This window comes from Parasphingopyxis sp. CP4 (assembly GCF_013378055.1).
Taxonomy (GTDB): domain Bacteria; phylum Pseudomonadota; class Alphaproteobacteria; order Sphingomonadales; family Sphingomonadaceae; genus Parasphingopyxis.
Genome location: NZ_CP051130.1, coordinates 2839583 through 2894547, shown reverse-complemented (window position 1 = coordinate 2894547; position 54965 = coordinate 2839583). Strand labels below are relative to the sequence as shown.

Sequence of the window (54965 nt, the reverse complement as noted above, 5' to 3'; positions counted from 1 at the left end):
GTGGCGCCACCGACACGGCGGCTGCGCACTTCTACGCCCGGCTTGATGTTGTTCAATGCATCATGGAACAGCTGAACAGGATCGGCCTTGGACTTGGCTTCGACCTGGTCGAGCGCGCCATAGACAATGCCTTCTGCGACGGACTTCTTGCCGTCATACATCAGGTTGTTCATGAATTTGGACAGGACCACATCCCCAAATTTGGGATCCGGCAAAATTTCCCGCTTTTCGGGACGGCGACGACGAGACATATCGTTAGACCTCTTCGATCAATCTATTTGGGGCGCTTGGCGCCATATTTCGAACGGCTCTGCCTGCGATCCTTCACGCCCTGCGTGTCGAGAACGCCGCGCAGCACATGATAGCGGACGCCGGGAAGGTCGCGTACACGACCGCCGCGGATCAGCACCACAGAGTGCTCCTGCAGATTATGCCCTTCGCCCGGAATATAGCTGATGACTTCGCGCTGGTTGGTCAGGCGAACCTTGGCCACCTTGCGCAATGCCGAGTTCGGCTTTTTCGGGGTCGTGGTATATACGCGCGTGCAAACGCCCCGCTTTTGCGGGTTCGCTTCCATCGCGGGTACTTTCGATTTCACCTTTTGCGGTGTGCGGCCCTTGCGGACCAGCTGATTGATCGTTGGCATGAAGCCCTTCACCTTTTTAGTTACTTTGCCGAAGGCACGCTGTGTTTTTTCGGCGACCGGATTTCCCGGAAGCCGGAAACGCACAAAGGCCTTCCGGTAACCGCAAGCGGCTCCGCAAGGCCCCATACACGCCAATGGCAATGTTCAAGCTCATGTACCTTAAGCGAATCGCGTCTGGGATGAACCCCCACCACCGATCCTCGGTACGGGCGGCGATATAGCGGCGGTCCGCCAGAGGGTCAATGGCTGCCGAGCCAAGAAAATTGGGGGGCCGAACGGTACGGCGACGCCCCCAAATACCAGTGATCGAGAAACTCGATAACTGTGACCGAATCCTTTCCGAGACGGTGCCGTAACCGATCCGACCACTCCTGCGAACTCTCCAGTGACCGCGCTGAGAAAATGGTGGGCCGGAAATTGGAGATAGATAATGATCAAGCAAATCCTGTTCGCCTCTGCTGGACTGACAGTCGCAATCGGCGCAACCTTCGCCGCAACGTCGCCCGCTTACGCCCAGACCGGTGAAGCCTCCGCCACCGTCCAACTTTCCGGCGCCATGCGCAGCGTTTCCATGAGCGAAGCCATGGCCAGTGCCGAAACACGCGCCGAGTTCGGTCTTGCCGATCGCCCAGTGCACACCGTTGTTCCAGGAAATGCGGCGTCCGATATGACCGCCTCGGCCTCTCCAAGCGTCCGGCTTTCGATGCTCAATGGCTTCAGCATCGCGGAAGAGGAGCTGGCCGCCATAATGATCGGCGATCGCGTAGATATCGTCCGCCCGCGCCCCATGGCGGGATTTACCGGCCAGGTCGGCGACGATCATGACTTTGGCAATATCGGATTTTCCGAAGTCGATGCGTTCCACACCGATCCGTCACCCTCCCAAATCGGTATTCGTTTCAGTTTCTGACTGTGTGCTCCCCTTAGCACAGTCCCTTCGCGGCCTTCCTGTTCCCCGGCAGGAAGGCCGCCTTTTTATCTGCGCCTTTGGCCGGTCGCCTATGATCGGATAGAAAGACCCCGATGACTTTGGACTCCTTGCTCCCTTCAATCCGCTATTGCCGCTTGTGCGCGGGCACCATTCCCGAACCGATCCGCCCGGTCGTTCAGGTGCATCGCGACGCCAGGATCCTGATCGCGGGTCAAGCTCCGGGTCGAAAGGTGCAGGCCAGCGGCATTCCTTTTGACGATGCAAGCGGCGATCGATTGCGGAACTGGATGGGCGTCGATCGCGATACATTTTACGATCCGACCAAGATTGCGATCCTGCCGATGGCCTTTTGCTACCCGGGTACCGGAAAATCCGGCGACCTGGCTCCCCCACCCCGCTGCGCGGAGAATTGGCGGGAAAAGCTATTGGCAGAACTGACGAATATCCAGCTCACTTTGGTCATCGGCCAATATGCGATGGCCTGGCACTTGGATGAAACGCCCGCCACACTGACAGACACGGTCAAACAGTGGCGCGACTATGCGCCCGAGATCCTGCCGCTCCCCCATCCCAGCCCCCGCAACAATATCTGGATGGCGAGGAATCCCTGGTTTGCAGAGGATGTCCTGCCGGAACTGGGTCACAGGGTCACACAGGCACTGACGGGATAGCTTGACTCATTATATTTCGCGTTTATGTTAATTAACAAGATAGCGAATCAATGAGGTGCCCGTGTCCAATCTTACCAGTGTCTTTGCCGCGCTCGGCGAACCTACCCGTTTTGCAATCGTCGAACGCTTGCTGCGCGAAGGCGAACTGAACGCCGGCAGTCTGCAACAGGGCGTGTCGATTTCGGCACCCGCCATTTCGCGTCACCTCAAGGTCCTGCGCAACGCCGGCATTGTCGTCCAGCGGGTCGACAAACAACAGCGTATCTACGCGGTCCGACCCGAAACCGTACAAGCGATCAGCGCCTGGACGATGAGCCACAAGGCATTCTGGCAAGGCAGCTTCGATCGCCTCGCTGCGATGCTTGATCAGGAAAGTGAAAAACAATGAGCGAGTTGAAACTGGAACGGACCTTCCCGGCGACCCCGGATACGGTCTTCGAATATCTGACGAACACCGATTACATCCTGCAATGGTGGGGTCCCGAAGGCCTGATTGTCTCAGAGCATAATCTCGACCTGTCGAAACCGGGCCGTTGGCATTCAACGATGACCAATGCCGAAGGCGCCAACTATAAGGTGTCGGGCGAAGTCATTGCCCATGATGCGCCGAACAGCGTCGAATTTAGCTGGGCCTGGCATGACGAGAATGACGAGCGCGGTCTTGAAAGCCTGGTTCGCTTCGAAGTCGCGGACGACGGCGAAGGCGGCACCCGCTTCAAGATGATCCATTCCGGCCTGCCGGACGAAGAAAGCGTCACCAACCATGGCGAAGGATGGACGTCGACCTTCGTCAAACTGGAGCGGCTTTTCGCCTGATAACTTCCGCAACCCCACATCATAAAGGAGACGATGTAATGGCTAAATATATATTCGCTTATCATGGCGGCAAAGCGCCGGAGAGACCGGAAGAAGGGGCTGAAGTTATGGCCAAATGGAATGCCTGGTTGGGCGGCCTGGGGGATGCTGTGGTCGATGGCGGCAATCCAGCCGGACCGTCAAAGACCGTCTCGGCCAGCGGCGTGTCCGATGATGGCGGCGCGAACCCAATTTCAGGCTATTCGCTCGTCCAGGCCGATTCCATCGATCAAGCCATTGAAATGGCCAAAGGCTGTCCGATCATGGATCATGGCACGGTCGAAGTGGCCGAAGCGATGGATATGTAAGCGCAGGACTGTTTTTGGAAACGCGATACGGAGCGCCGCCCCCACCGGGTCTGGCGCTCCAATTCTTTCTAAAGAGACCACAATAGCGCCCTATCTTTGATCTGGACCGGCGCACTGTCACCGGGCAAAGGGTCAAGCACATCATGGATCGGATCGCCCTCCCCATCACTCTGATCATTGTGGCCCTTGGCACGCTGGCCATGGCCTCGCTGATATCCGGCCCACTTCCCTCGGTTGCCGCGCCCAAGGGCCTGACCATCAGCCTCAGCCCACCTGACGATGTCGCGACTACAGACAATGCCGAAATCCTGGCGCTCGACGGTCGATCAGGCTTGGTCGACTATAATGAGATCGACCGGCGCATCACCGCACTGATGGAGGTCGAGACCATGGTCGGCCTTGCCGTTGCGGTCATGGAAAATGGCGAGATCACATTTGCCAAAGGCTATGGCGAGACGCTCCACGACAGTGGAGAGCCGGTGACGGCGGATACGGTGTTCCGCTGGGCGTCGCTCTCAAAGGGCGTCACCGCCTCTATGATCGGCCTGCTGGTCGAAGATGGTGCGCTCAGCTTCGATGATCGCGTGGCCGAATATGCGCCGTCGCTCCGGCTGCCGGCGCGCGGCCAGAACCGGATCAGCATTGCCGACCTGCTCTCCCACCGGCTCGGTATTGAACGCAATGCGCTCGATAATCGGCTCGAGGATGGAGAGGACCCCTTCATCCTGCGCACCGCACTTGCCAGCCATCGCGTCGCCTGCCCGCCGGGCACCTGCCATCGCTATCAGAATATCGGTTTCGATGCGGCCAGCGAGATTGTCCAGAACCTGACCCGTCAAAGCTTTGAAGCGAGCCTTGAGGATCGGCTTTTCCGACCCTTGGGCATGAGCACGGCAAGCGTCTCGCGCCGGGGATTGTTTGAGAGTGCCAGCTGGGCGCGCAGCCATCGCGGCGCGGGTGAGGAAGTCGAAGTCGTCGAGCCTTATTATCGGATCCCGGCCGCCGGCGGCGTAAATGGGTCCATCCGCGACCTCGCCATCTGGATGCAGGCCCAGGTCAATGGTGCACCCGAAGTCCTGTCGCCCGATCTGTTAGCGGCTATCCACCAACCGCAGGCCCGCACCGAGCGCGAGGATCGTCGTAACCGGCGCTATGCCGAGCGGATTTCCTATACCCGTTATGCGCTTGGCTGGCGTGTGTACGATTATGCAGGACGCACGGTGATCACCCATCGCGGCGCGGTCCGTGGATATCGCGCGATGATCATGATTGATCCGGCCCGGCGGACCGGTGTGGCCGTCTTGTGGAACTCAGGCAATGGACGACCATTTGGGATTCCGATGGATATATTCGACCAGCTTTATGAACTGCCCGATGCGAATTGGATCGATCCCGAGGCCAATCCCGCTCCAGACAGTTCCGGTTAAGACAAAAAGGCTTAGCCGGTTTCCATGACTCGTTTGCACTTCGCCCTTTTGTTCGTGGTGGCCATTGCGCTGCTTGTCGCACAATCGGGATGTGCCCAATTCGCGCGTGCCCAATTATATGCGCCGCCGGTTGGCCCAATCGCAACACCGGAATGGGATGGCCCAGCTCCAGACCAGATTTCCGTCACGACGGAGGATGGCCTGGATCTTGTCGGCCTCTATTGGACACCAGCGGAGGGCCAATCGGATATCATTCTCGTGCTTCATGGCCGACGCGATAATGCCGGGCGGATGGCCGGCTATGTGCAGCGCCTGGTCGAGGCCGGACGCGGCGTGCTCGTCGCCTCCTATCGCGGGTTCAACGATAATCCCGGATCACCCAACGAAACTGGACTGATCACCGATGCGCAAGCCTTTTTCCGCTATGCTGAACAGCAAACGGGTACCGATGGCGATATCTATGTATTCGGCCATTCGCTGGGGGGCGCCGTTGCCATCCAACTGGCCGCGCGCGAGGCGCTGGACGGTGTGATCACGCTTGGCACGTTCAGTGATCTTGGCGAGGCGGCCCCCTATTTCAGCGAGATACTGATCCCCGATAGCTGGGAGAGCATCGTCGCGCTGGCTGGGGTCGAGGAACCGCTGTTGTTCATCCATGGCGCGGACGACAATTATGTCGAGCCCGACAATTCGGAACGGCTCTATCGTGCGACCTGTTCTCCGGCCGCGCTCGCAATCATTACCGGCGTCCGCCACCGTCCCAACTTCCGGCTGATTCAACCGCTGATCACCAGCTGGGTAAATGCGCTGGAGAATGGGCAAGTTTCGCAGATGAGCCTTGCAGGAGATGCCAGCTGGGAGAGCAAGGCGGCGTGCGCGCCGCAGTGAACGGATTGACTAGAAGCGCTATAGCTCGATTTTATAGGATTTGAGCGCCTCGTAATGCGGGCGGCAACGCTCATAGAGTGCCTCATATCCGGCGGGAATCTCTACCGGCCCGCGATCATCACCTTCAAATCCGGTGCTCTCTTCGACACGATTATACCAATGCGGTGCCCACACGCCGTCCGTATCGCGCCGACCCGGTTCCCATTGGAGCATCGCCGGATCGAACGGAATGCTGAGCGCCTGGCATAGCGCCTCCAGCATCGGCCCGGGTGCATCAAGAATATCGGCGCCCTCCACCACCGGCGGCGCATAACCCAGGCGATCGGCTTCCATCCGAAAGAAAAGATGCAGGCGCTCAACGCCCATATCCTCGAAGGTCACCTCTTCCATCTTCTTGTCATAGCTCGCGATCATCCGCGCGGGATCGCGAATGAGGAAGGCATGGCGATGGTCGGCAAGATCGCCGATCCCCACCGAACCGACCATCTCGGACGGCATATGCTTTTGGTACCAGATGGCGCTCCCGTCCGCCGGATCGCCGTTCAGCGTACGCGTCAGTGAAGCCCAGTCGCAATCCATCGCTTCGATGATCTCATCGGCCATCGGATGGGCAAATCCGGTATCCTTCAAATAGGCTCCATAATAGGGTTCATCGCTGACAAATGTGTCGGCGCGGGCGCCAAAACTGCGCATCATCGCCGTTGAGATATTACGCGGCCCCGACCACATGGAAATCCGGATCGTCATGGGCGGGATCGGGCCGCCGTATCTGCCGCAAGCCGCGCGGTGTAGAGCTGCTGCAGCCGCTCCACCATCGGCCCGCGAGCCGCTGTCAGGCTGCGCCCGTCAATCTCGGTAACGGGCACAAGGCCAGCGAAAGTCCCGGTGACAAACGCTTCGTCTGCACCATAGACATCGGTGAGCGAGAAATTCTTTTCAAACACCGGGATATCGGCTTGTTGGCACAGGTCGATCACCGTGCCGCGGGTAATCCCGCCGAGGCAATAATCACCGCTCGATGTCCAGACTTCACCGCCGCGGACGATGAAGAAATGGGTCGAATTGCACGTCGCAACAAAGCCCTGCGGATCCAGCATCAGTGCTTCGTCAGCACCGGCTTTGGTCGCCTGGATACAGGCGGTGATGCAGTTGAGCTTGGAATGCGAATTGAGCTTCGGGTCCTGCACGGCCGGATCGCCGCGCCGGACATGCACGGTGAACAGCCTGATGCCGCGCTCGATAATCTCCGGCAGCGGCTCTTTATATTCCGGGACGATCACGATCGTTGCCGGGGAGATGATGACCCGGGGATCCTGATAGGGTGTCGAGCGAATGCCGCGGGTTACCATCAGGCGAATATGGACGCCTTCGGTATCGTCCATCGCATCAAGCGTATCATAGAGCCGCTGCTCCAGTGTCGCCCGATCGATACCGATGTCCATGTCGATCGCCTTGGCGCCTTCAAACAGTCGATCCATATGCTGGTCGAGAAAGGCGATGCGACCCTGATGTACGCGCAGGCCTTCCCAGACCCCATCGCCAAGCATGAAACCGGAATCGAAAACCGAGACCATCGCCTCGGCGCGCGGCACCAGCTCGCCATTTATATTGATGAAAACCACCGCATTGCGGGGATCGTCTTTATGATCATGCGTACCTTTGGCCATATCGCGCTATAGGCACGTTCAGCGGCGGTTCAACAGGAAAATCTAAAGCCCAAACCCCGCCTGTTCTGGCGATTTCGTCGACTCGACGTGACTCGCCAACGATTCATCGTGGTCGCGTTCGATAGATTCGCGATTTAAACACTTTGTTGCTAGCGGGACTACACAAATTACAATTCGCAGGGTTGCACGTGTCGAAAAACGAAGTGGAAGGCCCGGGACTATGGTCTCGGTTTAAGGGCCTTTTTCCTGATCATGAGCTACATATCCGCTCCGGCGGCAAGCTCCGTTTCTTCAGGATTTCCAGTAAATTACAGATCCGCGTCGTTTCGATCGTGGCCGCTGGCCTGGTTGGCTGGCTGGCCTTCACCTTGGTCATGGTCGGACTGCAGGTGAAAGGCGCGAGCGACCGAATCGCTCTCGACCAGCGCGAACAGCAAGTCACCGAAACCGCCGAGCGCGTCGCCGAATATCGCGGCTCGGTCGAAGATCAAGTGGCCCGCGTCGAACGCCGCCAGCAAGTGCTTGATGCCCTGGTCCGCCGTCATTTCGGCAATCTCGAAATTGATGAGACCGAAGGCGAAGGCGGCGAAGAAACGGACGAAGTCGGCGAAGCCATTCCAGAAGCCGCTGCCCTGCGCGAACTGGAAGAGTATCAAGTCGCCTTTGCACGAGCGCTGCGCGGCGCCGTTGAAGAACGCACCGCACGCACAGCGGCCGCCATTCGCGAATTCGGTTTCGACCCCCGCGTGATGAGCCGCCAGGCACAGGGTGGTCCGCTCGAGCCGATCCGCACGGCGATGACCTTGGATGGTGCGATCGACAGCGAAATCGCTGATCTTGAAATTGCGCTCAACCGGCTCGCGGTGATGGAGCTTTCGCTTCGTGCAATCCCGTCCGCCAAGCCGACCGCTTATGGCGCGATGAGCAGCCCATTTGGCCTGCGCCGCGATCCCTTCACCCGGGGCCGCGCCATGCATAACGGCATCGATTTTCGCGGCAGCCACGGCACAGGCATTCTCGCCACCGGGCCGGGCCGTGTGAGTTTTGCAGGATGGAAGGGCGGCTATGGCCGGACGATCGAAATCGATCACGGCGCCGGGGTAATTACCCGTTACGCCCATCTTTCTGCTATTAGTGTTCGAGTCGGGGAGCAAGTCGATCGGGGGGATCGAATTGGCAGAATGGGCAGCTCAGGCCGCTCAACTGCTACGCACCTGCACTATGAAGTGCGCATCAATGGCCGTGCGGTAAATCCGCGGCCCCTATTGGAGGCAGATCGCGATGTTCTCGAAATCCAATCCGTCGCAGAACGAAGAAATGGCAATTCCGTCGAGCTCTGATAACCGGTCGACCTTCTCGGTCATCGGCTCGGACGTCACCGTAACCGGCGATATCGACGCGTCCGTCGATCTTCATGTCGATGGCCGTGTCGAAGGCGATATTCGCTGCGCCACGCTCGTCCAGGCAGCCAACAGCTCGGTGAAAGGCGCAATCAGCGCTGAACAAGCCCGGGTCGCTGGCCGCGTTGAAGGGTCGATCATGGCCAAGGAACTGATCGTTGAAGCATCAGCGAAAGTCATTGGCGATGTTACTTATGAAAAGCTCAGCATCGAAGCTGGCGGCCATGTCGAAGGCAGCTTCCGGCACAAAAGCGCCGGCACTCTGAAAAAAGAAGAGCCAAAGCCCGCTAAGGACGCATCGCTGAAACTGGTCGATGAAAAGCCGGCTGACGCAGCGGCCAAGCCGTCTCAGGCGACAGCGCTCTAATCACATATTGCTTCAGGCGTTTTAGCGCCTGTCCAGCACCACATCGCCGCCCTTGATGACGACATCCACGTCTTCAAGGGCCGTGATGTCTGTCAGCGGATCACCATCCACGGCAATGATATCGCCATAGCGACCCGGTGCGATTGCACCGACATCGGCCGTGCGGTCCAGCGCCTCAGCGGCATTCGCTGTCGCCGCCTGGATAGCCTGGAGCGGTGTCATCCCGAAGCGCACCATGCGCGCAAATTGTCGCCCGCCGGTACCGTGCGGATAGACGCCGGCATCTGAACCAAAGACATGGCGCGCGCCAAGTTCCACCGCACGCTGAAAACTCTGCCGCTGGATCGTGCCGACCTGGCGCTCCTTGGCGAGATTTTCTTCCAGCACCCCGTTCGCCTCGCCTTCGCTCAGCGTATATTCGGTGTTGTAGATATCCATTGAGAAGAATGTCCCGCGCGCAATCGCCATGCGGATCGTTTCATCGTCGAGATAGCTGGCATGTTCGATCGTATCGACACCAGCCTCAATAGCGGTGCGGATACCCGCATTGCCATGCGCATGGGCGGCGACCCGCATGCCAAGCATATGCGCTTCTTCAACCGCCGCGCGAACCTCCTCGGCTGACATTTGCTGCATGCCGACTTCGGTTCCGCGCGAGAAAACGCCACCGGTGACGCAAATCTTGATCACATCCGCACCATAGCGCCGGTTCTGGCGCACCTGGAGGCGAACCGCCTCCGGACCATTCACACCGCGCTCGCCATCGCGCAGCACCAGAGACGGCGGCAGGCCATTCATATCGCAATGCCCGCCCGTCACACCAAAGGACCGAGTGGCGGCGACGATGCGCGGCCCGGGATAGAAGCCGCTATTGATGCCCTGGCGCAGGGCGACATCGGCATAATCCGACGCTCCGACATTGCGGATCGTCGTAAAGCCGGATTCGAGCATCGCCCGCGCATTGGGCACCCCCAAGGTCAGCCAGAAGCTGTCGGTATATTCGAGCCGGCGATAGCCGCCGATCCGCGGCGTTGTCGTCAGATGGACATGCATATCGATGAGGCCCGGAACCAGGGTCATTCCCGGCAAATCGAGACGCTCTGCATCCTCGGCCAGATCAGCTGGAAGCGCTCCACTCGAAACAGCTGTGATCCGGCCATCGGTCACCACCACCACCGGATTGTCGATAGTCTCACCCTCAAGCACATCGATCATGCGATCGGCGGTGACCACGAGCGTCTCGGCCTGCGCCGCCAATGGGGCCAGAAACAGCGATAGCGCGGCGACAATCCGGAAAATCATGGGCAATGTCCTTATTAGCGTGACTTAGATGTGCAGCACCCGATCATAGGCGTCGAGCACGCTTTCATGCATCATTTCGCTGAGCGTGGGATGCGGGAAGACAGTTTCCATCAGCTCGGCTTCGGTCGTTTCCAACTGGCGCGCCACGGCATAGCCCTGGATGAGCTCGGTGACCTCCGCGCCAATCATATGCGCTCCAAGCAGTTCGCCGCTCTTGGCATCAAACACGGTTTTGACGAACCCATCCGCTTCGCCCAGCGCAATTGCCTTGCCATTACCGATAAAGGGGAAATTGCCGACGCGGACAGTGTGCCCGGCGTCCTTGGCTTGTGCTTCGGTCAGGCCGACCGAGGCGACTTGCGGGCGCGAATAGGTGCAGCCCGGAATATTTTCAGTCGTGAAGGGATGCGGATTCTTGCCTGCCAGCTGCTCTACCGCGACAACGCCCTCATGGCTCGCCTTGTGCGCGAGCCAGGGCGGGCCGGTGACGTCGCCGATTGCCAATATGCCATCGACATTGGTGCGCCCAAAACCGTCAACCTCGATATGGCCGTTCTTGGCGGTCTTCACGCCCAGTGCTTCGAGCCCGATATCTTCGGTATTGGGAACAATGCCGATCGCGACGATCGCATGGCTGAACTCGCTTTCGCTGACCTTGCCCTTGGCATCCTTGATCGCGACCTTGACCGATTTCGCACCGGCTTCGAGCTTTTCGACGCCCGCGCCGGTCATGATTGTCATGCCCTGCTTCTTGAGCGCCTTTTGCATATGTTTCGACACATCTTCGTCTTCGACCGGCAGGATGCGGGGTAGCATCTCGACGATCGTCACATCGGCACCGAGATCCGAATAGAAGCTCGCAAACTCAACCCCGATCGCGCCCGATCCAATGACCAATAGCTTGGACGGCACTTCTTCGGGCACCATTGCATGGCGATAAGTCCAGATGCGTTTGCCATCGGCCTTTGCGAACGGCAGGTCCCGCGCCCGCGCGCCGGTGGCGATCATGATCGATTTGGCACTGAGCTCCGTCGCCTTGCCGTCTTCGGCCTTCACCGTCAGCTTGCCTTTGCCGGTGATCGTGCCGAACCCTTCATGCACATCCACCTTGTTCTTCTTCATCAGGCCGGTGACGCCCTGGTTGAGCTGGCCGGCAACTTTGCGCGAACGCTCGACCACCTTGGCGAGATCATAGCCCGGATTGTCGGCCTTCAGCCCATAGGCTTCGGCATGGCTCATATAATGATAGATTTCGCTTGTCCGGAGCAGCGCCTTGGTCGGGATACAGCCCCAGTTGAGACAGATGCCGCCCAACCGCTCACGCTCGACAATCGCGACCTTCAGGCCCAGCTGAGTTGCCCGTATTGCGGCAACATAACCGCCGGGACCCGAGCCCAGGATGATAAGATCATATTGGTTGGCCACGCCGCGTTCCTTCCTATCCGGCAATCACAATCACATAATCGCCATGGACCCAGCCAGACCGGCATGGCCCTGTATAGGGCCGCGGTTCGGGCTCAAGGCCAAGCGCCTGGCAATCAAAATAATCTTCATCAGCATTGGGATCGTACACCACGCCGATCCAGCCATCTGTGGTCGCATCGCACATCAGGATGCGCGCGCCGGGGCCCAGACGATCCAGTTCGGTCCCGCTGGTTGTCGGCCGCGCACGGACCGAGAGATAATTGTCACCGCGCGGATTGAGGTTGGCGACTTCCCCCAGCGAACCACAGGCATCAAATTCCGGCCCGTCGAGCCCGATCATCACCGGCTGGCGGTCGTTGGACTGCGCGAGCACGGGCGCCGCGAGGAGGGCAGCAGCGATGATTGTCGCTTTTAAAAATCCCATCATCCCAAGTCCCTTCGGCCTATGCCAGCATCCCCAGCGGGTTTTCGACCAGCTGTTTGAATGCCTGCATCAGCTGGGCGCCATCCGCGCCGTCAATGGCGCGATGGTCGAAACTGCCGGTGGCGCTCATGATCGTTGCGATCTGCAGGCTGTCATCAATGACATAGGGCCGCTTTTCGCCAGCGCCGATTGCCATGATCATGCCTTGGGGCGGATTGATGACCGCGTCGAACTGCTTGATGCCGAACATGCCCATATTGGAGATGCTGGCGGTTCCGCCCTGATATTCGTGCGGCTGCAGCTTGCCGTCCTTGGCGCGTCCGGCCAGCTCTTTCATTTCTTGCGAGATCGCCGAAACGGATTTGCTGTCTGCGCCGGTGATGATCGGCGTGATCAGCCCGCCCGGAATGCTGACGGCGACCGAGATATCGGCGCGGCTGAATCTGATCAGCGTGTCGGTATCGAAGGCGACATTGCAATTCGGCACCTGGATCAGGGCCTGGGCGAGCGCCTTGATCAGCAGGTCATTGACCGAGAGCTTGATATCGCGCGCCTCCAATGACGCGTTCAGCTCCTTGCGCAGGTCCAGCAGCGCATCGAGCCGGATATCGACTGTCAGATAGATATGCGGAACAGTTTGTTTCGCTTCGGTCAGGCGGCGCGCGATCGTCTTGCGCATGTTGGAGAGTTTTTCGACCTCGTGCGGGATTTCGCCAGCATCGACCGGGGCTGCGGCAGGAGCAGCTGCAGCGGCTGGCTTGGCGGGCGCGCCACCGGCCAGCGCCTGATCGATATCGGCTTTGACGATCCGGCCCTTGGGGCCGCTGCCGCTCAGGCTGGCAAGGTCGAGACCATTTTGCTCGGCGAGACGGCGAGCGAGCGGGCTTGCTTTGATGCGGCTTCCACTTGGCGCAGCGGATGGTGCAGGCGCTGCGGGAGCCGGAGTGGCCGGTGCCGGTGGTGGCGGAGCAGGTGTAGCGGCTGGTTCGGGCGCTGCGGCTGGCTTGGCTGGCGCGGCCGCCGGAGCTTCAATGCTGCTCGCATCTTCATCCTCTTCGGCGAGGATCGCGATTACCGCGCCGACGGGAACTTCGTCTGTCCCTTCGGCGACCAGGATCTTGGCGAGTACACCTTCATCCACGGCTTCGAATTCCATCGTCGCCTTGTCGGTTTCGATCTCGGCCATGATATCGCCAGAGCTGATCTCATCGCCCTCTTTGACGAGCCATTTGGAAAGCGTGCCTTCCTCCATGGTCGGCGAGAGCGCGGGCATTTTGAGTTCAATCGGCATTGCCAGTCCCTGAATTCGACGATCGAGTTTGTCCGATCAACCCATGCCGCGCTGCCCATCGCGCGTAAAGGGCGAACAGTATCTGAATTCCGATCAGAATGACGGAGAAGATGATGCCGCCGGTGCCATAGGCTTCGATCCCGTTGCCGAACGGCAGGTCATGGCCAACAAAGCCCGCCGCCATCGTTACTGCTGTGGCCCAGAACACCCGCTCTGCCATGATCTTGCGGAGCGTCAGCAACACCGCACCGATCACGCCGAGAAAGACGCTGGTTGTCCATAGCAAGCGCCGCCATTCCGGAAATGCTTCGATCATCTCCATGAATTCCGGTGGAAATTCCGCAAGATAGTCGCGATTGACCGTCAGCGTCATATAGAGATCGTATAGGCTGACCGCGCTCAACAGCAGCGCAAAGATGCAAACCAGCCAAAAACCGACAATGCGCATAGAATGCCTCTCCCCTTCTGCTTGGCCGCAACCTAGCCGCGAAACCGCGCTGCGAACAGGGTCTCTGGCCGCCGCTTCTTGCCAGCAGGCTCAGTTTCGACCAGTCTTGGCGGCAAGAGGGGAGCGGATCGCAATGCGGACCTATTTAGTCGTTATCGATGAAACGCCAGAGGCACGCGCCGCGCTGCACTATGCAGCCGTGCGCGCGATCAAGCTTGGCCGGACGGTGGAGATTGTTGCGCTGATCCCGCCGCAGGAATTTGTGAATTGGGCGGCCGTCGAAGCGACGTTCGAAGACGAAGCCAAGCTGCGCGCTGAGGCGGCCGTGGCACAAGCGGCAGGCGAGCTTGTCGAAGCAACGGGTGTCCAGCCGAAGATCGTCGTCAAGCGCGGCGATCCTGCGAAAATGGTCCGCGAAGCCATTGACGAGAGCGGGAATATCGCGGGGCTGATGCTCGGCGCAGCAGCCGAGGGCCCGCCGGGTCCGCTGGTCTCGCATTTTGCCGGGAACGTAGCGGGACAACTCCCCTGCCCGGTTATCGTGGTGCCAGGCGCGCTGAGCTTCGAGGAGCTGGAACGCCTCGGTTAGACTAGCCGGTTAGTGCCGCAGAGCCGTGGCGGTGCTTAGCGCACTTCCTCTTCGATAAAGTTGATTGTCCGCTCCGGCGGGTTCGGGACATCGAGCTGCGGTGCCGGTCCTGGCAATGGCTGATCGGGTGCATAGGCAACTGGCGTCGGCCCATGCTGATGCGGATGTTGCGCATGATGCTGGGCCGTGTGCGGATGTGCGTCGCGCCGACTAGTGGCATGGTGCGGTCGATGCTCGGCGTGATGGCCGCTCGTATGTGCATGGCCCTGATGGCGCGCATGATGGGTTTGCGGCGTTGTCACTACTGTCGTCCGGGGACGGCAGCAACCACTTGTCACCACCGTGGTGGTCGAACTCTGCGTGATGCCGCCCACAGTCTGCGACGCATGCGTCGTCACACCATTTACGGTGACCGTTGTCTGCACCGTCGAAGCGGGTTGATAGCCGAGATATGGATTGCCTTGCTGGCCATAGCCTGGCGCTGCTGGCGGATAGAAATCGCCATCGCCGACATATTCGGGCACGCGATCATTATAGTAGCGATCGTCATAGCCGCCGCGACGATCATTGCGTCCGGCCGCGTTGCCAATCGCACCACCTGCGATCGCGCCGACAGCTGCACCGATGATCGTGCCTTCGGTTCGGTCTCCTGCGCCAGCAATCAGATTGCCCGCGACGCCGCCAATCACACCGCCAGCAATCGCACCGGCAACCGTGTCACCGGCATTGCCGCCACGCCGATCGTCATCGTCGCGATAGTCACGCCGGTCGTCATTGTAGCGGTCGTCATAATAGCGATCGCCCTCATAGCCGACATCATAGCGGCTGTCGGACACCCGGCCGTACTGATCGACCAGATAGGCATCATTGTAGTGGCGAACCCAGCGATGGCCGTAACCCGGTTGGCCCAGGCCATAATGCGCCCAGTTGATCACATAATAGCGCGGCGCGAGATAATAGCGCGGAACAAAGCCCCCGGTATAAAAACGCGCGCCCGATCCAAAAAAACGCGTGCCGCGATGGAAGCGGCGGAAGTTTCCGCGATGCATCCGGCGCATTCCGTGATTCCCCCGCATCCGATAATTACCGCGCATCCGGTTCGCCCCGCGCATGCCTTGGGCCGCCATGGCAACGGCTGCGTTGGGCGCAGCCGCGCCTGAGTCGCTTTGCGCCGCAACAGGCGCCGGAATCAGTGCAACCGAGGTCAAAAGGCCCAGAAAAGCTAAGCTACGCATGAAATGCCCTTCCCATAGAAACAATCAGTCGGAAGGCTATCAATCCCCCCGGCGTTCATAGTTTCTTAACAGTTTTCAGACGGCTATTCCACGCGACTAAGGGTTAATGTTGTCCCGAAATGAACCAGTGCAAATGGGGGCAATCAGGCGCTTAGCCGACTATCCGAGGACCGATCAGTGCGACCAGCGCTTCGCACCCGGCCGCATCATCGGCATCGAAGCGAGCCCTGTTCGGGCTGTCGATATCGAGCACGCCGATCAGATCGCCCTTGACGATGATCGGGACGACTAGCTCGGATGCTGAGGCGGCATCGCAGGGAATATGGCCGGGAAAGGCGTCGACATCATCCACGAGCTGTGTTTCGCGCGACGCCGCCGCCGTCCCGCAGACGCCGGCGCCTATCGCAATGCGAATACAGGCCGTTTTCCCCTGAAACGGGCCCAGCACCAGTTCGCCATCAATCGCCCGATAAAAACCGGCCCAGTTGATGTCCGGCAGATATTCCCAAAGGAGCGCCGCCATATTGGCCATATTGGCAATTGGATCTGGCTCGTCCGCCGTCAGCCCATCCAGCGCTGAGCGCAAATCTGCATAGAGAGCGGGCTTGTCGCTTGATCCGGCAATATCGAAGCTATGCATGCAATTCTTTCCGTCGGTCGCCGCTCAGTCGAGACGCGGTTTGGATCGCGCTTTCTTGACCTGCCCGCGAACCTTTTTGCTGTCCACCCTGCGCGCCTTGGCCGCGCGGCTCGGTTTGGTCTTGATCCGACGCGCTGGCCGCTCATGCGCTTTGCCAAGCAATTCTGATAGTCGCGCCATTGCATCGCGTCGATTGGCCTCCTGCGTGCGATGCGCCCGGGCGGTGATCACCAATACACCAGCTGCGGTAAGCCGGGTCCCGGCGAGATCCTTCAGCCGGCGGTAGACAGCGGGCGCGAGGCCGAGCGCGAACACGTCGACGCGCAGCTGCACCGCCGTCGCCACCTTGTTCACATTCTGCCCGCCCGGGCCGGTGCCCGAAAGATGACGCTCTTCGATCGCATCGGCAGGAATGGAGGATAGGTCGAACCGGGCCATGTCGCCCTCCTAACCGAAGGAGGCGCGCACTGTCCAAATAGCGGCGCTTGGTCATCGTCAATCAAGTCGATAGTGTGGCAACAGGGGATAAGGGAGAGACACAGGCCATGGAACGCAGGACATTCATCCAGATTTGCGGGGCAACCGGCGTCGCCACCGCATTGCCACTCACGGCGGCGCTCGCACAGTCGAGCGATGATCAGGCATTGGATGCCGCAGAGATTGTCCGCCGCGCGCAGGCCGCAATGGGCGGTGATCAATGGCTTCGCCCGACCAGCTATCACCTGCACGGCCACCTGCTCGAATATCCCGATGGGCCGGGAGAGCCGATCCGGCACGACCCCTATGACCTGTGGCGTATCCATCCCGATACCAAACCTGATGGCCATCTCGCCGATGGGCAGATCCGGGTTTCCTCCTTTGTCGATGGCGAGCCACGCTTGCAGATCGCCTTTGACGGCAGCGAAACCTATGATGTGAATGGACCGACCGGTGAAGGGGCTGACAGCCCGTTTTGGCGCACTTCGATGGGCTTTGGCATGTTCCGTTTTGCACTGGACGATGGATACAGCCTGGAACGCGAGCCCGATGATCATGTCGACGGCGCACCGGTATTTTCTGTAACGGTGATAGATCCAAGTGGTGGTCGCGGCGTCTTTTCCCTGCGCAAGGATGATTACCGTATGGCGCGCGTTGCCTTTGCAACCCCGCGCGGCTTTCACGAACGGCGTTTCGACAATTTCTTCACCAAGGACGGGATTAGCTGGGTCCAGCCCGGCCGGACGCGCAGCTGGCTCAATGGCGTGCGCGCCTATGACTTCATCTATACCGATTTCGAGGTGAACGAGTATATTCCAATCGAAACTTTCCGGATTTCGCCCGGCCAGTTCGACTAGTTGGTTTTCCAATCGCCAAAATGATCGGGAAGCGGCGCCACCGCTTCAATTGCTGGCTTGGTGTCCCGAGGCACGGTGAGCGCACGGGCGTGTAACAACATGTGGGAGGCAGATGTCCCATAGACCGGATCACCGATGATCGGGATACCAAGGCCAAGTTGCGCATGGACCCGGAGCTGATGGGTCCGCCCGGTTTCGGGTCGGAACTCGACCAGCGCCCGTCCAGCCTTCTGGGCCAGTATCGACCAGTGGGTGCGGGCAGCCTTGCCGCGCGGATCTTCTTCGACCCACCAGCCCCGTTCCTTCGTCGATCGTTTTGCCAGTGGCATATCGATCAATCCGGTCTCGCCATCCGGCACGCCATCGAGCACCGCCCAATAGATTTTCTCGACGACCCCGGCTTCAAAGGTACGATTGAAGCGCTTGAGCGCTTTGGGATTGCGGGCGAGGAGCAAACAGCCACTGGTATCCTGGTCCAGCCGATGGACAATCATCGGTTCGCGTTTGAAGTTCAATCGCAATTCGCCAAGCCGATCCTCGACACAATCGCCACCGCGCTTCGGGCGAGTGACCGCCAGCCCGGCAGGCTTGTCGATGACGATCGCCTCGCCATCGACACATAGGATCCGATCACTGAGCATGGAGCGGCAGTGACAGGCTCCCGCCTGATCCGCAAGGCAGGACTCAGATAGCTGCCTCGATCTCGGCTTTGGCATGATCGATCCGGTCCGCGCCGCGCATCATCATCTGATCGGCCGCAAAGAGCTCGACATCGCTGATGCCGATAAAGCCGAGAAAGTGGCGCAGATAGCCGCTTAGGAAATCGATATCACTCCCGACTTCCGTTCCACCGCTGGCGATCGCGATATAGGCCTTTTTGCCTTCCAGCAGTCCGACAGGTCCATTTTCAGTGTAGCGGAAGGTTTTGCCGGCCCGGGCGACCATGTCGATCCAGGCTTTCAGAACGGCCGGCGGGCCGAAATTATAGATCGGGGTATCGATGGCCAGGATATCCGCCGTTTCAATTTCTTCGATCAGCGCATCGGAAACAGCGAGCTTGGCGCTTTGCTCATCCGTCCGTGCCTCGGCAGGGGTGAAATTGGCGCCGATCCAGTCGGCATCGACAAAGGGCACACCTGGCGCAAGGTCGCGCGCCGCCACACTGGCGCCCGGGTGCTTGGCTTTCAATTGCGCGACAAGATGATCGCCAAGCGCACGTGAGGCCGAGCCGTCATGGCGACCGCTGGCATCGATACGGAGGATATTGGGGGAAGAAAGATCGGTCATTAGACACTCCAATGGGTTTGGATGAGGGGAGAAGGGTAAAGAAAAGAGGGACCAAATGGCCCCTCTTCCCTTCAGTGCGCAACCGCCGGCACTTCGGCGAGCAGGAACTCGACATCATCTATCGCTTCGATGCTGAGTTCTGTGATGTCAGAGATGGCAGCTGCATCGCGGGTATCGAGATCGACACCGTTCACGCGCAACCGACCTTCGGACACAACCAGATAGCCGCGATAACCGTCCGCAAGCGCATGCGTGATTGCATCACCCTTGGTCAGGGTAGCGCCGGACAGCCGGGCATCGGCCCGGATCCAGAGCGCACCAATTTCAAGGTCTTCATCGAAGCCACTGGCCAGCACCTCGAGCGAACCGGCCCGGTCGCCCCTGGGAAACTCCTTGGCATCCCAACGCGGCGTTCCGCCTTTTTCGGTCGGTTCGATCCAGATCTGGAACAGACGGGTTTCCTCATCGCTGAGATTGAACTCGCTGTGCTGGATACCGGTACCGGCACTCATCACCTGGACATCGCCAGCCAGCGTATGGCCTTCATTGCCCACTGAATCGCGGTGCGTGATCGCCCCTTGGCGGACATAGGTGATGATTTCCATGTCGCGATGGGGGTGGGTCGGGAAACCGCTTTGCGGTGCGATCTCGTCATCATTCCAGACGCGCAAGCTGCCCCATCCCATGCGGTCCGGATCCTGATAGCTGGAAAAGGAAAAATGGTGCCGGGCGTTGAGCCAGCCATGATCGGCGTGGCCAAGGCTGGAAAAGGAACGTTTCTCAATCATCGTCTGTCTCCATCTGCATGTCAGTCGTTGACACTCAGATAGGGCGGCGGCATGGATGCGAAAATAGAAACGTTGGAAACTCATTGTTTCGATATTATGCCTAATCTTCCCGATCTCGAAGCCTGGGCGATTTTCGCCAAAGTCGTAGAGCTGCGATCCTTTACCGCGGCGGCCGAGGATATCGGTGTGTCCAAGGCCACCGTCTCGAAAGCCGTTACGCGATTGGAAAAGGCGCTCGGCGTACAGCTGCTCCACCGCAGCTCGCGGCATCTCTCCCTCACCGAAAGCGGCCGGGATCTGGCCGGACGCGCGCAGCAGCTGTTGAGCCTGGGCGAAGAAACCGAGGATGCAGCGCGCGATGAAGCGAGCAATCCGCGCGGGCTGGTGCGACTGGCTGCGCCGATGAGCTTCGGGATCGCGCATGTTGGCTCTGTCTTGCCCGATTTCCTTGCGCGCTATCCCGATATCGCGATCGATCTCCATCTCAGCGACGATCTGGTCGATATAGTGGGTGGCGGTTTCGATGCGGCGCTGCGCATCGGGGCATTGGCAGATAGTAGCCTCAAGGCGCGCCGGCTTGGCCCGGTCGATCGCCATCTCGTGGCATCGCGCGACTATCTGGAACGCTGGGGCGAGCCGAAGCACCCATCCGACCTCAAGGATCATGAGTGCCTTTGCTATGCCTATCTCCCCAACCCGGAGAGCTGGCGCTTTACCGGTAAAAACGGCGAAGAGGTGCATGTCCGACCAAGCGGACCGCTGCGCGCCAATAATAGCGATGCGATGATGTCGACGCTCAAGGCCGGGCTCGGGATCGCAATAATTCCGGATTTCATGTTGGCAGACCATGATCCGGATCGCGAGTTAATACCCTTGCTAACGGACTGGTCCGCGCCCCCTATTGCGCTGCATCTTGTAACTCCACCGGGGTCTGAACGACCCGCGCGCGTAACGCTTTTGTTAGATTATCTTGCCGAAACACTCACAAAAAAGTGCGCAGACAGCCGGATTTCCGCTCCAAAAGCGGAGTGAGTCGAAAATGTCACAGGTTCGCGACTCGTGGAGTTAACCGGCCTTTAACCTTTTACGTTCATATCTTCGATGGTTAATGAATTGCACCGAGCCGTTCGAGACGGCGTCTCGTTCGGTGCCACAACTAAGGGGTGACCTGATGCGTGTGTTGCTGATCGAAGACGAGCCTACCACGGCAAAGAGCATCGAGATGATGCTGACGACCGAAGGCTTTAATGTATATACAACCGATCTTGGCGAAGAAGGCCTCGATCTCGGTAAGCTCTATGATTACGATATCATATTGCTCGACCTCAATCTGCCTGACATGCACGGCTATGACGTGCTGAAAAAGCTGCGTCTCTCCAAGGTGCAGACCCCGGTTCTCATTCTTTCCGGCATTGCCGAAATGGACAGCAAGGTTCGCAGCTTCGGCTTTGGCGCCGATGACTATGTCACCAAGCCGTTCCATCGCGAAGAGCTGGTCGCCCGCATTCATGCCGTGGTGCGCCGCTCCAAGGGTCACAGCCAGTCGGTTATCAAGACCGGTAAGCTTGCCGTGAACCTCGACGCAAAGACGGTCGAAGTGGATGGCAATCGCGTTCATCTCACCGGCAAGGAATATGCGATGCTCGAGCTGCTTTCGCTGCGCAAGGGCACAACGCTCACCAAGGAAATGTTCCTCAACCATCTTTATGGCGGAATGGATGAGCCGGAACTCAAGATTATCGACGTCTTTATCTGCAAGCTGCGCAAGAAGCTCAGCCTCGCATCGGGCGGCGAAAACTACATCGAAACCGTCTGGGGACGTGGCTATGTGCTGCGCGATCCAGAGGAAGAAGAACAGGCGCAAGTCGCCTAATCGACCCAGGTTTAAGGGGCGGGGTTTTCCAAATCCCGAATTTAGGGGCGAGGCCGCAGCATGAAAATGCTGCGGCCTCATTCCGTTTAGAGCCCTCGGCCGTGTTAAGATCTCGGGACGGGGCTCTGGCCTGCCGCGCGGGCAATGCCTAATGTGTGGGCCGTGCCAGTCCAGTCGCCCTCCCCCCAATCCGCCCAGCGCATCGATCGCGGGAACCGCACCCGCCAGACCATCCTCGACGCAGCCGCCACTCTGTTTGCGGACAAGGGATTCAAGGCGACCGGGGTGCGAGACATTGCCGCGGCCGCCGGCGTCAATCAGGCGCTCGTCTCCTATCATTTCGGCGGCAAGGGCGCGCTCTATCATGAGATCCTGGCCGAAGCTGTCGACCATGCCGCGCAGCTCGCGGTAACTGCAGACCTGGCCCATGCCGACTATCCGGAGCGCGAACTGGTGCGGATCTTTGCCACCGCAATCGCCAGCCGCCGACATCTCGCACCCATGATCCTGCGCGAGCAGCTCGACCCCGAGCAACTGCTCGAACGCAAATCGCTCACCAAGATGCTCGGCTTCATGGAGCTGACCGAAGCCGTGCTCGAGCAAATACCCCTGCGCAAAGGCGCGCGACAATATGATCCGCAGATCGTGCATCTGTGCGTGGTCGGCCCGCTCATCCATTTCCTGGTCGCCACGCGAGTTCGCGAGGCCGCCGCCCAGAAAGTAGCCCGCCCGGTGACGACGCCCGGGCTCGATGAATTTGTCGATACGCTGGGCGACATGCTGTCCCATGCCCTGCGTCCGCCGAACGAGGGATCAAATTAAACACTTGCTTAAATTGGAATGCGCTGTATTAATACAGCAGCACACCAACTTGGAGAAGCAAGATGTTCAAGCCCATTCTGTTCTGCGCCGCTTCGGCCATGGCGATTGCCCTGCCCCAAACTGCGACCGCACAAAGTGACGTCCAATCCAGTGAGGAGACGCTTTCGATGAGCCAGGCCGACGAAGCCCATGCAATCCTCGAAGCCTTTGCCGAAGATTATCGCAATGATCCGATGGCGATCAGCGACACCTTCGGAATCAAACTGGGCGACGACTGGTGGACAATCGCCATCGAGCGCGCAGAAGAAGCCTATCATCCCGAGGCATCGCCCCACCTGACCTTTCATCGCTTTGGCCCACACCAGGTGACGCTGACACGCGGTGCACCGGCTGAGCCGACCTGGTATTTTGAAATCTCAGGCATCGATGTGTTGCGGCTGATCTCAACCGGCCAGGTCAATGCCGGCACCGCAGCGATGCAGAGTTTCGGGTCTGACCAGGTCGGCGTTGAAACCCGCACGATGGACGGGTTCGAAATGGATTCAGCGGTGCAGAGCCGCTACTATATTGCCCTGTCGCATTTCTTCACGCCCGGAACGCATGGCACGGTCGAAATCACCCGGTTCAGCCGCGATAACTCGCTGCAGACCCATGGTGTCCAGGCAACTGCGCTGCATATGCTCAAAGCGGTCAGGATCTTGCATTTCAGCATCGCAAGCGGCGAAGTGGCAAATGACGATGAGCGGCTTGAGTTCAGCCAGGTTCCCAATCTTTTCATCGTCACCCATGGCCAGGGAACGCTGGAGACCGACCAGGGCACGATTGCGCTCGAACCCGGCGTCAGTGCCTTTGTTCCGCAATATGCGAAACATGTCATACGCAGCGAAGGCGATGCGCCGCTCGAAGGCGTCCTCATCCTTTATGGCGACAATTCGGATTTCGCCTTCGGCACGTCCTACACGACCTATCTGGAAGCGCAGGCCGAATTCCACGGCAGCTACCCCTTCCGCCAATAGGCTATCGACTGGGCTGGCGGATGAGCTGCGCTGCTAGGCGTTCTTGATCGTCAGCCCGCCATCGACCGGGATCACGGCGCCGGTCATGAAGCTTGCTGCCGGAAGCACGCAGGATAGCGTCATGTTCGCCACCTCTTCCGGGATTCCATAACGCCGCATCGGCACGCGGCGCTTGGCGTAGATCGTCTTATGCTCTTCAGAAATACCATCGGTTATGCCGGTGCGGATCGGGCCGGGGCAGATGCAGTTTACGGTAATGCCCTCACGGCCAAGATCGACGGCGAGGCCGCGCGTCAGCCCGATCACGCCATGCTTGGCGGCGACATAGGGGCTGTTGCCCGGCGTCGCGCCGAGCCCTTCTGTCGAAGCGATGTTGACGATACGCGCGGCATCGCTGTTGCGCAGATACGGCAAGGCCGCGCGGATCATCCGTTGATGCGCGGCGAGCATAACTTCCAATGTCGGCCCCCAGCTATCTTCATAACTCTCCTCGGCGACATCGCCGGGAATGGCGAAGCCCGCATTGTTGACGAGAATATCGACCCCGCCAAATGAATCGGCGATTTCGCCCACGACCTGTTTGATTGCGTCTTGATCGGACACATCGAGCGCCCAGGCTTTAGCTTCACCCGGGACACCCGCCGCCTCGATCTCCGCGACCACCGCATCGCACGGCTCTTGCCGGAGATCGGTGACGGCTACCTTGGCGCCCTGAGCGGCGAAAAGATGGGCGGTTGCGCGGCCCATTCCGCTTGCAGCTCCGGTGACAATCGCCACCTTGCCCGCAATCGATCGATCCAGAGCTTGGTAGGGCTCCATGGCTGTCATCCTTTTCTGATTTCCTAACCGCCGAGCGTGCCTTCGCGGGAGCGCTCCGTTACCTGGTCATAGAGGTCATCGCCCCAGCCGGCTGCTTTTTCACCGAACAGGAAATCGGGCGGTACGACTTCGGGTCCTTCTCCGGGCGGCACCGGCGGTGTGTAATAGCCAAGCGCATAGCTCCCCATGGCATAGCCAAGCAGCGCCTGGAGCTCAGGATCGAAATCCTTGGCGATTTGTGGCGGGCAGGACAGATATTGATTTTCCTCCTGCCGCAACCAGCCCAGTGCATAGGTAATGTTGAGCCCCATCCGATCGGCGCCCGAATTATTGGCCCCGCCGCCATGGATAACGCTGCCCGAATAGACGAGCACCGATCCGGCTTCCATTTCGGCCCAGCTGAGTTCGTCTTCAGTCGGCAGCCGCGTATCATCTTCCCAAAGATTGCTGCCCGGTGCGACCTGTGTCGCGCCGTTTTCGAACGTGAAATCGGTGACCGCCCAGATCGTATTGAGTTGCGGTTCGATCACCCGCTGGAGATAGCCGCCCCAGGCCAGTCGATCGCGGTGCAGCGGCTGCACAGCCTGCCCATCGCGGATTCTGATCAGCTGGGTGAGATGGAGCTGAAAGCGATCGCAGAACGGCAGGAGAAACTTCTCGCACGCGCCCAGGATTGTCGGGCTGGTTACCAATTCGCGGCAGGCTTCGGACCGTGCGACCAGCGCGCCCGTGCGCGTCGTTTTGCGCCCCGTGAAATCATCGCGGCCCGTTTCAGTCGCCTCGACATAGGGCATGATTTCATCGGTCAGCCGTTTCAGCTGATCGCCAGGCATCAGCCCGTCGATGATCAGCGCGCCCTCTTCTGCCAGCGTCTTCGCGATGACGTCCGGTGCGACATTCGCATCGACATGGGTAACTTCTACCATGGCATTCCTCCCTGTCAGAAGACGACCCTAATCCAAATCATCGCGGAATCCGATAGCGGGATTATCCGGACCCGCGTCGGAGAAGAATACCCCTTTATCGAAAGCATATGGCCGCTATACCGAACAGAAGGTACGCGACGTACTACTTTAGATTTTTGAGGAACCTGACATGGACAGATTTTTTCGGCCAAGCCGACGATCGGTATTTACCGGTGCGGTGCTGGCGGGGACCGTTATGACGCTGGGCAGTGCACGCTCACTATTGGCGCAAAGTCCTTCGACATCCATTGCGTCGCTTCGGCGCCTGAACTGGGCCGGGATCATGATCGAGCATGGCGATGCGGTGGTCTATATCGATGCAATCCGCCCGGGCGAGGGAGAAAGCGTAGACGCAAGCTCCGATCGCCGGGTAAAATATGCACTCATCAGCCATGCGCATGGCGATCATTATGACCCCGCTTTCCTGCTCGAAACGATGGGCGACCGCGGCGTCCTGTTTCATCATGAAGACAGTGTCGTCGACCAGCGTCCGTTGCGATTGAACCCCGTGGCAATGTGGCAGCCGGCCTTCATGCCGCGATCTGGTGCAGATATTGTCGCATTCCCGGTGCCCGCTTCGGATGGTTACGGCGATAGTCAGGTGTCCTGGGTGATCCAGTGCAACGGCAAGCGCATCATCCATTGCGGTGATACGCTCTGGCATGGTCGCTTCTGGGATATCGGCCAGGCCTATGGCCCGTTTGATTATGCATTCCTTCCGATCAACGGGGCACAGCAGGACCTCGGTCGGTTCGAAATTGTCGGCGCACCCGGCGTGCTGACCCCGGAACAGGCCGTGTCCGCAGCCCAGGCATTGCGCGCCGAAACCATTGTCCCAATTCATTACGGCAATCCAATGCCACCAGTGTATCTGGAAGAGGACGATGCCGAAGCGCGGCTGCGCAGCGCTGCCGAAACCGCTGGTATCGCAGTCCGGATCATGGCGGTTGGAGAAACGCTTAGCTGGTAGATCGCCAGCCGAGCTACCGGTTGAACAACGGCAGACGCTCGTGCATTGATTGAACTGCAGATGGCAGATCGGATCTTTGACGAGATATGGGGGCATAGCCGGGGGCGGACACCGCGCCCTGGCTTTGAATCGATCGCCCGCTGGATCCGCGAGACCCCGAAAAAAGAGCTTCAGCGTCGGCAGGACTCTGCCGAAGCCGCCTTTCGGCAACTCGGCATCACCTTCAACGTTTACGGCGATGAGGAAGAGGCCGAACGGATCATCCCGTTCGACATCGTGCCGCGGGTGTTCACGGCCAATGAGTGGGAAACCCTGTCCGAAGGGCTAGCTCAACGGGTGACGGCGCTGAATATGTTCCTTGAGGATGTCTATGGCGATCGGAAGATCCTGGCCGATGGCATCGTTCCAACCGATCTTGTCCTGGGCAATCCCGGTTTCACCCCGGTCGTCAATGGCCACCGCCCACCGCATGGCGTTTATGCGCATATTTGCGGGATCGACATGGTGCGCACCGGGCCGGATGAATTCCTCGTACTCGAGGATAATGCGCGCACCCCATCGGGGGTGTCCTATATGCTCGAAAATCGCGAGGCGATGTTGCGGCTATGCCCCGAATTGTTCGAGATCTTCGAAGTCGAACCGGTTGATCGTTATCCCGATGCACTGCGCGAGATGATGCAGTCGGTTGCGCCCGAAGGCGCGTCGAGCGAACCCTGTTGCGTGCTGCTGACGCCCGGGCATTTCAACAGCGCCTTTTATGAGCACAGTTTTCTTGCGGACAATGTGGGCATCGAGTTGGTCGAGGCAGCCGACCTCGTCGTCGATGACGATATTGTCTGGATGCGCACGATCGAGGGACGCAAGCGCGTCGATGTGATCTATCGCCGGATCGATGATGATTTCCTCGATCCACTGGTTTTCCGGCCCGATTCCATGCTTGGCGTGCCCGGGCTGATGGCCGCCTATTTCGCTGGCAATGTCACACTGATCAATGCGCCGGGCGGCGGCATATCGGACGACAAGGCGATCTATTCCTATATGCCTGAGATCGTGAAATATTATTCGGGCGAGGACGCCAAGCTGCCCAATGTCGAAACCTGGCGCTGCCGCGAAGCCGATGCGCTCCAATATACGCTCGACAATCTCGCTGATCTCGTCGTCAAAAAGGTCGATGGATCGGGCGGCTATGGGATGCTGGTCGGGCCAACCTCGACGAGCGAGGAGATTGAAGAGTTCCGCGCCGCGCTGAAGGACAATCCGGACGGCTATATTGCTCAGCCAACGCTGGCCCTCTCGACCGTGCCAACCCTGACCGACAAGGGCACGCGCGGTCGGCATGTCGATTTCCGGCCCTTCTGCCTGTCCGATGGCGACAAAGTCACAACGGTTCCGGGCGGGCTGACGCGGGTGGCGCTGCGCGAAGGATCGCTGGTCGTCAATTCAAGCCAGGGTGGCGGCACGAAGGACAGCCTGGTCCTGCGGCCCGACAGCGAACAGCCGGAGCTGCCGGACTGATGCTCGCGCGCACCGCCTCCTATCTCTACTGGATCGGCCGCTATATGGAGCGCGCCGAGTTCACCGCGCGCCTGATCGAAGCAACCGTGCGGCTTGATGCGCTGTCCGCGCGTCCGGCGGGTGAAGGTGCCTGGGCAAGCGCGCTATCGGTCGCCGCTGCCAGCCATGATTTCGAGCGGACTGGCGAAACCATTACGCCGAGCAATGTCGCCAATTTCCTGACCTTCTCGAAGGACAATCCCAACTCCATCCATAATTGTCTCTACACCGCCCGGATGAATGCGCGCGCCGTCCGCACGGCGCTGACCCGCGAAGGATGGGAAGCAATCAACCGCGCCTGGCTCGGCATCGAAGGGCGCAGCGCGGTTGGCAGCGCCCAGGCGACGATCAATCTCCTCGAAGCGCTGATCGCAGAGAACCGGGGCTTTGAGGGCGCGCTGCACCGGATGCTGCGCCAGGAAAGCTTCTACTTCCTGATGCTGGGTGAGAATATCGAGCGGGCCGATAACACCGCCCGGCTGATCGACGTGAAATATCACATCATCCTTCCCGAAGGCGAAGAGGTTGGCGGCCTTGTCGATCGCGATCAATGGGGCACCATATTGCAGACCGTTTCCGCCAATACGGCCTTTCGCTGGCTCTACCGCGATGGCCTGTCGCCGCGCCGGGTTGTCGAGATGCTGATCCTGCGACGCGAGCTGCCGCGCTCGATCGCGGCAACCGTCGAAGAGGTTGTCGAACTGCTGACCGAGCTTGGCCGGCTGACCGGCTTTCAGGGTGAAGCCGATCGCATGGCACGCCTGCGGCTGCGCCGGATCGACGCGACGAATATCGGTGGCATTATTGGCGATGGCCTGCATGAATATCTGCAGGCCTTTATCGAGGAAAATCGCTTGCTTAGCCAAGCCATCACAAAACAATTCCGGTTCGATTGATGCGGCTGCTTGTCGACCACCGTACAGACTATGCATTTAGCGAACCGCAGCGCCGGCTCGTCCAATTGCTACGCATGACACCGGTTAACTATGCGGCGCAGACGGTGATGCGCTGGCATATCAATGTCGATTGCGACGCTCGGCTGCGTCAGCATCGCGACGGCTTCGGCAACCACGTGACGATGCTGTACATTGACGGTCCGGTCGAAAAGGTCGCGCTGCAAGTGTCTGGCGAAGTGCTGACCGAGGACAAGTCCGGTGTGATCGCGGATGCGCCGGAGCCCTTGCCGGCCGAGGCCTTCTTGCGGAGCACACCACTCAGCCGAGCCGATCAGGCAATCCGCGATTTTGCTGATGATATTCACCGCACCAAAACCGATCCGCTCGATCGCATGCATCTTCTGATGAGCCGGCTGCTCGAAGAAATCCGCTTCGAACCGACGCTTGATGCTGTCGAGCGCGATGCGGCAACCGCTTTTTCCGCGAGCAAGGGCGTTTGCCAGGACCATGCCCATATCTTTTGCGCTGCGGCCCGGGCAATGGGCGTTCCGGCACGCTATATATCGGGCCATCTGTTCCGCCATGATGGTGCAGAACAGCAGGAAGCGAGCCATGCCTGGGCCGAAGCCTATCTGCCCTCAATCGGCTGGACCGGATTTGATCCGGCCAATGGAATCAGCCCGGACGAAGCCTATGTCCGTGTCGCGGTCGGCCTTGATTATCGCGACGCCGCACCGGTCGCTGGACGGCGGATTGGCGGCGGCGATGAATCGCTGGCCGTGAATGTCCGGGTCACCCAGGCACAACGGCAGACACAGAATTAGAACCCAAAGCGCCACGCGCTGATCCACATGTCTGCGAAAATACGCCCTTTGCTGATCCCGACTTCCCGGCTAACCGCTATGCCCTTGTTCAACTGCACCGGATTCGCATGACCTATTGTCTCGGAATGCTGCTCAAAGACGGGCTCGTCATGATTGCCGATACCCGCACCAATGCCGGGGTCGATAATATCTCGTCCTACAAGAAGCTGCATATTCTTGAACAAAGCGAAGATCGGACCATCATCGCCTGCACAGCGGGCAATCTCTCTGTCACCCAAAATGCTTTCGCCTTGCTCAGGGAAGGGCTGGAAGAAGATGAGGATAGTGAGGGCCGGCGCTTCATTTCCGACATGCCGAATATGCACCGGGTGGCGGGACTGGTTGGCGAAGCGCTCCATACGGCGCGGGACGATATCAAGGATACGGCGGGCGAAGACAGCCAGTACAGCTTTTCCGGCTCGATGCTGCTCGGTGGGCGCTTCAAGGGACGGCCGCTGCGCCTCTTCCATATCTACAAGGAAGGCAATTTCATCAGCTGCCAGCCCGATCGCCCCTTCATGCAGATCGGCGAAACCAAATATGGCAAGCCGATCCTCGATCGTGCGCTCGAATATGAAACGCCGCTGGATGACGCAGTGAAAACCGGGCTCGTTTCGTTCGATTCAACGATGCGCTCTAATCTGAGCGTCGGTCGGCCACTCGATCTCGCAATCTTTCCTACCGATGATGCTCAGCCGGACGAATTTCGCCGGATCGAAGACGATGACGATTATTTCAACAAATTGTCATCGCAATGGGCGAATGCGCTTGCCGAGGCACGCGCAGCGATCCCGATGCCGCCCTTCATGGTCGACCGGGATTAAGGCCTTCTATTTTGCGGTTTTAGGGAGTTTTACGCTGGTCGCATCGGCGAGCGTTGACGGGTCAAACACTTCCCAGCCCTTGGGTGTGAGCTTCTCCAGCGGGCGATAGCGGATCTTGTACCGCATCCGCTGTGCCCCCTCGACCCAATAGCCAAGATAGACATACGGCAGCCCGGCCTTGGCGGCATGAACGATGTGATCGAGGATGATGAAATTGCCCAAGCCATTGCGCTCGGCATGATCGGGATCGAAGAAACTGTAGATCATCGAAAGGCCATCGGACTGGCGATCCGTCAGGCAGGCGCCGACCAGCCTTCCCGGCTGACCATTCACACTCGGCTCGCGATATTCGATCATATAGCTGTCGACAGGCGTCTGCTCGACCATGTCGGCAAAATCCATCTCGTCCATGTCGTGCATGCCGCCATCGGGATGGCGTACTTTTAGATAGCGACGCAGCAGAGAGAATTGTTCTTCGGTGGTCCAGGCCTCGCACGCGCTGACTTCGAGATCAGCATGGCGGCGGAGCAAGCGGCGCTGTGTCGCGTTGGGCTTGAATTCATTGGCAACCACGCGGACCGAAACACAGGCCTGGCAACCAGCACAGCTGGGCCGATAGGCGACAGACTGGCTGCGACGAAATCCGATACGGCCCAATGCTTCATTGAGCTCGGCCGCATGAGGCCCACGCAATTCGGTGAACACCTTCCGTTCCGTCTTGCCCGGCAAGTACGGACACGGGCTGGGTGCCGTCACAAAAAATCTGGGAAACCGAAATGGTGCACTCACGAAGAGACCGCCTTTTGGAGCATAATATCGACTGTGAGCGATATTTATGGCCTGCATGTTCCAAATTGGAAAGGTCGTTTACCCTAAAAAAAAGGTTAAATCGGACCGAGCGGGTAATTTCTTGTGAAGATTAACCATAAGCATTGACCGCGCCTGTGGATAAGCAAAATTCCCGTCCCAAATTGGTCCGCCTTTTGGCTCGTCACATCGCAGGGCGATTTTAGGCGTTCACCGATTCGGCAGGAAGAAATCCGGCACCCACGGCAAAATCAATCTGGCGGCTCATGAGATCGCGATCCGCATCCGGGCCACCAGATCCCATCAATCCGATCACATTATCTTGTAAAAACAATGGATTGCGTTGGAAATAGCTGGTGTAGAGCGTGGCAACGCGCCGGTGGAACCGTCGTTCGATTGGAGATAGCATTTCGGGGTCAAACTGATCGGGCGCCACCTGCTCCGGATTGGAGAATTGCGGATAAGCTCGAACCAGGGAGAAGAAATCTGAGACCGGCATCGGCGCTCCGGCGACCAAATGAAAGGTCTGTCCGCGAGCAATCTCGATGCGATCGGCGATGGTTACGATTCCATTGACGGCATGATCGAGTGGCACAAAGTTTAGTGTCGCATCGCGGGTCGATGGAATGGTCCGAATTCGCCCTTCTGCTAGCAATTTGAACGCCATGTAAATCGTGTCGAATCCGGCGATTACGCCATCTCCGGCACGGCCCACGACAATGCTGGGGCGGGCAATAGCAGCCGGAATCCCATCGGCCATTGCTTCGCGAACCAGTGCCTCGCTTGCAAATTTGCTCGCTTCATAGGGATTGGCAAAGCGATCGGGCCGCTGCGCATCATCTTCCGCAATTTCTCCGTCGCGTTCACCGCACACATAGGCTGTACTGACCTGAACCATCGCCGCCGGAGACTTGGTCCGGGCTCGAGCTAGTGCCAGGACATGCCTCGTCCCCTCGATATTGATCGCGTGATAGATCTCTTCATCGGCGTCGAACTCGACCAGAGCCGCGCAATGGATGATGCAATCTACAGTATCGGCAAGATCGCGATAGCTGTCGGGCGAAAGGCCGAGCGCCGGATCGGTAACATCACCCGTCACCAGCTGAACCGCACCGGGTTGCGGCGCGCCACCCGTCCATTCGGCCGTCGAAACCTCAAGGCCATCGCCGTGGCGCAATATCCGGTTCTTGCGAACAAGACCGATCACGCTGTCGCCACGCGCAACCAACGCGGCTGATATCTCGCCGCCAAGCAGTCCCGCTGCTCCGGTAACCAGATAACAGGTCAATTCAGCAGCACCCCGATACAGCATCACTGGCTGGCGATGCCTCATAGGGCATCAAGTCGCCGCAGCCCGGGAAAATCCCGTAATGGGTCGAGAAATCACCATGGAATTCGAAATGGTCTGCAAACCGCGTGTCGGCCAACATACGCCAAGTATTGCCGCACACGGCAAACATCCGGCCCGCTTCGATGACATGATGACCGTCCAGCATGAACGCGCGCTCATGCCCGGCGATCGTGCCCTTGTAGCGCACCGCCTGGCCATAATCCTCGCATTGCGGTTCCAGACCGTCGAGCTTGAAGAGGCGATAGGTGGCGGAGAAAAAGCGGATACCGGCGACTTTCTGGGCCACTGCCGGATCGCCAATCACCAATGGCCTGTCAGTCACCAGCCGGGGATCAGGAAATCCGGCGTCCTTGGCCACCCTATCGAAATCGCCCCAATAGAGCGCGCCGGACAGGCATTCCCCATGCAGCACAGGATCATGCAACAGCGCGTCGGGGACCCGTCGTTCGGCATAGACGTCAGAGAAATAGAATTCGCCGCCCGGTTTGAGCAACGCATGGGCATCGCTAAACACCTTCGCCTTGTCCGCGACCAGATTGATCACGCAATTCGAAACGATGATGTCAAAGCTCGCGGGTTCGAGGCCCAGCGTATCGAGCTGCTCGATATCGCCTTCGACAAATTCGACATTGCGATAGCCGAAGCGCTCCGCGTGCCAATCAAGATATTCGCGCGCCACAGCCAGCTGTTCGGGCGTCGTATCGACTCCGACCACCGATCCATCTTCGCCCGCTAGTTGTGCCAGCAGATAGGCGTCCTGGCCCGATCCGCTGCCGAGATCCAGGATCCGCATGCCTTCTGCGCCCTCAGGTGCAATCAGGCCGCAGCCATAATAGCGCGCTTTCACATCCGGATGGACATGGGCCAGCGCTTCGCGGATTTCCGGTGCCGGAGCCCCAATCGTACAGCAGGCGTCGGTTTTCAGATCTTCTGAGCCTTGCAGCACCTGACCATAATAGTCGCGGCTATTCTCGATATTCACTGCGGATCCCCAATTACCATGAATGTTGAGAAGAGCTTCGGATTGATGCACCAAGCGGTTACACAAATGCACCATCATTGTAACCTTTGGCGGTGACTTCCCGAAAAGCCCGGTTGAGACATCGCGGCAACAGGGCGCGACGAAACAGGGAAGAGGCATCATGAAACGCACCCATGACGTAATTGTAATCGGCGCAGGATCGGCAGGCTTAACCGCCGCCGGCGGTTGCGCGCAGTTCGGCTTGAAGGTCGCGCTGATCGAGAAAGGTCCGATGGGCGGAGACTGCCTGAATACTGGCTGTGTCCCCTCCAAGGCCTTGATCACAGCGGCCCGGCGCGCTCAGGAGATGCGCGAGAATGCCAAATATGGCATCGCCGATGTCGAGCCCAATATCGATTTCCGCGCGGTCCATGATCATGTGCAAAGCGCGATCGACGCGATTGCGGTTGATGATTCGCAGGAACGGTTCGAGGAAGAATTCGGCGTCGAGGTGATCCGCGGGACCGCGAAGATGATCGACGGATCGACGATCGAGATTAACGGTCAGACCTTGATAGCGCCGCGCATCGTGCTCGCCATCGGATCGAAGCCATTCATTCCGCCGGTCGAAGGCCTAGCTGACGTGCCTTACCTCACCAATGAGACGATCTTTGGCCTTACTGAGCGCCCCCGCCATCTGGCGATCATGGGCGGCGGTCCGATTGGGTGTGAAATGGCGCAGAGCTTCCGCCGGCTCGGCGCGAAGGTATCGATCATCGAACGGCACAAGCTGATGGGCAAGGATGACCCGGAAGCCGCCAAGATCGTTGTCGACCGGTTCCGCGCCGAAGGCATGGATATCCGCGAGGACACCAATGTCGTGCGCGTCAGCGAAATCGATGGTGTGATCCGCGTCGAAACCGATTCAGGCGAGCCGATCGAAGCGAGCCACCTGCTGGTCGCGACGGGCCGGACCTGCGATTTTGGAAGCTTCGGCCTGGAAAATGCCGGGATCAAATGGAGCCCGCGCGGGATCGAGGTCGATGCCCGCCGCCGGACCTCCAACAAGAAAGTCTTTGCGATCGGCGATTGCCGGGTCGGCCCTCGCTTCACCCATGCATCGGGCTATGAGGGCTCACTGGTGATCCTGCAGATCGCCCTCGGCCTGCCGAGCAAGGCCGATTACACGGCCCTGCCCTGGGTCACCTACAGCGATCCCGAGCTTGGCCATGTCGGCATGACCGAAGCCCAGGCGCGCGAGAAATATGGCGACAAGGTCGAAATTACGCGACAGGAATTTGCCGAGAATGACCGCGCCCGCGCGGAAAACGAGTCCGAAGGGTTCCTCAAGATCATCCGCAAGGGCAAGAAAGTCCTGGGTGCGACCGTGGTCGGTCCGCATGCCGGTGAGTTCCTGCTGCCCTGGAGCCTGGCGATCAGTGGCAAGGCCAATGCCTTTGCGATCGGCGGGGCGATTGTCCCCTATCCGACGCGCTCGGATATCTCGAAACAGGCGGGATTTGCGATCTGGGAGCCGACAATCTTTGGCGGCTTGCCCAAGCGCTGGGCCCGGTTCCGCGCCAAATATTTGCTTTAATCGGGACGCTCCGTCTATGCGCCGATCGATCAGATAGGATATCCCGCCATCGCTACCCAACCGCTAGAAGGCCCCTCGCCTTTCGAAATCGCCGATGCTGCACCGCTCGATCCGGATAAGTTCCGCGATCCCAAGGTCACGGCCAAGGGCGAGCCGCGGGCTACGGTTCGCCTCGATCGGCTGGAGACACTCTGGTTCAACACCGGCACATTATGCAATCTCGCCTGCAAGAGCTGTTATATTGAGAGCTCACCAACCAATGATGCGCTTGTCTATCTGACCCTGGCAGAGGTCGACGCCTATCTCGACGAGATCGAACGCGACGGGCTGGGCACGCGCGAGATCGGTTTTACGGGCGGCGAGCCTTTCATGAACCGCGACATGGTGCCGATGCTCGAAAGCTGTCTCGCGCGCGGATTTGAGGTGTTGGTGCTGACCAACGCGATGCGGCCGATGCGCCGTTTCGAAGATGCGCTGCTCGATCTCAATGCGCGCTACGGCAAGCGGATGACGTTCCGCGTCAGTCTCGATCATCACAGTCAGGCGGCGCATGAGGCCGAACGCGGCGCGGATACCTGGGACAAGGGCATATCCGGGCTCAAATGGCTGTCAGACAATGGCTTTTCGATTGCCGTTGCCGGACGCCATCTTGCCCATGAAGACGATGCGATGGCCCGGACAGGCTATGCGGCGCTGTTCGCCGGCACGGACATCCGTATCGATCCGAGCGATCCCATGCGGCTCGTCCTGTTTCCGGAAATGGATGCGACACTCGACGTGCCCGAAATCACGACAGCGTGCTGGGGCATTCTCGATGTCGATCCGGGCACGGTCATGTGTTCATCGAGCCGGATGGTCGTGAAGCATAAGGGCGCGGACAAGCCGATGGTCACGGCCTGCACCTTGCTTCCCTATGGCGATGATTTCCAGATGGGGGAAACGCTCGATGAAGCGAGCCGCGACGTATCGCTCAACCACCCCCATTGCGCCCGCTTCTGCGTCCTGGGCGGCGCGAGCTGCACGGCGTAGGTCCTCTAATGCCTAGCCGGCTGTTTCCGCGAACACCCGCTTCCCAATTGCATCCAGCCTCGCCTTCATCGCCGGGTCCATCGCATCAGGCGCTGTTATGATGGCATGGTCGAGGACCGTATCGAGCGGATTGGCAGGGCGTGTGTCGGGGAGCGATTTGGCCAGTTCAACAACCGTTTGCGCGGCCTTGTCTGCATTGGCCGATAGCGTCGCCAAAATGTCATGCACTTCAACGTCCGCCGTATCGTCGCGCCAGCAATCATAGTCGGTGACCATCGCAACCAGCGCATAGGGAAGCTCCGCCTCACGGGCGAGTTTGGCTTCGGGCATCGCGGTCATGCCAATCACATCGCAACCCCAGTGGCGATAGAGTTCGCTTTCCGCGCGCGAGGAGAATTGCGGGCCTTCCATGGCGAGATAGGTCGCGCCGCGATGGACATCGGCGCCGGCCGCCTTGGCCGCCGCTTCGGCATGGTCAGACAGGCTCGGGCATACCGGATCGGCAACGGAAACATGGGCCACCAGCCCGGTACCGAAAAAGCTCTTCTCGCGCGCAAAGGTACGATCGATAAACTGGTCGACGATCACGAATTTGCCGGGCGGCAGATCTTCGCGCAGCGAGCCCACCGCGGAGAGCGAGATCATGTCGGTACAACCCGCGCGTTTCAGCGCGTCGATATTGGCGCGGAAGTTCAGCTCGCTCGGCGGAATGCGATGGCCTTTGCCATGGCGGGGCAGGAACACGAAGCGCTTGCCGGCAATCTCGCCCAGCACCAGTTCGTCGGAGGCATCGCCCCATGGCGTGTCGACGCGGATCGACTGGGCATTTTCCAGCGCGTCGATTGCGTAAAGCCCCGAACCGCCGACTACACCGATCACCCAATCCGTATCGCTCATCCGTGTTGCTCCGTTCATCTCGAATGCAGATGCCGGGGTCTAGTGCAGGAAAGGGAATCGCGCTAGGCGCGATATTCCGCCTCAGGGGTCCATCTACGGAGAGGTTGATGACAATGTTTCTGCGACTGGCCATGGCCAGCCTGGCCATTCTGGCCGTGCAAGCAACGCCGGCGACGGCGCAATCCAATATTTTCGGCAATTGGCTGACCGAGGATAATCGGGCCGTCATCGCGATCAGCCGGTGTGGCGAAACGGTCTGCGGCCGGATCGCGCGCATTCTGGTCGAAGCCGAAGCCGGGCAGCGCGATATCAACAATCCCGATCCGAACCTGCGCAACCGCACGATCCAGGGATCGCGCATCCTGAGCGGTTTCCGCTTTGACCGGGGCCAGTATCGCCATGGCCAGGTCTATGACCCGGAAAACGGCCGCAACTATAATGCGCGGCTGCGCCTCAACCGCGACGGATCACTGCGGGTAACCGGATGCGTGTTGGGTGGATTGATCTGCCAGTCGCAAAACTGGACGCGGCGCTAGGCCTTCACCACTTCCTGGTCGATCGTTCCGAATGTGGCATGGCCATGTTCGTCTTCCATCCAGATCCGCACGGTATCGCCATGCGACAGGAAGGGTGTTTTCATCTCGCCATCGAGGATCTTCTCGACCATCCGGACTTCGGCAAGGCAGCTATAGCCGCGGCCACCCTGGTCGATCGGTTTGCCCGGTCCGCCATCTTCATCGCGATTGGACACCGTGCCTGAGCCGATAATCGACCCGGCCACAAGATTACGCGTCTTGGCGAGATGCGACACCAAAGTTCCAAAATCGAAGGTCATATCCTCGCCCGCATCGGCCCGGCCAAAGGGCTTCTCGTTGAGATCGACCATCAGCGCGCCATGGAGCTTGCCTTCTTTCCAGTTGGGCAGCTCATCCGGCGTCACGAAAACCGGTGAGAAGGCGCTGGCAGGCTTGGATTGGACAAAACCAAAACCCTTGCCGAGCTCCGCCGGGATCAGGTTGCGCAGGCTGACATCATTGACGAGACCGACAAGGCGAATTCCCGCAAGCGCTTCATCGCGACTGGAACCCTGGGCAACATCGCCCGTGACAACCACGATTTCGGCTTCAAGATCACAACCCCAGGCCTCATCGGGCAAGGGAATGGGATCGCGCGGGCCAATAAATCCATCGGATCCGCCCTGATACATCAGCGGGTCTTCCCAGAAACTGTCGGGAATCTCGGCGCCACGCGCCTGCCGGACCAGAACCACATGGTTCACATAGGCCGAGCCATCCGCCCATTGATAGGCGCGCGGCAGCGGAGAAGCGGCTTCGCGCTCATGAAAGCGTTCCTTCGGGATTACATCATGGGCCAGATCGGTGGCCAGATTTTCGAGTTGCGGTGCGATCGCATCCCAATCATCGAGCGCGGCCTGCAGGGTCGGTGCGATATGCGATGCATCTGCGCACCAGGCGAGATCATGGCTGACAACAACGAGCTTGCCGTCGCGCCCGCCTTTGAGTGATCCCAATTTCATCTGAGTCTCCTGAAAATTCCGATACCGGACATGGCGCCCCCTATAGCGCTGTCCGAAGGCGGATACAGCCTATTCGAAAATATCGGTGACCCCTTCCGGCGAAGCGCCTTCCTTGGATATCCGCAGATTATGATAGGTCGCCGCAATGGCCGGATAGCCCAGCACCAGGATCAACGAGTTAAGCAGAGACTGGATCGCCATGATCGGCATCAGCCCGTCGAACGGCGAGGCGGGATCCAGATCGCCGGCCATCGTAAAAGGCATGGCGGCGCCGCTGATTGCGCTCGAGACAATCACGGCCGTTAACAGGTAAATCACTAGCATTGCGACCAATTTCCAGCGATTGCCGGAGCTCAAATAGATGCTACGACTTAACGCATCGATCGGACCAATCCTCTCGTTGATAGCAGCCGGTACCGCCCACATCAGCAACACTGTCGCAAAAACCAGGAGTGGTATGATGATAAAAAAGAACAACAGGACCGCAATGCTGATGACGCCGATGCCGAACACGAGCAGAGCGGGAATTGTCGCAATGGCCGCGATTGCAACATAGAAAATGATGGTGATCGCTAGGATCGGAAGGAAGAAACGCAATCCTGCACTCAATGCGCCGCCAAATGTCGGCTTCCCGCCATCAAGGTCATGCAGCACAGACCAGATCATTGCACCCTGGGTATAGATAGAGATGAAGATCGATCCAATAATGCCCAGGATAAAGCCAGTGCCGAGCATTCCGAAAATATCAAAAGGATTTCCGCCGCTTGAAAAGGTTGAATCCGAGGCAAGGGACATGATGCTGTTCATCAGGTAGACCGTGAACAGGGCCGATGGCACGCCGTAAAGCAGGAGCGCCAGACCGCATAACAGCAGGAAATTTCGGCCAATTACGCCGAATATATCGCTAACCGTCGAACCGAAACTGAATCTTGGAAACCCTGATGCTTCGGTTGCCATGTTGCCTCCCTGGCGGCTCTTCTGGGCCACGCCAGATGCAAACCTTTCCCATACGGACCCAAAAGTCCACCCTCGCCATGATCCTTAGAGCCGGTTATGCTGGGATAAGTCGCCAGGAGAATGGGCAATATATGACGGCTGCGGCACCGCCGATCGGGAATGAAAACAAACAGGATTTCGATCAGGCCTATGACCGTCTGATCGAGAGCGAACGGTTTCAGACCGAGATGAGCCCGTTCGAAGTGCCCGAACCCGATCCGCCGCCCGCCTGGCTTGCAAATTTCCTCGAATGGCTGGGAACGCTGGGCCCCTTTTGGGAAGCCTTGTTCTGGATTGCAGCTGTGGGCATTGGCGGACTGATCCTTTTCAGCATTGGCCGAAGCCTGGTTCGCTATTTTTCAGATCGACAACCTGCCATCGAAGAAGAGGAAGAAGACGAGATTTGGCGGCCCGAAGCCAAAGCCGCCATCGGCTTGCTCGGCGATGCGGATGCGTTAGCCCAGCAGGGGCGCTATGCAGAAGCGGTCCATCTCCTCCTCCATCGCAGTGTCGCCGATATTGAGGAAAGGCTGCCCGATTTCCTGCGCCCTGCCCTCACAAGTCGGGATATATCGCGCGCCGAGACCTTGCCCAGCCCTGCGCGGTCGGCCTTCACATCGATTGCCACCGTCGTCGAACGGGGCATCTTTGCCACCCGGCCAGTGGACGAACAGGGATGGAGCGAAGCGCGCTCGGCCTATGAAGAATTCGCCTTTGGGAAGAGCTGGCAATGAGCGACAATCCCTCTCCCTTTTCCGGACGAACGGTCATCCTGCTCGCCATTGCCGGGATAGTCGGTTTCATGGTTTTCCTGCTGCTCACCGCCTATGCGCCGGAGTTGCGCAGCGGTCGCGACGGGCGTGCACATGGCCTCTCCACCTCGGCAGTCGGCTTTCGCGGTGTCTATGAGCTGCTCGAAACCACCGGGGCTGATGTCGATTATCTGAGAAATGACGATGTTTTTTCGGACGGCGGCCTGACCATCGTCACGCTTGAACCAGGGGTTGATACCGAGCGGCTGCAAAGGTTGATCGACAATAGTTGGGGGCCGCTGCTGATTGTCTTGCCGAAATGGATGACCTTCCCGGTGCAGGGGGAACGCGATCGGGTGCATTGGGTCGACTCAGGAATTGGCGGCAGCGCAGTCGGCCCACTCTCCGACGTGGTCGATTTTCAGGTCGATAGCAGCGACAATGATGCAGGTTCCCGGCTGTTAAGCAGCATGTTCGGCAATGTCCGATTTGTAGCGCCCGACAGTCTCCAGACCCTGTCAGGTAAAAACCTTACCCCACTGCTCGAAACGGAAACCGGCGATGATATTCTGGTAAATGTCACCGATACGGAGATTTATCTCCTGTCCGAGCCCGATCTCCTCAACAATCAAATCCTTTCAGATCCCGACCGCACACGCGCGGCGCTGCTGTTGCTCGAAGAGCTCAATGTCAATGACGGCACCTATCATTTCGAACTGGTCGCCAATGGCTATGGTGGATCGCGCAACCTGCTCACTCTCGCCTTTGACCCGCCCTTCCTCGCCTTCACATTATGCCTGCTGGCCGCCGCGCTGCTCGCCGGTTTCCAGGCCCTCTATCGCTTTGGCCCGGCTTTACGCCCGCCGCGTGCCATTGCCTTTGGGAAACGTGCGCTTGTCGATAACAGCGCGGAACTGCTGCGGCTGGCCCGGCGCGAACATCTATCGAGCGAAAGCTATGTCAGCATGACCCGGGATGCCGCGGTTGCCGCCATTGGCAATCCCCGCAACCTGGATGGTGATGCGCTCGATCGCTGGCTCGACGAGCTCAGCCCCAAATCCATGCCACCATTTACCGCACTGGCGCGCGGCGCATATCGCGCGCAGAACAGACAAGACATCAGGAACGCCGCAAGGGCGCTGTACGACTGGAGAAAGGCCGTCACCCATGAAGGTTGAAGATATCAAACCGCTTGGCGAGAGCATCCATGCCGAGGTCGCCAAGGCGATCGTCGGACAGGAGGAAATCGTCGATCATCTGCTGATTGCGCTATTCTCGTCGGGCCATTGCCTGCTCGAAGGCCCGCCCGGAACGGCCAAGACCTTCCTCGCGCAATGCTTCTCGCGCGCCCTGGGGCTCGATTATGGCAGGATCCAATTTACCCCGGATCTGATGCCCAGCGATATTATCGGAGCAAACCTGTTCAACTTCCAGACCAGCGAATTCAAGCTCACCCGCGGGCCGATTTTCTGCGAGCTCTTGCTGGCCGACGAAATCAACCGGACGCCGCCAAAAAGCCAGGCCGCGCTGCTGGAGGCGATGCAGGAGCGCTCGGTCACCATCGACGGCGAAACCCATCAGCTCTCCGATCGTTTCATGGTCGTCGCGACGCAGAACCCGATCGAACAACAGGGCGTATACCCGCTGCCTGAAGCGCAGCTGGATCGCTTCCTGTTCAAGCTCGCCGTCGGTTATCCGAGCGAAGAGGAAGAACAGAAAATCGTCGCCGTTCATGGCAGCCGCTTTGGCGCACCCAAGGCCGGTGATTTTGATATTGAATGCAAAGCCGATGGCACGGCGATCGCGGCAGCCGTTGATGCGGTGGCAACGGTTAAGCTGGTTCCAGATGTTACAAATTATATCGTCTCACTGATCCGGGCGACGCGCGAAACCGCCGATCTTGACGCCGGTGCCAGCCCGCGTGCTGCAGCCATGCTGGCCAGTGCCGCGCGCTCAGCCGCCGCACTTGATGGCCGCGATTATGTGATCCCGGATGATGTCAAAGCGCTGGCACCCGCAGTCTTGCGACATCGTGTGATCCTCTCTGCAGCCGCTGAAATCGACGGCCGCGACGCCGACGGGATTGTCGCCAATCTGATCGAACAGGTCGAAGCACCGCGGTGAGGCACGCATGATCTATCCGACGGCCCGGGCTGTCATCCTTGCGGGGCTCGGCGCGCCCGTCGCGCTGGTCATCGGCGTGGTCATTCCCCAATTCTGGTATCTGGGCCTCGTCTGGATCGTCATGATTGCCGCGTTGATCGGCCTTGATGCGTTGACCGCAAAGCGCAGCGGGCAACTTGATTCCGAAATCGAAAAACCGGCAACGATCGGCGTGGGATCGCCCTTCACTGTAACCAGCCGGTTGCGGTTTCTCGCTTCTGACGGGACCGTTGATCGCCGCAACGCGCCCAACCGCATCGAACTCGCTCTCAGCGTAGACGATAAGCTGGATGGGGGTGGTGGCCGACGGACTGAAGGCCCCATGATCGACGGGCAAGCCGAGGTCGACCAGATCTTTACCCCAAACCGCCGCGGAAAGGCGCAAATCGGCCATTTATGGGCGCGTTGGACCGGGCCATTGGGCCTCGCCTGGGTGCAGAGACGCGATCATTTTGGCGCCGAGATCATCGTCACCCCCGATATCGGCTTCATACAGGACAAGGGAATCCAGCTCTATTTGCGCGACGCGGCCTATGGCCTGATCGCGCAGCTTGATCGCGGCGATGGTACCGAATTTGATTCAATGACCGAGTTTCAATCCGGCATGGACAGGCGAACGATCGATTGGAAACAGTCGGCCCGGCATACCGAGTTGCTGGCCAAGGAATATCGCACCGAACGCAACAATCATATTGTCTTCGCGCTCGATTGCGGGCGTACCATGTGCGAACCGGTTGCCGGATTGCCGCGCGTTGACCGAGCCATATCGGCAGCCCTGCTGACCGCCTATGTCGCCCTGCGGGCCGGTGACAGGACAAGCCTGTTTGCCTTTTCCGGGCGCCCCCAGATCGCCAGCCCCACGGTTACCGGCACACGCAACTTTTCGACGCTGCAACGAAGCGCAGCCGAAATCGACTATGCGCCGGAAGAGAGCAATTACACCTTGGCGCTGACAACGCTCGCGACCCAGCTCCACCGCCGGTCTCTGGTGGTGATCTTTACGGATTTTGCCGACCCGACAAGCGCTGAGCTTATGCTCCGTGCCTCGGGCCGGCTGCTCGATCGGCATTTGGTGCTGTTCGTGGTGCTGCGCGATGCCGAGCTGACCGCGCTGGCGCATGACAAGCCGGAAGATTCCACGGACGTTTCGCGCGCCGTTACCGCCCATGCCCTGCTGCGCGAGCGCGCCATCGTCATCGCCCGGCTCCAGCGAATGGGCGCGCATGTGCTCGAAGCCGGTCATGATGAGATCGGCACGCGGCTCGTATCCAGCTATATCGAACTCAAGCGCCGGAGCCTGCTCTGATGGAACGCGTCACCGAACAGGCCATATTCAGCAGCACAACCTTTCGCGAGGAACGCGAAGCCGATTGGGCGCGGCTTGAGGAATTGCTGGGTCGCGCCGAACGCGGATCGGTGCGCCGCCTATCGGACGATGATCTGCGCGAGCTGCCGATCCTCTACCGCTCCGCCCTCTCGGCGCTGTCGGTGGCACGATCGACGTCTCTGGACATGGCGCTGGTCGCCTATCTGGAGGGCCTGTGCACGCGCGCCTATTTCTTCGTCTATGGCGTGCGCACGAGCTTCGGCCAGCGGGTCGCCAGCTTTTTCAGCGATGACTGGCCGACATCGGTGCGCCGGATCTGGCGCGAAACGCTGATCTCCTTTGCGCTGATGATGGCCGGGACGATTGCCGCCTATCTGCTCGTCAGCAGCGATCCCAACTGGTTCAACTCGATCATTCCCGGCAGCCTTGCCGGAGAGCGCGGGCCCGAAGCAACGACCGAGGCCTTGCGGGCAACGCTTTACGATGACGGAGGGCGCAACGGGCTCGGCGTATTTGCGACCTATCTGTTCACCCACAACTCCCAGGTGTCGATCTTCGCCTTTGCTCTGGGTTTCGCCTTTGGCGTGCCGACGGCACTGCTGATGGTCTATAACGGCGCGATCCTTGGAGCCTTCACCGCGCTTTTTGTCGAGCGCGGCCTTGGCTTTGAGCTCGGCGGATGGTTGCTGATCCATGGGTCGACCGAATTGTTTGCGATCATATTGGCCGGAGCGGCCGGTTTGCATATCGGCACGAAGATCGTGTTTCCGGGCATGGATACCCGGCTCGCCGCCGCTCGCCGCGCCGGACGAACAGCGGCCACCGCGATGATCGGCGTGATCGTCATGCTGATGTTTGCCGGGCTGCTTGAAGGCTTTGGACGCCAGCTCATCACCGATGACTGGACCCGCTATGCTATCGCCACCGGCATGTTCGTCACCTGGTGCGCCTATTTCTACATTCCGCGGATCACCAATGGCGAGCGTTAACCCGGTCATGCATATCGCGGGCGAACAGCGCACGCTGATTACGCCGGAAGGCGTGGACCTCCGCTTGAAGCTGGCGACCGCCGGGCAGCGCGCTGGCGCGTTTCTGATCGATTTTTTCCTCCTGATCGCAATTCTCGTGATCTTCACGATCATCCTTGTTTCGGCTGGTATCGGCACGATTGGGGCGACGGGCTCGGATGGTGTGGAGCTTATATCAATCCTCTGGTTGCTCGGTTTCTTCTTGCTACGAAACTTCTATTTCATCGCCTTTGAGGTCGGTCGCCGATCGGCAACGCTGGGGAAACGCTGGCTGGGTCTCAGAGTAGTCGCTCGCGATGGCGGACGGCTGACCGCCGATGCGGTAATCGCGCGCAACCTGATGCGGGAAATAGAGATATTCCTGCCATTGTCCTTTATCTCCGGCGGTGACGGCGTCGACGGTGCGATCGCATTGATCGGACTGCTATGGGCGTGCCTGTTCCTCTTCTTTCCCCTGTTTAACAAGGATCGTCTGCGGGCAGGTGACATCATTGCAGGCACCTGGGTTGTCCATGCCCCGCGCCGAAAGCTTGAAGTCAATCTGGGCAGCGGAACGCAGGAAGACGCCGACCAATTTCGGTTCACCGACGAACAGCTCGATGCCTATGGCGAATATGAACTCCAGACGCTCGAAAATGTCCTGCGCGCGGGCAATAGCGAAACGCAGGAGAATGTCGCCGCCACGATACGCGGCAAGATCGGATGGGAATGGCGCGAGGAAGAGGATTCCTACGCCTTTTTAAGCGCCTATTATGCTGCGCTCGGAAAACGGTTGGAACGGCGCATGCTGTTCGGCAATCGTCGCAAGGACAAATTCGATACCTTAGAAGATCGGACCGAGGATTAGCGCGGCCAGCCTAGCGTTCCATCGCTTGCAATTGTCACACGCGCCTCGGGAAAATCGCGCGCGGTGAGCACGGCCGTCCGCTGGGCTGCCGCATTGCTGCGATCGAGATACGGTCCGCCTGGCCTGTCCTGTCGCGCCGATATGATCTGCGCTGCAACCAATGCACCCTCTGCATCCACATCCAGTTGGGCGATCGGCGCAAGGCCATTATGGCCGCGCAGGTTAAACCGGCCATAGGTCCAGAAATTGCCAAGGCTATAGGCGATGAACCGCCCCTGATAGACTTCGATCGCACGCGGAATGTGGGGACCGTGGCAAAAGACGATATCGGCACCCGCATCCACGGCGGCACGCGCAAAGCGGAACGGATTGCCCCGATCTTCTTCCAGATAGATTTCGGTTTGGCGGGTCACGCGATCATGGCGCGCGCCCTCTGCTCCAATATGACAGGACACCATCACGATATCGGCTTGCGCATCTGCGGACCGAACCATCTCAGCCACCCGGCTGTAATTCTGGACGCTGAGCAGACCCGGATTATGACCAAAGGCGACAAGCGCCACCCGGCGCCCATCTTCCAATGTCTGCACGGCAATGCGCATGCCGTCCCGATCACCGCCGGCAACCGCAATTCCGGCGCCGCGCAGATTGGCTACGGTGGCCGTCCGGCCTGTCTCACCAAAATCACGCGCATGGTTATTGGCATGGGACATCAGGGTGAAGCCGGCGCGTTGCAGATAATCGGCATGAAATGCGGGGCTGCGGAACACATAGCAAAATTCAGGATTTCCGCACCGCTTGGCATTTGCATCGCTCGCGTGGATCGTGCCCTCATAATTGCCGAAGACCACTTCGGCAGACTGAAAGAGCTGGAGCATTTCGGGGCCCATAACCGTTGCCGGGTTGCCGTTCGGTGTAACGCGTGGGTCCATGCCGGGTTGTGGCCAATCGCTGCCCATCATGATGTCGCCGACACCAATGATGCGATAGGTGGGCGGTTCTTCAACCACAGGGCTTGTCTCGGCAAGGCCATTCGCAACCGCTCCGGCACCTGCCCCATCGGTTACGCCCGGCACCGCCGGCTCAGCAGGTTCAGCAGGCTCCGGTTCGGATTCCGGTTCCATCGGCGTCGGTTCGGCGGCTGGTGCTGGCAGGGGGACAGGCGCGGTAACGGCTTGAGTACATGAACCCAGGCCGGTGCCGACCGCCAATGCGATCGCCATCAAAGTCGTGAACCGGGATCGCTGCATTATCCCCCTTTTCAGGCTCTGGAGAATCGGCAAATTCTGATTCTCGAGCGAAAAATAGCAGAGGCTCCATCTGCTCGGCGAGTCGATTCAACCACAGGCGGTGGATTTACCATGATTCATCTGTTTTTCACCAAGTTGCTGAATGCAACTGGTTAAGGGTTTATATATTTCAAGAGCTTAGAGATTTTGGCGCTTCTAAATTCTTGTAATTTTGTTGCGCAAGTCGTCGTGTTGGATTCACAACTCATCGTAATCTGGTTGTAATGCTGCAGCGCACAATACAAATATATCCTCAACAAGGCACAGGTGCGCCAAATGTCGGGCGCATCTTGCAAGCCGTGAAATGCAAAGCGGGTCAGCATATAGTTTTGAGTTTGTTTGGCGCAGGCCCGCGCCATTTGGCGCATGTAATGGAGATTTTATGTCCTTTGGACGTAAGCGAGTGATTTTTGGAATGTCGGCTGTTGCTGCTGCGGCTGTTGCTGCACTGCCAATGGCGACCGGTTTTGCTTTTGAAAGCCAAGCCGAGATCCAGGACGAAGCCGACGGCGCATTGCTCGCCGCCAGCGGCGTCGAAACCGAAGTGACTGCCGATACGGCGGAGATCGTCGAGCCGGTCATCCTGCTCGAAGAAGCTACCGACGAAACGCTAGAGGCTGAGCTCGCAGAAGAAACTGACACCGAGACGGTAGAAGTTGCAGCGATCAACGATACCGTCGATCGCGACCTGCTCTGCCTGGTGAAGATCGTTCGCCACGAAGCGGCCAACCAATCAATGACGGGCCAGCTCGCCGTGGCGCAGCTCGTCATGAACCGGGTCAATTCGCCGAACTTCCCGAATACGATCTGTGACGTCGCTCATCAGCGCGGCCAGTTCTTCAACACGGATGCATATAATCCGTCCCGTAACGATCAGCGCTGGGCCAACGCCCTTGAGGTCGCAATCGATGCGCGGAACGCCATCAGCGATCCCGTTGTCGGTGAAGCGGTGTTTTATCACGCCGCCTATGTGAACCCCCGCTTCCATCGGACGCGTCCGCGGGTTACGCAGATCGAAGATCACATTTTCTACCGGTAGAGATCCCCCTCTCACCGGGTCGCAGGGGCCGTCTTCTCAACTAGGGAAGGCGGCCTTTTGCTATTCTGGGGAGAAGCCCGGGCTGTCGGTGTTACGCGGAGCCGGCGCTTCTTCCGACGCATCCTCACCGCTAGCCTCATCCGCGCTCGAACCGAATTCCAGCGCCTTGATGCCATCCCACCAACCGCTCATCACCGCGACGGGCCGATCGAGATAGAAACGCTCGGTCTGCTGATACCAGCCATCGCTGATCGCGATCACCCGCTCGCTTTCCGGGCCAGGCTCAAGATCATAGGCCCAGCCGCGCATTGCATCTGCATTGAACAGCAGGAGTATGGCCGTGGCTATCGCGATCACCGTCGATGTCCATAACAGGCCGCCACCGTCTTCGCCCTCCATCGGCGGCAGATCGACCGGCGATGTCATATTGGCATCGCTACCCACCGTCGTCAGAAGCGTCTTTTCGGCGGACTTGGCCGGTGATGCGTCAGTGTCTGTCATCGGGCTCCTTTCCGCCTAGAATTGATAATAGATAAAGGGCTCGACGCCTTCGGGCCGCATGGCGTCGATGATGAGAATGAGAAATCCGGTAGCAAGGCCCACCAATGCCGCCGATTGCGTCCGCACGCGCACCGCCGCGCGCTGAATTGCGTCGGGCGGCAGAGCGTGGAGCGCAGTTCCGAAGAGGATCAGCACCAGCCCAAGCGGGGTGAGGGTGGTTGCCGAGAAATCAAAGGCGGCGATACCGGCCAGATATTGGCTCGCATCGCCAAAGGTCGCCGAACGGAAGAAAATCCAGGCGAGCGTCACGATATGGAAGGTAATGATGATCCCGGCAGCAGCGGGGAGGACAGGCCAATGGTCCGGCCGATATTCGCGCCACAGCCGTTCGGCGACCAGCACACCGCCATGGATCGCGCCCCAGATCACGAAGTTCCAACTCGCCCCGTGCCAGAGACCGCCGAGCAGCATTGTCGTCATCAGCGCAAAATAGAGCCGTGCCCGGCCATGCCGGCTGCCGCCGAGTGAGATATAGAGATAATCGCGCAGCCAGCTCGACAGGCTGATGTGCCAGCGCCGCCAGAAATCCTGCAGCGACGTGGCGCGATAGGGCTGGTTAAAGTTGTGCGGGAAGCGATAGCCGAGCAACGCGGCAAGCCCGATCGCCATGTCGCTATAGGCCGAGAAGTCGCAATAGATCTGCACGGCATAGCCATAGGCCGCCATGATCAAGTCAAAAGTCGAATGGGCACTCGGATCGAAGAAGACCGGATCGACAAATTCGGTTGCCAGATAGGAGGCAATCACCGCCTTTTTGAACAACCCCCACACGATTAGCAAAATCCCCATCGCCGCCATGCCGCGGTCAATCTTGGGCACGGTTTGGAACTGGGGAATAAGGTGGGATGCCCGGACGATCGGACCAGCGACCAGATGCGGGAAAAAGCTCATCAGCAGGACCATATCGAGCAAGCGCGATGGTTCGGTCTGGCGCCTGTAGATATCGATCAGATAGCTCATCCCCTGGAAGGTGAAGAAGGAGATGCCGACCGGCAGTACCACCTGCATGATATAAAGGTCACGTTCCCAGCCAAGCCCGGTCAGCAAGCCCGCGAACTGCTCCATGAAGAAGCCGTAATATTTGAACCAGCCCAGGATGCAGAGATTGGCGATTACGCCAAGCACCAGGAACAGCTTTCGCCGCTTCTGATCATCTTGATAGGCGATGATCAATCGCGCTGCGCCCCAGTTCAAAAAGCCGCTCAGGATCAGCAGCGCCACAAACCGCCAATCCCAGGCGCCATAAAAGAACCAGCTGGCGATCAGCAGGAATATCTTGCGCCATTCATTGGAGGCTTTGAGCGCCCAGGCGATGATATAGACGATCAGGAAGAACAGCCCGAAGGTGAGCGTGGGAAACAGCATCTAGCGCAGACCCGCCGTCCAGCAGGGTTCTACAACCAATCGATCTGTGCGCTGACGCATGCCCCGCAACTGCACCATTATCCCCTGCTAACGATCGTTGACCGCGGTGGCCGCGCGTTCCAGATCGGCGAACAGCATCTGCCCGATCCGCGCGCCGCCGGTCTGGTTGAAATGAACATGATCACCGCGCATCAGAGCCGGATCCCGATTGCGCCAGCGATGCGCACCGCACCGCCCGCCCATGGCCGCATTCCAGTCCCAGAAAGCCAAGCCCATATCGCGGGCAACCCGGCGCTGCCGGCCCCGCAGCTCAGCGAGCAACGTCGGCGTATACCAGGGCCGTCCGCCGCTATTGACCCCGGCCGGGTCGGCGCAGGGCACTGGCGGCCCAGCATTGTCAGCAAGTCCACGATTTCGCGTATTGGCGTCCGGAGCGCCGATCAGCAGGATCGGGACATCGCGGCCTGCCAGTCTGCGCAGCCTGTTCACCTGCACGCGCAAATCGCCCTCAAATTCCCGTGCAGACAGCTGCTGTGAAAATCCTTCATTCGTGCCAAAGGCAATGACGATCAAATCGGGATCATAGACCGCCAGCTCGGCCGCCACGGTTTCATCTGTCGCGCGCCCGATATGGACGAGTTGCGATCCGCTCACCCCGAGATTGGAGAGCGTGACGCCCCCTTCCTGCATCATCGTGGCAAAGGAGGTCACGGTTACAACCCGATCATCTGCCGTCGTTACCGAGGCGCCGAGCTGCGGATATTCACTATCCATTGTCCGGCACACGGTCCGGCGCTCCGGGCCGTCAAGCTCGAACCGCTCCGTTTCAAAGCCCAGCCGCATTACCAGGGTTCCAGCGCCTGGCTCGCTGATTGCGCATAGGATAATCCGGTCGAAACTCTGATCGGGCGTGTCGGCGGTAATCCCAAGCATTTCCCCTTCGGCCCGTGCTGTCTGGCTGAATCCGGACATGCCGAGCGGACGGCCGTAATTGGCGTAACCGCGCCCGAATATTGAATTCACTTCCCAACCGCTGGTCTGGGACGCGGTAACGCCCCAGGTCAGATAGCCGCCATAGGGCCGGCCCGCGGCGAGAACACCGCGGCCACCATGGCCATATCGCCGGCGCAATTCTTCGCGCCAGCCATTGGTGATATTATCGCCCGCTGTATGGCTGTCGCCAATCTGGACGATATGGATCGGATCGCCGCTATCGCGATCACTCTCGGCGAGTTGTGCAAAAAAGGGTGCCAGATTTTCCGCGTAGCAGAGCGTTTCAGTGCACGTCCCCGGTGCGGATTGCGTAGCGGCCAACGCCGCCAGAAAGATTGCCGAGGTCATCCTTCGGCTTGTCCTGCGGTCGCGCTCTCATTGCCGGCGCTACGGCGTTCGCTCTCGCGCATGGCCTCAGCCCGGGCGCTATCCACATAGCCGCGGATGCGTTGCTCGAGATCGCGCGTCAGGAAACCATAGCCCTGCCCCGTCATGTGAATACCATCATTGGCGCGCGCGAGTGTTCGCTCGCCGGATTCAGGATGAGGAAGATAGGCTGCATATTGGCCATCTTCATCGACGGTGAGCGAGACCGTGTCGATAAAGGGCACGCCGAGTTGCCGCATGCGTGCGGCGTAAAATGCATTTTGCTGCTGAATCTGCGAATCAAACGCCTCGCGCCGCATCTTTGGCATACCCATCCAATACACAATCGAACCGCGATCACGGAGCAGCTGGACGATGGCATCGATGCGCTCGCCGACAATATTCTGCCAGTCTTCGCTCATAAACGCTGCGCCAGCGCCGTCTGTATAGATGCCTTGGGTATCATTGGCGCCAAAGGAAAGGACCGCGATATCGATCTGCTGCTCGTCAAGTCGCTCGGCCATATCGTCAAAAATATTGAGGCTCCGATAGCGTGTAAAGCCGGTAGATTGCCGGGCATACTGGTGGACAACGAAATCGTCCTCGCCGCGAAAGCCGCGATATAGAGCCGCCCATAGCCCATCACCAAAACTGTCTCCGAACACACCGATATGCACGGGATCGCCCTCTGCCAGCGCATTGGTCAGGCTGCGATTGAACTGGGCCGCGCATTCCATCGGGGCAGCTTCAGATATGTCGGTTTCAGCAGCCGCCACAACTGGTGCGGGCGCGCTCGCCACCGCTTCTCCGCTATCGCCGCCGCCCAGAAAAGCGAGCCCTATGACCGCGCCAACGGCAACGCCGATAAACAGGACGGCGGTCCGATCGAGCAACAGAATCAGCTTGTCCACTGCGCCTCTCCGTCTTTTGGCACCAATGCCGCGCGTTCATGTCCAATGCGGAACGGCTTGGCAAGCGCCGATAAGACAGCGACCCGGCGGCGTCATGACTGACAGCGTATGAATGGCACCTACATGACCGTAACCTTGCATCATATCCCGACCTACCGCACACTGGCCTGGATCTAATGGGGAGAGAACGAGACATGGCAGACAGGCCAAAACCAACGGGTTCACAGCTGGGAATGATCATCGCCGGCGCTGTGGTCGGCGCGGTTGTTAGCTACGGTATATTGGGCGTCGGCGGCGCAATCGGCGGCGGTATTATCGGCCTTGGCGCCGCGCTCGGCGGCATGCCCTATTTCAAGGCCGTGCAGGAATGGCAGAAAAACCAGGAATAGCTCAATCGATCGGCTTTATCAGCCGACGATAATAGTCTTCGACCCCGTCATGTTCGGTCCAGAATCCGCGGATTTCATCGCCGGACAGGCGGTCGATCAGGATTCCGACATGCGCGTGCCAGCCACAGGCCATGTCGATAAGATCCGCATGATCGCGTGACGGGGCTTGGATCAGCACCAATTGCACGCGGTCGCCATTTGACGTCAGCTCAAATCGGCATTCTTCATTGTCACCGTCCCAGCTCATAATGAACAGCTCAGGTGGGCGAATTTCGACGACCGTCCCACCCATCTCGACGCCGCCTTGCATTCCCGCATGGCGCTCCGGGAGCTTCTCAGGCGAAATGTCATCATGATTGAAACGCATGACAAAGGGGTCGCCGGCTTTAGCGCCCGCCGTTCCGTCGCAAAACCATAATGCGCGCTTCTCCGGATCGACCAGATAGTCCCACACCCGTTCAATTGGCCCGGGCAGATCGCGCACAAAGCGCAGCGAGCCATCCTCCAGCTGCGTTCCATAGTCTTCACGCATCGCGATCTTCCTCCTCCAGCAGCGCAGCCAGGCGATCCAGGCGGCTGTTCCATTTAGTGCGGGTCCGCTCGACCCAGGCCTCCATTGCGGCGAGGCCCTCCAAGTCCAGGCTGTAAATCCGCTCACGCCCGCGTCGCTCAACTTTCACCAGCTTCGCGTTTCGCAACACCTTGAGATGTTGGGACACGGCCGGCGGACTAACATCGAACTGGGCGGCAATGTCGCCCGCGCGCCGGTCTGCTTCGGCGAGCAGAGTCACGATCTCGCGCCGGGTCGAATCACTCAGGGCTGCAAATTCATCCATGCGCATTTACTTAAGCAATGTCTTAATTAAGTCAATACTTAAATATTTAGCACTGGGCATGATGCCGCGCGCATGGCACGATCCTGCGTATGCCAGGACTTTGGGATCGATATGTCGTGCCACGCCTCATCGGTTTTTGCTGCACGCAGCCGCCAATCATGAAGAGACGCGCGAAAGTCGTGCCCCGCGCACACGGCAAAGTGCTCGAGCTCGGCGCCGGTGGCGGCGCAAATTTTGCGCTCTATGACGGCTCCCGCGTGACCAGCGTTGACGGCGTTGACCCCTCGCCTGGATTGCTTGACCGCGCGCGCGATGCGGCAAAGGCCGAGGGCATAGACTTCGATATCAAGGAGGGCGTGGCCGAAAACCTACCCTTTGCGGATGAGAGTTTTGACACCGTACTCGCCACCTTCACCCTCTGCTCGGTCCAGGATCAAGCGCAATCGCTGGTCGAAGCCCGGCGTGTTCTGAAGCCAGACGGTCAATTGCTGTTCTGCGAACATGGCGCAGCGCCGGACATCGACGTAGCAAAATGGCAACGGCGCATTGAACCCGTCTGGAAGCGGATCGGTGGTGGCTGCCATCTAACCCGCCCGGTGACAGCGGCGGTCGCTCAGGCTGGATTCAGGATCGCTCAGCAAGAACAAGGCTATATGCGGAAAACGCCGCGATGGGCCGGTTGGGTCGAATGGGGAGAAGCGCGACTATGATGGCTCGGATCACCGCCGCAATGCTTGCGCTCGCGCTGGCGGTACCCGCGGCCGCGGCCCAGCGCGGCTATTCGGTCACCAGTTTCGAGCGGATCCAGGTCCATGGGCCTTTTGTCGTCCGCGTGACCACCGGCAGGGGCTCGTCAGCACGCGCAGAGGGCGATCAGCGGGCGATTGACGAGATCGCCGTCCAGGTCGTCGGCAATACACTCCGGGTGCGGCGCAATGTATCAAACAGCTGGGGTGGTTATCCCGGCGAACGTGAAAATCAATCTGCGATCCTCTATTTGACCACCCACCAGCTTGAACAGGCGACGGTGATCGGCACCGGCGATCTCGAGATTGATCGGATGCGCGGCGGTCGCCTGACAATCAGCCTCGGCGGCAATGGGCGGCTTGCGGTCAATCAGGTCGAGAGCGACAATTTGGCGCTGGCAGTTACCGGTGCGGGTGTGATGGAGATTGGCGGCCAGGCGGAAACCGGGCGCGTGACGGTCGAAGGTCCGGGCACGTTGTCGGCGGCAAACCTCACGGTCGACGATCTCACGGTCAATCTCAACGGCCCGGGCAGCATCGAAATCTCCGCCGATCGCGAAGCCGAGGTGATCGCTGTCGGCAATGGCATCGTTACGATATTGGGCGATGCGGCCTGCACCGACCGCAGTGTCGGATCCGGCCAGGTCACCTGT

General features: G+C 59.4%; 63 protein-coding genes (2 of these 63 running past the window's edge). 33 read left to right on the top strand and 30 right to left on the bottom strand.

Going from position 1 to position 54965, the window contains the following annotated elements; genetic code table 11:
• Both rpsG and rpsL read right to left on the bottom strand, forming a co-directional pair.
• A protein-coding gene (gene rpsG, locus HFP51_RS14235; RefSeq protein ID WP_176876367.1) for a 30S ribosomal protein S7 crosses the window boundary here: on the bottom strand, positions 1-251 show its 5' portion. 220 nt of this gene lie to the left of the window's left edge; 251 of the gene's 471 nt are visible here — the first part of the coding sequence; it begins with the start codon at positions 249-251; its stop codon lies off the left edge, out of view.
• A gap of 23 nt (positions 252-274) precedes the next feature.
• Positions 275-646, bottom strand: a complete 372-nt coding sequence (rpsL, locus tag HFP51_RS14230; RefSeq protein WP_176876366.1) for a 30S ribosomal protein S12 — start codon at positions 644-646, stop codon at positions 275-277.
• Positions 647-1076: 430 nt separating this feature from the next.
• Between rpsL and HFP51_RS14225 the strand changes: the two genes are divergently transcribed.
• The 7 genes from HFP51_RS14225 (at position 1077) to HFP51_RS14195 (ending at position 5726) form a co-directional block, all read left to right on the top strand.
• On the top strand, positions 1077-1556 hold the full coding sequence (locus HFP51_RS14225; protein ID WP_176876365.1) for a hypothetical protein: 480 nt from the start codon (positions 1077-1079) through the stop codon (positions 1554-1556).
• Positions 1557-1669: 113 nt separating this feature from the next.
• Positions 1670-2248, top strand: a complete 579-nt coding sequence (locus HFP51_RS14220; RefSeq protein WP_176876364.1) for a uracil-DNA glycosylase family protein — start codon at positions 1670-1672, stop codon at positions 2246-2248.
• A 61-nt stretch (positions 2249-2309) separates the two neighbouring features.
• Entirely contained in the window at positions 2310-2636 is a 327-nt protein-coding gene (locus HFP51_RS14215; RefSeq protein WP_176876363.1) for a helix-turn-helix transcriptional regulator, read from the top strand.
• Positions 2633-3064 (top strand): SRPBCC domain-containing protein, encoded by a 432-nt coding sequence (locus HFP51_RS14210; protein ID WP_176876362.1) that lies wholly within the window; start codon positions 2633-2635, stop codon positions 3062-3064. Before HFP51_RS14215 ends, HFP51_RS14210 begins: the two co-directional genes overlap by 4 nt.
• Before the next feature lie 38 nt (positions 3065-3102).
• Positions 3103-3411 carry a YciI family protein gene (locus HFP51_RS14205; RefSeq protein WP_176876361.1) on the top strand — a complete coding sequence of 103 codons (309 nt, stop codon included), beginning with the start codon at positions 3103-3105 and terminating at the stop codon, positions 3409-3411.
• Positions 3412-3554: 143 nt separating this feature from the next.
• Positions 3555-4838 carry a serine hydrolase gene (locus HFP51_RS14200; RefSeq protein WP_176876360.1) on the top strand — a complete coding sequence of 428 codons (1284 nt, stop codon included), beginning with the start codon at positions 3555-3557 and terminating at the stop codon, positions 4836-4838.
• 24 nt (positions 4839-4862) lie between these two features.
• Positions 4863-5726, top strand: a complete 864-nt coding sequence (locus HFP51_RS14195) for an alpha/beta hydrolase (protein WP_176876359.1) — start codon at positions 4863-4865, stop codon at positions 5724-5726.
• An 18-nt stretch (positions 5727-5744) separates the two neighbouring features.
• Here HFP51_RS14195 and HFP51_RS14190 read toward each other — a convergent pair whose 3' ends face one another.
• The gene (locus tag HFP51_RS14190; protein ID WP_176876358.1) at positions 5745-6473 is read right to left on the bottom strand and encodes an HAD family hydrolase; all 729 of its coding nucleotides are present in this window, start codon (positions 6471-6473) and stop codon (positions 5745-5747) included.
• On the bottom strand, positions 6470-7393 hold the full coding sequence (locus tag HFP51_RS14185) for an aminotransferase class IV (protein ID WP_176876357.1): 924 nt from the start codon (positions 7391-7393) through the stop codon (positions 6470-6472). Before HFP51_RS14185 ends, HFP51_RS14190 begins: the two co-directional genes overlap by 4 nt.
• Positions 7394-7581: 188 nt before the next feature.
• Here HFP51_RS14185 and HFP51_RS14180 point away from each other — a divergent pair, with 188 nt between their 5' ends.
• Together HFP51_RS14180 and HFP51_RS14175 are read left to right on the top strand one after the other, a co-directional pair.
• Positions 7582-8733 carry a M23 family metallopeptidase gene (locus tag HFP51_RS14180; RefSeq protein WP_176876356.1) on the top strand — a complete coding sequence of 384 codons (1152 nt, stop codon included), beginning with the start codon at positions 7582-7584 and terminating at the stop codon, positions 8731-8733.
• Positions 8711-9160: a polymer-forming cytoskeletal protein gene (locus HFP51_RS14175; protein ID WP_255454691.1), complete on the top strand. Its 450-nt coding sequence runs from the start codon at positions 8711-8713 to the stop codon at positions 9158-9160. Before HFP51_RS14180 ends, HFP51_RS14175 begins: the two co-directional genes overlap by 23 nt.
• A 21-nt stretch (positions 9161-9181) precedes the next feature.
• Here HFP51_RS14175 and HFP51_RS14170 read toward each other — a convergent pair whose 3' ends face one another.
• The 5 genes from HFP51_RS14170 to HFP51_RS14150 are packed head-to-tail and all read right to left on the bottom strand — an operon-like array spanning position 9182 to position 14050.
• Positions 9182-10462, bottom strand: a complete 1281-nt coding sequence (locus HFP51_RS14170; protein ID WP_176876354.1) for an amidohydrolase family protein — start codon at positions 10460-10462, stop codon at positions 9182-9184.
• Positions 10463-10486: 24 nt separating this feature from the next.
• Positions 10487-11887 carry a dihydrolipoyl dehydrogenase gene (lpdA, locus tag HFP51_RS14165; protein ID WP_176876353.1) on the bottom strand — a complete coding sequence of 467 codons (1401 nt, stop codon included), beginning with the start codon at positions 11885-11887 and terminating at the stop codon, positions 10487-10489.
• A 13-nt stretch (positions 11888-11900) separates the two neighbouring features.
• Positions 11901-12314, bottom strand: coding sequence for an integron (locus HFP51_RS14160; RefSeq protein WP_176876352.1), 414 nt, complete (start codon positions 12312-12314; stop codon positions 11901-11903).
• Between the two features lie 16 nt (positions 12315-12330).
• A complete protein-coding gene (locus HFP51_RS14155) occupies positions 12331-13602 on the bottom strand; it encodes a pyruvate dehydrogenase complex dihydrolipoamide acetyltransferase (protein WP_176876351.1) in 1272 nt (423 codons plus the stop codon).
• Positions 13592-14050: a hypothetical protein gene (locus tag HFP51_RS14150; protein ID WP_176876350.1), complete on the bottom strand. Its 459-nt coding sequence runs from the start codon at positions 14048-14050 to the stop codon at positions 13592-13594. The genes HFP51_RS14155 and HFP51_RS14150 overlap by 11 nt, the downstream gene beginning before the upstream one ends.
• Before the next feature lie 133 nt (positions 14051-14183).
• On the opposite strand from HFP51_RS14150, the gene HFP51_RS14145 reads away from it, so the two are divergent.
• On the top strand, positions 14184-14639 hold the full coding sequence (locus tag HFP51_RS14145) for a universal stress protein (protein WP_176876349.1): 456 nt from the start codon (positions 14184-14186) through the stop codon (positions 14637-14639).
• 35 nt (positions 14640-14674) lie between these two features.
• Here the strand turns inward: HFP51_RS14145 and HFP51_RS14665 are convergent, their stop codons facing one another.
• The 3 genes from HFP51_RS14665 to arfB form a co-directional block, all read right to left on the bottom strand.
• A complete protein-coding gene (locus HFP51_RS14665) occupies positions 14675-15874 on the bottom strand; it encodes an RcnB family protein (RefSeq protein ID WP_255454690.1) in 1200 nt (399 codons plus the stop codon).
• A gap of 151 nt (positions 15875-16025) precedes the next feature.
• Positions 16026-16514: a GAF domain-containing protein gene (locus HFP51_RS14135; protein ID WP_176876348.1), complete on the bottom strand. Its 489-nt coding sequence runs from the start codon at positions 16512-16514 to the stop codon at positions 16026-16028.
• A 24-nt stretch (positions 16515-16538) separates the two neighbouring features.
• Positions 16539-16952, bottom strand: a complete 414-nt coding sequence (arfB, locus tag HFP51_RS14130) for an alternative ribosome rescue aminoacyl-tRNA hydrolase ArfB (protein ID WP_176876347.1) — start codon at positions 16950-16952, stop codon at positions 16539-16541.
• A 107-nt stretch (positions 16953-17059) separates the two neighbouring features.
• Between arfB and HFP51_RS14125 the strand changes: the two genes are divergently transcribed.
• Positions 17060-17848 (top strand): hypothetical protein, encoded by a 789-nt coding sequence (locus HFP51_RS14125; protein ID WP_176876346.1) that lies wholly within the window; start codon positions 17060-17062, stop codon positions 17846-17848.
• Here HFP51_RS14125 and HFP51_RS14120 read toward each other — a convergent pair.
• From HFP51_RS14120 to HFP51_RS14110, 3 genes are all read right to left on the bottom strand, one after another.
• Positions 17845-18489, bottom strand: coding sequence for an RluA family pseudouridine synthase (locus HFP51_RS14120; protein WP_176876345.1), 645 nt, complete (start codon positions 18487-18489; stop codon positions 17845-17847). The two genes, HFP51_RS14125 and HFP51_RS14120, sit on opposite strands and share 4 nt — an antisense overlap.
• A 43-nt stretch (positions 18490-18532) precedes the next feature.
• A complete protein-coding gene (locus tag HFP51_RS14115) occupies positions 18533-19135 on the bottom strand; it encodes an FMN-dependent NADH-azoreductase (protein WP_176876344.1) in 603 nt (200 codons plus the stop codon).
• A 71-nt stretch (positions 19136-19206) separates the two neighbouring features.
• On the bottom strand, positions 19207-19923 hold the full coding sequence (locus tag HFP51_RS14110) for a pirin family protein (protein ID WP_176876343.1): 717 nt from the start codon (positions 19921-19923) through the stop codon (positions 19207-19209).
• Between the two features lie 96 nt (positions 19924-20019).
• Between HFP51_RS14110 and HFP51_RS14105 the strand changes: the two genes are divergently transcribed.
• The 4 genes from HFP51_RS14105 (at position 20020) to HFP51_RS14090 (ending at position 23634) form a co-directional block, all read left to right on the top strand.
• Positions 20020-20955 (top strand): LysR family transcriptional regulator, encoded by a 936-nt coding sequence (locus tag HFP51_RS14105; protein ID WP_176876342.1) that lies wholly within the window; start codon positions 20020-20022, stop codon positions 20953-20955.
• A gap of 139 nt (positions 20956-21094) precedes the next feature.
• Positions 21095-21796, top strand: coding sequence for a response regulator transcription factor CtrA (gene ctrA / locus HFP51_RS14100; RefSeq protein ID WP_176876341.1), 702 nt, complete (start codon positions 21095-21097; stop codon positions 21794-21796).
• 162 nt (positions 21797-21958) lie between these two features.
• Positions 21959-22618, top strand: a complete 660-nt coding sequence (locus tag HFP51_RS14095) for a CerR family C-terminal domain-containing protein (protein ID WP_218135311.1) — start codon at positions 21959-21961, stop codon at positions 22616-22618.
• Positions 22619-22680: 62 nt separating this feature from the next.
• Entirely contained in the window at positions 22681-23634 is a 954-nt protein-coding gene (locus HFP51_RS14090) for a hypothetical protein (RefSeq protein WP_176876339.1), read from the top strand.
• Between the two features lie 33 nt (positions 23635-23667).
• On the opposite strand, the gene HFP51_RS14085 is transcribed toward HFP51_RS14090, so the two are convergent.
• Together HFP51_RS14085 and HFP51_RS14080 are read right to left on the bottom strand one after the other, a co-directional pair.
• On the bottom strand, positions 23668-24453 hold the full coding sequence (locus tag HFP51_RS14085; protein WP_176876338.1) for an SDR family NAD(P)-dependent oxidoreductase: 786 nt from the start codon (positions 24451-24453) through the stop codon (positions 23668-23670).
• Between the two features lie 23 nt (positions 24454-24476).
• Positions 24477-25379, bottom strand: coding sequence for a phytanoyl-CoA dioxygenase family protein (locus HFP51_RS14080; protein WP_176876337.1), 903 nt, complete (start codon positions 25377-25379; stop codon positions 24477-24479).
• A 169-nt stretch (positions 25380-25548) separates the two neighbouring features.
• Between HFP51_RS14080 and HFP51_RS14075 the strand changes: the two genes are divergently transcribed.
• The 5 genes from HFP51_RS14075 (at position 25549) to HFP51_RS14055 (ending at position 30525) form a co-directional block, all read left to right on the top strand.
• Positions 25549-26388 carry an MBL fold metallo-hydrolase gene (locus tag HFP51_RS14075; protein WP_176876336.1) on the top strand — a complete coding sequence of 280 codons (840 nt, stop codon included), beginning with the start codon at positions 25549-25551 and terminating at the stop codon, positions 26386-26388.
• A gap of 60 nt (positions 26389-26448) precedes the next feature.
• Positions 26449-27903: a circularly permuted type 2 ATP-grasp protein gene (locus HFP51_RS14070; protein ID WP_176876335.1), complete on the top strand. Its 1455-nt coding sequence runs from the start codon at positions 26449-26451 to the stop codon at positions 27901-27903.
• Positions 27903-28838 (top strand): alpha-E domain-containing protein, encoded by a 936-nt coding sequence (locus HFP51_RS14065; RefSeq protein WP_176876334.1) that lies wholly within the window; start codon positions 27903-27905, stop codon positions 28836-28838. The genes HFP51_RS14070 and HFP51_RS14065 overlap by 1 nt, the downstream gene beginning before the upstream one ends.
• The gene (locus HFP51_RS14060) at positions 28838-29662 is read left to right on the top strand and encodes a transglutaminase family protein (protein ID WP_176876333.1); all 825 of its coding nucleotides are present in this window, start codon (positions 28838-28840) and stop codon (positions 29660-29662) included. The genes HFP51_RS14065 and HFP51_RS14060 overlap by 1 nt, the downstream gene beginning before the upstream one ends.
• Before the next feature lie 125 nt (positions 29663-29787).
• On the top strand, positions 29788-30525 hold the full coding sequence (locus tag HFP51_RS14055; protein ID WP_255454689.1) for a peptidase: 738 nt from the start codon (positions 29788-29790) through the stop codon (positions 30523-30525).
• A 6-nt stretch (positions 30526-30531) separates the two neighbouring features.
• Here HFP51_RS14055 and HFP51_RS14050 read toward each other — a convergent pair whose 3' ends face one another.
• The 3 genes from HFP51_RS14050 to HFP51_RS14040 form a co-directional block, all read right to left on the bottom strand.
• A complete protein-coding gene (locus HFP51_RS14050) occupies positions 30532-31314 on the bottom strand; it encodes an arginyltransferase (RefSeq protein ID WP_176876331.1) in 783 nt (260 codons plus the stop codon).
• Positions 31315-31534: 220 nt separating this feature from the next.
• Complete coding sequence (locus HFP51_RS14045; RefSeq protein ID WP_255454688.1) at positions 31535-32665, bottom strand: SDR family oxidoreductase; 1131 nt, start codon at positions 32663-32665, stop codon at positions 31535-31537.
• Positions 32622-33665 carry a methyltransferase domain-containing protein gene (locus tag HFP51_RS14040; protein ID WP_176876330.1) on the bottom strand — a complete coding sequence of 348 codons (1044 nt, stop codon included), beginning with the start codon at positions 33663-33665 and terminating at the stop codon, positions 32622-32624. The genes HFP51_RS14045 and HFP51_RS14040 overlap by 44 nt, the downstream gene beginning before the upstream one ends.
• Before the next feature lie 160 nt (positions 33666-33825).
• On the opposite strand from HFP51_RS14040, the gene HFP51_RS14035 reads away from it, so the two are divergent.
• Positions 33826-35241, top strand: a complete 1416-nt coding sequence (locus tag HFP51_RS14035) for an NAD(P)/FAD-dependent oxidoreductase (protein WP_176876329.1) — start codon at positions 33826-33828, stop codon at positions 35239-35241.
• Positions 35242-35265: 24 nt separating this feature from the next.
• Complete coding sequence (locus HFP51_RS14030; RefSeq protein ID WP_370462961.1) at positions 35266-36270, top strand: radical SAM protein; 1005 nt, start codon at positions 35266-35268, stop codon at positions 36268-36270.
• 12 nt (positions 36271-36282) lie between these two features.
• Here HFP51_RS14030 and HFP51_RS14025 read toward each other — a convergent pair whose 3' ends face one another.
• A complete protein-coding gene (locus HFP51_RS14025; RefSeq protein WP_176876328.1) occupies positions 36283-37167 on the bottom strand; it encodes an S-methyl-5'-thioadenosine phosphorylase in 885 nt (294 codons plus the stop codon).
• A 107-nt stretch (positions 37168-37274) separates the two neighbouring features.
• Here HFP51_RS14025 and HFP51_RS14020 point away from each other — a divergent pair, with 107 nt between their 5' ends.
• A complete protein-coding gene (locus HFP51_RS14020; RefSeq protein ID WP_176876327.1) occupies positions 37275-37703 on the top strand; it encodes a DUF2147 domain-containing protein in 429 nt (142 codons plus the stop codon).
• Here HFP51_RS14020 and HFP51_RS14015 read toward each other — a convergent pair.
• Both HFP51_RS14015 and HFP51_RS14010 read right to left on the bottom strand, forming a co-directional pair.
• Positions 37700-38704, bottom strand: coding sequence for a fumarylacetoacetate hydrolase family protein (locus HFP51_RS14015; protein ID WP_176876326.1), 1005 nt, complete (start codon positions 38702-38704; stop codon positions 37700-37702). The genes HFP51_RS14020 and HFP51_RS14015 overlap by 4 nt on opposite strands.
• 69 nt (positions 38705-38773) lie before the next feature.
• The gene (locus HFP51_RS14010; protein WP_176876325.1) at positions 38774-39661 is read right to left on the bottom strand and encodes a hypothetical protein; all 888 of its coding nucleotides are present in this window, start codon (positions 39659-39661) and stop codon (positions 38774-38776) included.
• Between the two features lie 131 nt (positions 39662-39792).
• Between HFP51_RS14010 and HFP51_RS14005 the strand changes: the two genes are divergently transcribed.
• The 6 genes from HFP51_RS14005 to HFP51_RS13980 are packed head-to-tail and all read left to right on the top strand — an operon-like array spanning position 39793 to position 45817.
• Positions 39793-40434 (top strand): hypothetical protein, encoded by a 642-nt coding sequence (locus HFP51_RS14005; protein ID WP_176876324.1) that lies wholly within the window; start codon positions 39793-39795, stop codon positions 40432-40434.
• Complete coding sequence (locus HFP51_RS14000; protein WP_176876323.1) at positions 40431-41630, top strand: hypothetical protein; 1200 nt, start codon at positions 40431-40433, stop codon at positions 41628-41630. The genes HFP51_RS14005 and HFP51_RS14000 overlap by 4 nt, the downstream gene beginning before the upstream one ends.
• Positions 41620-42576 (top strand): MoxR family ATPase, encoded by a 957-nt coding sequence (locus tag HFP51_RS13995; RefSeq protein ID WP_176876322.1) that lies wholly within the window; start codon positions 41620-41622, stop codon positions 42574-42576. The genes HFP51_RS14000 and HFP51_RS13995 overlap by 11 nt, the downstream gene beginning before the upstream one ends.
• A gap of 7 nt (positions 42577-42583) precedes the next feature.
• Positions 42584-43921: a DUF58 domain-containing protein gene (locus HFP51_RS13990; RefSeq protein ID WP_176876321.1), complete on the top strand. Its 1338-nt coding sequence runs from the start codon at positions 42584-42586 to the stop codon at positions 43919-43921.
• Positions 43921-44931, top strand: a complete 1011-nt coding sequence (locus HFP51_RS13985) for a stage II sporulation protein M (RefSeq protein WP_176876320.1) — start codon at positions 43921-43923, stop codon at positions 44929-44931. The genes HFP51_RS13990 and HFP51_RS13985 overlap by 1 nt, the downstream gene beginning before the upstream one ends.
• Positions 44918-45817, top strand: coding sequence for an RDD family protein (locus HFP51_RS13980; protein WP_218135310.1), 900 nt, complete (start codon positions 44918-44920; stop codon positions 45815-45817). The genes HFP51_RS13985 and HFP51_RS13980 overlap by 14 nt, the downstream gene beginning before the upstream one ends.
• On the opposite strand, the gene HFP51_RS13975 is transcribed toward HFP51_RS13980, so the two are convergent.
• Entirely contained in the window at positions 45814-47067 is a 1254-nt protein-coding gene (locus HFP51_RS13975) for a CapA family protein (RefSeq protein WP_176876319.1), read from the bottom strand. The genes HFP51_RS13980 and HFP51_RS13975 overlap by 4 nt on opposite strands.
• A 454-nt stretch (positions 47068-47521) precedes the next feature.
• On the opposite strand from HFP51_RS13975, the gene HFP51_RS13970 reads away from it, so the two are divergent.
• Positions 47522-48145 carry a cell wall hydrolase gene (locus tag HFP51_RS13970; RefSeq protein ID WP_176876318.1) on the top strand — a complete coding sequence of 208 codons (624 nt, stop codon included), beginning with the start codon at positions 47522-47524 and terminating at the stop codon, positions 48143-48145.
• A gap of 60 nt (positions 48146-48205) precedes the next feature.
• Here the strand turns inward: HFP51_RS13970 and HFP51_RS13965 are convergent, their stop codons facing one another.
• The 4 genes from HFP51_RS13965 to HFP51_RS13950 all read right to left on the bottom strand — a co-directional run bounded on the left by HFP51_RS13965 (position 48206) and on the right by HFP51_RS13950 (position 52341).
• Positions 48206-48646 (bottom strand): hypothetical protein, encoded by a 441-nt coding sequence (locus HFP51_RS13965; RefSeq protein ID WP_176876317.1) that lies wholly within the window; start codon positions 48644-48646, stop codon positions 48206-48208.
• 15 nt (positions 48647-48661) lie between these two features.
• Entirely contained in the window at positions 48662-50071 is a 1410-nt protein-coding gene (locus tag HFP51_RS13960; protein WP_176876316.1) for an MBOAT family protein, read from the bottom strand.
• A gap of 87 nt (positions 50072-50158) precedes the next feature.
• The gene (locus tag HFP51_RS13955) at positions 50159-51412 is read right to left on the bottom strand and encodes a GDSL-type esterase/lipase family protein (RefSeq protein WP_176876315.1); all 1254 of its coding nucleotides are present in this window, start codon (positions 51410-51412) and stop codon (positions 50159-50161) included.
• Positions 51409-52341, bottom strand: a complete 933-nt coding sequence (locus tag HFP51_RS13950) for a GDSL-type esterase/lipase family protein (RefSeq protein WP_255454687.1) — start codon at positions 52339-52341, stop codon at positions 51409-51411. Before HFP51_RS13950 ends, HFP51_RS13955 begins: the two co-directional genes overlap by 4 nt.
• A gap of 194 nt (positions 52342-52535) precedes the next feature.
• On the opposite strand from HFP51_RS13950, the gene HFP51_RS13945 reads away from it, so the two are divergent.
• Complete coding sequence (locus tag HFP51_RS13945) at positions 52536-52730, top strand: hypothetical protein (protein WP_176876314.1); 195 nt, start codon at positions 52536-52538, stop codon at positions 52728-52730.
• 1 nt (position 52731) lies between these two features.
• Here the strand turns inward: HFP51_RS13945 and HFP51_RS13940 are convergent, their stop codons facing one another.
• Together HFP51_RS13940 and HFP51_RS13935 are read right to left on the bottom strand one after the other, a co-directional pair.
• Complete coding sequence (locus tag HFP51_RS13940) at positions 52732-53262, bottom strand: SRPBCC family protein (protein WP_176876313.1); 531 nt, start codon at positions 53260-53262, stop codon at positions 52732-52734.
• Positions 53255-53566: a metalloregulator ArsR/SmtB family transcription factor gene (locus HFP51_RS13935; RefSeq protein WP_176876312.1), complete on the bottom strand. Its 312-nt coding sequence runs from the start codon at positions 53564-53566 to the stop codon at positions 53255-53257. Before HFP51_RS13935 ends, HFP51_RS13940 begins: the two co-directional genes overlap by 8 nt.
• A 158-nt stretch (positions 53567-53724) precedes the next feature.
• Here HFP51_RS13935 and HFP51_RS13930 point away from each other — a divergent pair, with 158 nt between their 5' ends.
• Positions 53725-54276, top strand: coding sequence for a class I SAM-dependent methyltransferase (locus HFP51_RS13930; protein WP_255454686.1), 552 nt, complete (start codon positions 53725-53727; stop codon positions 54274-54276).
• Positions 54273-54965, top strand: the 5' portion of a protein-coding gene (locus HFP51_RS13925; RefSeq protein WP_176876310.1) for a GIN domain-containing protein. It continues 24 nt past the right edge of the window; 693 of the gene's 717 nt are visible here — the first part of the coding sequence; the start codon lies at positions 54273-54275; the stop codon falls past the right edge of the window. Before HFP51_RS13930 ends, HFP51_RS13925 begins: the two co-directional genes overlap by 4 nt.

Excerpts from the sequence above, each read along its gene's own strand:
- HFP51_RS14665 (WP_255454690.1), bottom strand. The coding sequence starts at position 15,874 with ATGCGTAGCTTAGCTTTTCTGGGCCTTTTGACCTCGGTTGCACTGATT.
- HFP51_RS14065 (WP_176876334.1), top strand. The coding sequence starts at position 27,903 with ATGCTCGCGCGCACCGCCTCCTATCTCTACTGGATCGGCCGCTATATG.
- HFP51_RS13930 (WP_255454686.1), top strand. The coding sequence starts at position 53,725 with ATGAAGAGACGCGCGAAAGTCGTGCCCCGCGCACACGGCAAAGTGCTC.
- HFP51_RS14175 (WP_255454691.1), top strand. The coding sequence starts at position 8,711 with ATGGCAATTCCGTCGAGCTCTGATAACCGGTCGACCTTCTCGGTCATC.
- HFP51_RS14020 (WP_176876327.1), top strand. The coding sequence starts at position 37,275 with ATGACAATGTTTCTGCGACTGGCCATGGCCAGCCTGGCCATTCTGGCC.
- HFP51_RS13960 (WP_176876316.1), bottom strand. The coding sequence starts at position 50,071 with ATGCTGTTTCCCACGCTCACCTTCGGGCTGTTCTTCCTGATCGTCTAT.
- HFP51_RS14150 (WP_176876350.1), bottom strand. The coding sequence starts at position 14,050 with ATGCGCATTGTCGGTTTTTGGCTGGTTTGCATCTTTGCGCTGCTGTTG.
- HFP51_RS14105 (WP_176876342.1), top strand. The coding sequence starts at position 20,020 with ATGCCTAATCTTCCCGATCTCGAAGCCTGGGCGATTTTCGCCAAAGTC.
- HFP51_RS13995 (WP_176876322.1), top strand. The coding sequence starts at position 41,620 with ATGAAGGTTGAAGATATCAAACCGCTTGGCGAGAGCATCCATGCCGAG.
- ctrA (WP_176876341.1), top strand. The coding sequence starts at position 21,095 with ATGCGTGTGTTGCTGATCGAAGACGAGCCTACCACGGCAAAGAGCATC.
- rpsL (WP_176876366.1), bottom strand. The coding sequence starts at position 646 with ATGCCAACGATCAATCAGCTGGTCCGCAAGGGCCGCACACCGCAAAAG.
- HFP51_RS13970 (WP_176876318.1), top strand. The coding sequence starts at position 47,522 with ATGTCGGCTGTTGCTGCTGCGGCTGTTGCTGCACTGCCAATGGCGACC.
- HFP51_RS14090 (WP_176876339.1), top strand. The coding sequence starts at position 22,681 with ATGTTCAAGCCCATTCTGTTCTGCGCCGCTTCGGCCATGGCGATTGCC.
- HFP51_RS14005 (WP_176876324.1), top strand. The coding sequence starts at position 39,793 with ATGACGGCTGCGGCACCGCCGATCGGGAATGAAAACAAACAGGATTTC.
- HFP51_RS14210 (WP_176876362.1), top strand. The coding sequence starts at position 2,633 with ATGAGCGAGTTGAAACTGGAACGGACCTTCCCGGCGACCCCGGATACG.
- HFP51_RS14115 (WP_176876344.1), bottom strand. The coding sequence starts at position 19,135 with ATGACCGATCTTTCTTCCCCCAATATCCTCCGTATCGATGCCAGCGGT.
- HFP51_RS14085 (WP_176876338.1), bottom strand. The coding sequence starts at position 24,453 with ATGGAGCCCTACCAAGCTCTGGATCGATCGATTGCGGGCAAGGTGGCG.
- HFP51_RS14080 (WP_176876337.1), bottom strand. The coding sequence starts at position 25,379 with ATGGTAGAAGTTACCCATGTCGATGCGAATGTCGCACCGGACGTCATC.
- HFP51_RS14225 (WP_176876365.1), top strand. The coding sequence starts at position 1,077 with ATGATCAAGCAAATCCTGTTCGCCTCTGCTGGACTGACAGTCGCAATC.
- HFP51_RS14185 (WP_176876357.1), bottom strand. The coding sequence starts at position 7,393 with ATGGCCAAAGGTACGCATGATCATAAAGACGATCCCCGCAATGCGGTG.
- HFP51_RS14200 (WP_176876360.1), top strand. The coding sequence starts at position 3,555 with ATGGATCGGATCGCCCTCCCCATCACTCTGATCATTGTGGCCCTTGGC.
- HFP51_RS13945 (WP_176876314.1), top strand. The coding sequence starts at position 52,536 with ATGGCAGACAGGCCAAAACCAACGGGTTCACAGCTGGGAATGATCATC.
- HFP51_RS14145 (WP_176876349.1), top strand. The coding sequence starts at position 14,184 with ATGCGGACCTATTTAGTCGTTATCGATGAAACGCCAGAGGCACGCGCC.
- HFP51_RS13985 (WP_176876320.1), top strand. The coding sequence starts at position 43,921 with ATGGAACGCGTCACCGAACAGGCCATATTCAGCAGCACAACCTTTCGC.
- arfB (WP_176876347.1), bottom strand. The coding sequence starts at position 16,952 with ATGGCCCGGTTCGACCTATCCTCCATTCCTGCCGATGCGATCGAAGAG.
- HFP51_RS14125 (WP_176876346.1), top strand. The coding sequence starts at position 17,060 with ATGGAACGCAGGACATTCATCCAGATTTGCGGGGCAACCGGCGTCGCC.
- HFP51_RS14035 (WP_176876329.1), top strand. The coding sequence starts at position 33,826 with ATGAAACGCACCCATGACGTAATTGTAATCGGCGCAGGATCGGCAGGC.
- HFP51_RS14060 (WP_176876333.1), top strand. The coding sequence starts at position 28,838 with ATGCGGCTGCTTGTCGACCACCGTACAGACTATGCATTTAGCGAACCG.
- HFP51_RS14075 (WP_176876336.1), top strand. The coding sequence starts at position 25,549 with ATGGACAGATTTTTTCGGCCAAGCCGACGATCGGTATTTACCGGTGCG.
- HFP51_RS14220 (WP_176876364.1), top strand. The coding sequence starts at position 1,670 with ATGACTTTGGACTCCTTGCTCCCTTCAATCCGCTATTGCCGCTTGTGC.
- HFP51_RS13940 (WP_176876313.1), bottom strand. The coding sequence starts at position 53,262 with ATGCGTGAAGACTATGGAACGCAGCTGGAGGATGGCTCGCTGCGCTTT.
- HFP51_RS14190 (WP_176876358.1), bottom strand. The coding sequence starts at position 6,473 with ATGACGATCCGGATTTCCATGTGGTCGGGGCCGCGTAATATCTCAACG.
- HFP51_RS13955 (WP_176876315.1), bottom strand. The coding sequence starts at position 51,412 with ATGACCTCGGCAATCTTTCTGGCGGCGTTGGCCGCTACGCAATCCGCA.
- HFP51_RS14205 (WP_176876361.1), top strand. The coding sequence starts at position 3,103 with ATGGCTAAATATATATTCGCTTATCATGGCGGCAAAGCGCCGGAGAGA.
- HFP51_RS13975 (WP_176876319.1), bottom strand. The coding sequence starts at position 47,067 with ATGCAGCGATCCCGGTTCACGACTTTGATGGCGATCGCATTGGCGGTC.
- HFP51_RS14120 (WP_176876345.1), bottom strand. The coding sequence starts at position 18,489 with ATGCTCAGTGATCGGATCCTATGTGTCGATGGCGAGGCGATCGTCATC.
- HFP51_RS14045 (WP_255454688.1), bottom strand. The coding sequence starts at position 32,665 with ATGAGGCATCGCCAGCCAGTGATGCTGTATCGGGGTGCTGCTGAATTG.
- HFP51_RS14070 (WP_176876335.1), top strand. The coding sequence starts at position 26,449 with ATGGCAGATCGGATCTTTGACGAGATATGGGGGCATAGCCGGGGGCGG.
- HFP51_RS13965 (WP_176876317.1), bottom strand. The coding sequence starts at position 48,646 with ATGACAGACACTGACGCATCACCGGCCAAGTCCGCCGAAAAGACGCTT.
- HFP51_RS14010 (WP_176876325.1), bottom strand. The coding sequence starts at position 39,661 with ATGGCAACCGAAGCATCAGGGTTTCCAAGATTCAGTTTCGGTTCGACG.
- HFP51_RS14135 (WP_176876348.1), bottom strand. The coding sequence starts at position 16,514 with ATGCATAGCTTCGATATTGCCGGATCAAGCGACAAGCCCGCTCTCTAT.
- HFP51_RS14000 (WP_176876323.1), top strand. The coding sequence starts at position 40,431 with ATGAGCGACAATCCCTCTCCCTTTTCCGGACGAACGGTCATCCTGCTC.
- HFP51_RS13935 (WP_176876312.1), bottom strand. The coding sequence starts at position 53,566 with ATGGATGAATTTGCAGCCCTGAGTGATTCGACCCGGCGCGAGATCGTG.
- HFP51_RS13990 (WP_176876321.1), top strand. The coding sequence starts at position 42,584 with ATGATCTATCCGACGGCCCGGGCTGTCATCCTTGCGGGGCTCGGCGCG.
- HFP51_RS14160 (WP_176876352.1), bottom strand. The coding sequence starts at position 12,314 with ATGATGGGATTTTTAAAAGCGACAATCATCGCTGCTGCCCTCCTCGCG.
- HFP51_RS14025 (WP_176876328.1), bottom strand. The coding sequence starts at position 37,167 with ATGAGCGATACGGATTGGGTGATCGGTGTAGTCGGCGGTTCGGGGCTT.
- HFP51_RS14015 (WP_176876326.1), bottom strand. The coding sequence starts at position 38,704 with ATGAAATTGGGATCACTCAAAGGCGGGCGCGACGGCAAGCTCGTTGTT.
- HFP51_RS14155 (WP_176876351.1), bottom strand. The coding sequence starts at position 13,602 with ATGCCGATTGAACTCAAAATGCCCGCGCTCTCGCCGACCATGGAGGAA.
- HFP51_RS14110 (WP_176876343.1), bottom strand. The coding sequence starts at position 19,923 with ATGATTGAGAAACGTTCCTTTTCCAGCCTTGGCCACGCCGATCATGGC.
- HFP51_RS13980 (WP_218135310.1), top strand. The coding sequence starts at position 44,918 with ATGGCGAGCGTTAACCCGGTCATGCATATCGCGGGCGAACAGCGCACG.
- HFP51_RS14055 (WP_255454689.1), top strand. The coding sequence starts at position 29,788 with ATGCTGCTCAAAGACGGGCTCGTCATGATTGCCGATACCCGCACCAAT.
- HFP51_RS14195 (WP_176876359.1), top strand. The coding sequence starts at position 4,863 with ATGACTCGTTTGCACTTCGCCCTTTTGTTCGTGGTGGCCATTGCGCTG.
- HFP51_RS14170 (WP_176876354.1), bottom strand. The coding sequence starts at position 10,462 with ATGATTTTCCGGATTGTCGCCGCGCTATCGCTGTTTCTGGCCCCATTG.